This is a genomic window from Leisingera sp. ANG-DT, from assembly GCF_000813785.1.
In the GTDB taxonomy this organism is placed as follows: domain Bacteria; phylum Pseudomonadota; class Alphaproteobacteria; order Rhodobacterales; family Rhodobacteraceae; genus Leisingera.
On record NZ_JWLE01000009.1, the window covers coordinates 1 to 55595 of the forward strand.

Annotated in this window: 54 protein-coding genes (1 of these 54 running past the window's edge); 23 read left to right on the forward strand and 31 right to left on the reverse strand. The window is 64.2% G+C overall.

From position 1 onward, the window contains the following. The first annotated feature begins 463 nt into the window (after window positions 1-463). The 7 genes from RA21_RS10250 to RA21_RS10280 all read left to right on the forward strand — a co-directional run bounded on the left by RA21_RS10250 (window position 464) and on the right by RA21_RS10280 (window position 5061). Entirely contained in the window at window positions 464-901 is a 438-nt protein-coding gene (locus RA21_RS10250; protein ID WP_019298502.1) for a hypothetical protein, read from the forward strand. Between the two features lie 203 nt (window positions 902-1104). Beyond that, window positions 1105-1419 (forward strand): 30S ribosomal protein S10, encoded by a 315-nt coding sequence (gene rpsJ, locus RA21_RS10255; RefSeq protein ID WP_019298501.1) that lies wholly within the window; start codon window positions 1105-1107, stop codon window positions 1417-1419. 18 nt (window positions 1420-1437) lie between these two features. Continuing rightward, window positions 1438-2142 carry a 50S ribosomal protein L3 gene (gene rplC, locus RA21_RS10260; protein WP_019298500.1) on the forward strand — a complete coding sequence of 235 codons (705 nt, stop codon included), beginning with the start codon at window positions 1438-1440 and terminating at the stop codon, window positions 2140-2142. Then, window positions 2139-2756, forward strand: coding sequence for a 50S ribosomal protein L4 (rplD, locus tag RA21_RS10265; protein WP_019298499.1), 618 nt, complete (start codon window positions 2139-2141; stop codon window positions 2754-2756). Before rplC ends, rplD begins: the two co-directional genes overlap by 4 nt. Next, entirely contained in the window at window positions 2753-3049 is a 297-nt protein-coding gene (locus tag RA21_RS10270; RefSeq protein WP_019298498.1) for a 50S ribosomal protein L23, read from the forward strand. Before rplD ends, RA21_RS10270 begins: the two co-directional genes overlap by 4 nt. 382 nt (window positions 3050-3431) lie before the next feature. Beyond that, on the forward strand, window positions 3432-3968 hold the full coding sequence (locus RA21_RS10275; RefSeq protein ID WP_039148500.1) for an ImmA/IrrE family metallo-endopeptidase: 537 nt from the start codon (window positions 3432-3434) through the stop codon (window positions 3966-3968). Window positions 3969-3978: 10 nt separating this feature from the next. Continuing rightward, window positions 3979-5061 carry a hypothetical protein gene (locus tag RA21_RS10280; protein WP_152610528.1) on the forward strand — a complete coding sequence of 361 codons (1083 nt, stop codon included), beginning with the start codon at window positions 3979-3981 and terminating at the stop codon, window positions 5059-5061. Window positions 5062-5174: 113 nt separating this feature from the next. Here the strand turns inward: RA21_RS10280 and RA21_RS10285 are convergent, their stop codons facing one another. The 11 genes from RA21_RS10285 to RA21_RS10335 all read right to left on the reverse strand — a co-directional run bounded on the left by RA21_RS10285 (window position 5175) and on the right by RA21_RS10335 (window position 15950). Next, the gene (locus tag RA21_RS10285) at window positions 5175-6692 is read right to left on the reverse strand and encodes an aldehyde dehydrogenase (NADP(+)) (RefSeq protein ID WP_039148507.1); all 1518 of its coding nucleotides are present in this window, start codon (window positions 6690-6692) and stop codon (window positions 5175-5177) included. Between the two features lie 128 nt (window positions 6693-6820). Then, window positions 6821-7501 carry a GntR family transcriptional regulator gene (locus tag RA21_RS10290; RefSeq protein ID WP_039148512.1) on the reverse strand — a complete coding sequence of 227 codons (681 nt, stop codon included), beginning with the start codon at window positions 7499-7501 and terminating at the stop codon, window positions 6821-6823. A gap of 140 nt (window positions 7502-7641) precedes the next feature. Continuing rightward, window positions 7642-8667, reverse strand: coding sequence for a trans-3-hydroxy-L-proline dehydratase (locus RA21_RS10295; protein ID WP_039148513.1), 1026 nt, complete (start codon window positions 8665-8667; stop codon window positions 7642-7644). A 12-nt stretch (window positions 8668-8679) separates the two neighbouring features. Beyond that, on the reverse strand, window positions 8680-9783 hold the full coding sequence (locus RA21_RS10300) for a cis-3-hydroxy-L-proline dehydratase (RefSeq protein WP_039148514.1): 1104 nt from the start codon (window positions 9781-9783) through the stop codon (window positions 8680-8682). 24 nt (window positions 9784-9807) lie between these two features. Continuing rightward, on the reverse strand, window positions 9808-11058 hold the full coding sequence (locus RA21_RS10305; RefSeq protein WP_039148516.1) for an NAD(P)/FAD-dependent oxidoreductase: 1251 nt from the start codon (window positions 11056-11058) through the stop codon (window positions 9808-9810). Next, the gene (locus RA21_RS10310; RefSeq protein ID WP_039148518.1) at window positions 11055-12005 is read right to left on the reverse strand and encodes a 4-hydroxyproline epimerase; all 951 of its coding nucleotides are present in this window, start codon (window positions 12003-12005) and stop codon (window positions 11055-11057) included. Before RA21_RS10310 ends, RA21_RS10305 begins: the two co-directional genes overlap by 4 nt. Then, window positions 11996-12955 (reverse strand): dihydrodipicolinate synthase family protein, encoded by a 960-nt coding sequence (locus tag RA21_RS10315; protein WP_039148520.1) that lies wholly within the window; start codon window positions 12953-12955, stop codon window positions 11996-11998. Before RA21_RS10315 ends, RA21_RS10310 begins: the two co-directional genes overlap by 10 nt. A gap of 65 nt (window positions 12956-13020) precedes the next feature. Further along, window positions 13021-13743 (reverse strand): amino acid ABC transporter ATP-binding protein, encoded by a 723-nt coding sequence (locus RA21_RS10320; protein ID WP_039148522.1) that lies wholly within the window; start codon window positions 13741-13743, stop codon window positions 13021-13023. Further along, the gene (locus tag RA21_RS10325) at window positions 13740-14402 is read right to left on the reverse strand and encodes an amino acid ABC transporter permease (RefSeq protein WP_019298488.1); all 663 of its coding nucleotides are present in this window, start codon (window positions 14400-14402) and stop codon (window positions 13740-13742) included. Before RA21_RS10325 ends, RA21_RS10320 begins: the two co-directional genes overlap by 4 nt. A gap of 11 nt (window positions 14403-14413) precedes the next feature. Continuing rightward, window positions 14414-15076: an amino acid ABC transporter permease gene (locus RA21_RS10330; protein ID WP_019298487.1), complete on the reverse strand. Its 663-nt coding sequence runs from the start codon at window positions 15074-15076 to the stop codon at window positions 14414-14416. Between the two features lie 73 nt (window positions 15077-15149). Next, on the reverse strand, window positions 15150-15950 hold the full coding sequence (locus tag RA21_RS10335) for a transporter substrate-binding domain-containing protein (RefSeq protein ID WP_039148525.1): 801 nt from the start codon (window positions 15948-15950) through the stop codon (window positions 15150-15152). Window positions 15951-16349: 399 nt separating this feature from the next. Between RA21_RS10335 and RA21_RS10340 the strand changes: the two genes are divergently transcribed. Continuing rightward, on the forward strand, window positions 16350-18245 hold the full coding sequence (locus tag RA21_RS10340; RefSeq protein WP_039148528.1) for a methyl-accepting chemotaxis protein: 1896 nt from the start codon (window positions 16350-16352) through the stop codon (window positions 18243-18245). Window positions 18246-18480: 235 nt separating this feature from the next. Further along, complete coding sequence (locus RA21_RS10345) at window positions 18481-20385, forward strand: methyl-accepting chemotaxis protein (protein WP_241483498.1); 1905 nt, start codon at window positions 18481-18483, stop codon at window positions 20383-20385. A 65-nt stretch (window positions 20386-20450) separates the two neighbouring features. Here RA21_RS10345 and RA21_RS10350 read toward each other — a convergent pair whose 3' ends face one another. The 3 genes from RA21_RS10350 to RA21_RS10360 all read right to left on the reverse strand — a co-directional run bounded on the left by RA21_RS10350 (window position 20451) and on the right by RA21_RS10360 (window position 24678). Next, a complete protein-coding gene (locus RA21_RS10350) occupies window positions 20451-21446 on the reverse strand; it encodes a capsular polysaccharide export protein, LipB/KpsS family (protein ID WP_019298469.1) in 996 nt (331 codons plus the stop codon). Window positions 21447-21602: 156 nt separating this feature from the next. Continuing rightward, complete coding sequence (locus RA21_RS10355; RefSeq protein WP_039148531.1) at window positions 21603-23816, reverse strand: NADP-dependent isocitrate dehydrogenase; 2214 nt, start codon at window positions 23814-23816, stop codon at window positions 21603-21605. A 364-nt stretch (window positions 23817-24180) separates the two neighbouring features. Further along, a complete protein-coding gene (locus tag RA21_RS10360) occupies window positions 24181-24678 on the reverse strand; it encodes an SH3 domain-containing protein (RefSeq protein ID WP_039148532.1) in 498 nt (165 codons plus the stop codon). A gap of 218 nt (window positions 24679-24896) precedes the next feature. Here RA21_RS10360 and RA21_RS10365 point away from each other — a divergent pair, with 218 nt between their 5' ends. The 4 genes from RA21_RS10365 to RA21_RS10380 all read left to right on the forward strand — a co-directional run bounded on the left by RA21_RS10365 (window position 24897) and on the right by RA21_RS10380 (window position 30341). After that, complete coding sequence (locus tag RA21_RS10365) at window positions 24897-25883, forward strand: 2-hydroxyacid dehydrogenase (RefSeq protein ID WP_039148534.1); 987 nt, start codon at window positions 24897-24899, stop codon at window positions 25881-25883. Window positions 25884-25922: 39 nt separating this feature from the next. Then, window positions 25923-27704 (forward strand): gamma-glutamyltransferase, encoded by a 1782-nt coding sequence (ggt, locus tag RA21_RS10370; protein ID WP_039148536.1) that lies wholly within the window; start codon window positions 25923-25925, stop codon window positions 27702-27704. A gap of 115 nt (window positions 27705-27819) precedes the next feature. Next, window positions 27820-29223 (forward strand): FAD-binding oxidoreductase, encoded by a 1404-nt coding sequence (locus RA21_RS10375; protein WP_039148539.1) that lies wholly within the window; start codon window positions 27820-27822, stop codon window positions 29221-29223. A gap of 104 nt (window positions 29224-29327) precedes the next feature. Further along, window positions 29328-30341, forward strand: coding sequence for a VOC family protein (locus RA21_RS10380; RefSeq protein WP_039148678.1), 1014 nt, complete (start codon window positions 29328-29330; stop codon window positions 30339-30341). A 46-nt stretch (window positions 30342-30387) separates the two neighbouring features. Here the strand turns inward: RA21_RS10380 and aqpZ are convergent, their stop codons facing one another. Then, window positions 30388-31071: an aquaporin Z gene (gene aqpZ / locus RA21_RS10385; RefSeq protein WP_019298476.1), complete on the reverse strand. Its 684-nt coding sequence runs from the start codon at window positions 31069-31071 to the stop codon at window positions 30388-30390. 507 nt (window positions 31072-31578) lie between these two features. Here aqpZ and RA21_RS10390 point away from each other — a divergent pair. From RA21_RS10390 to RA21_RS10400, 3 genes are all read left to right on the forward strand, one after another. After that, the gene (locus RA21_RS10390; RefSeq protein WP_039148542.1) at window positions 31579-32847 is read left to right on the forward strand and encodes a hypothetical protein; all 1269 of its coding nucleotides are present in this window, start codon (window positions 31579-31581) and stop codon (window positions 32845-32847) included. A 139-nt stretch (window positions 32848-32986) separates the two neighbouring features. Then, window positions 32987-33274, forward strand: coding sequence for a hypothetical protein (locus RA21_RS10395; protein WP_039148545.1), 288 nt, complete (start codon window positions 32987-32989; stop codon window positions 33272-33274). A gap of 219 nt (window positions 33275-33493) precedes the next feature. Beyond that, a complete protein-coding gene (locus tag RA21_RS10400) occupies window positions 33494-36001 on the forward strand; it encodes a GcvT family protein (protein ID WP_039148681.1) in 2508 nt (835 codons plus the stop codon). Window positions 36002-36070: 69 nt separating this feature from the next. Here RA21_RS10400 and RA21_RS10405 read toward each other — a convergent pair whose 3' ends face one another. Next, window positions 36071-36640, reverse strand: a complete 570-nt coding sequence (locus RA21_RS10405; RefSeq protein ID WP_029205074.1) for a carboxymuconolactone decarboxylase family protein — start codon at window positions 36638-36640, stop codon at window positions 36071-36073. Between the two features lie 58 nt (window positions 36641-36698). Continuing rightward, window positions 36699-37610, reverse strand: a complete 912-nt coding sequence (locus RA21_RS10410) for a LysR family transcriptional regulator (RefSeq protein WP_039148549.1) — start codon at window positions 37608-37610, stop codon at window positions 36699-36701. Window positions 37611-37701: 91 nt separating this feature from the next. On the opposite strand from RA21_RS10410, the gene RA21_RS10415 reads away from it, so the two are divergent. Continuing rightward, entirely contained in the window at window positions 37702-37923 is a 222-nt protein-coding gene (locus RA21_RS10415; RefSeq protein WP_039148552.1) for a hypothetical protein, read from the forward strand. Between the two features lie 117 nt (window positions 37924-38040). After that, the gene (locus RA21_RS10420) at window positions 38041-38643 is read left to right on the forward strand and encodes a class I SAM-dependent DNA methyltransferase (RefSeq protein ID WP_039148555.1); all 603 of its coding nucleotides are present in this window, start codon (window positions 38041-38043) and stop codon (window positions 38641-38643) included. Between the two features lie 156 nt (window positions 38644-38799). Here RA21_RS10420 and RA21_RS10425 read toward each other — a convergent pair whose 3' ends face one another. Next, the gene (locus tag RA21_RS10425; RefSeq protein WP_039148557.1) at window positions 38800-39423 is read right to left on the reverse strand and encodes an FMN-dependent NADH-azoreductase; all 624 of its coding nucleotides are present in this window, start codon (window positions 39421-39423) and stop codon (window positions 38800-38802) included. A gap of 112 nt (window positions 39424-39535) precedes the next feature. On the opposite strand from RA21_RS10425, the gene RA21_RS10430 reads away from it, so the two are divergent. Then, the gene (locus RA21_RS10430) at window positions 39536-40456 is read left to right on the forward strand and encodes a LysR family transcriptional regulator (RefSeq protein ID WP_039148559.1); all 921 of its coding nucleotides are present in this window, start codon (window positions 39536-39538) and stop codon (window positions 40454-40456) included. A gap of 339 nt (window positions 40457-40795) precedes the next feature. On the opposite strand, the gene RA21_RS10435 is transcribed toward RA21_RS10430, so the two are convergent. After that, window positions 40796-40984 (reverse strand): hypothetical protein, encoded by a 189-nt coding sequence (locus RA21_RS10435; protein WP_019294778.1) that lies wholly within the window; start codon window positions 40982-40984, stop codon window positions 40796-40798. A 181-nt stretch (window positions 40985-41165) separates the two neighbouring features. Between RA21_RS10435 and RA21_RS10440 the strand changes: the two genes are divergently transcribed. Next, complete coding sequence (locus RA21_RS10440; RefSeq protein WP_193748064.1) at window positions 41166-42086, forward strand: LytTR family DNA-binding domain-containing protein; 921 nt, start codon at window positions 41166-41168, stop codon at window positions 42084-42086. Between the two features lie 69 nt (window positions 42087-42155). On the opposite strand, the gene RA21_RS10445 is transcribed toward RA21_RS10440, so the two are convergent. Beyond that, window positions 42156-42758 carry an HD domain-containing protein gene (locus RA21_RS10445; RefSeq protein ID WP_019294780.1) on the reverse strand — a complete coding sequence of 201 codons (603 nt, stop codon included), beginning with the start codon at window positions 42756-42758 and terminating at the stop codon, window positions 42156-42158. A 99-nt stretch (window positions 42759-42857) separates the two neighbouring features. On the opposite strand from RA21_RS10445, the gene RA21_RS10450 reads away from it, so the two are divergent. Further along, window positions 42858-43709 carry a LysR family transcriptional regulator gene (locus tag RA21_RS10450; RefSeq protein WP_241483499.1) on the forward strand — a complete coding sequence of 284 codons (852 nt, stop codon included), beginning with the start codon at window positions 42858-42860 and terminating at the stop codon, window positions 43707-43709. 23 nt (window positions 43710-43732) lie between these two features. Here the strand turns inward: RA21_RS10450 and RA21_RS10455 are convergent, their stop codons facing one another. The 3 genes from RA21_RS10455 to RA21_RS10465 are packed head-to-tail and all read right to left on the reverse strand — an operon-like array spanning window position 43733 to window position 46426. Beyond that, window positions 43733-44389 carry a DUF938 domain-containing protein gene (locus RA21_RS10455; protein WP_039148566.1) on the reverse strand — a complete coding sequence of 219 codons (657 nt, stop codon included), beginning with the start codon at window positions 44387-44389 and terminating at the stop codon, window positions 43733-43735. Then, complete coding sequence (locus tag RA21_RS10460; protein ID WP_039148569.1) at window positions 44389-45459, reverse strand: NAD(P)/FAD-dependent oxidoreductase; 1071 nt, start codon at window positions 45457-45459, stop codon at window positions 44389-44391. The genes RA21_RS10455 and RA21_RS10460 overlap by 1 nt, the downstream gene beginning before the upstream one ends. Before the next feature lie 4 nt (window positions 45460-45463). Next, the gene (locus RA21_RS10465; RefSeq protein ID WP_039148572.1) at window positions 45464-46426 is read right to left on the reverse strand and encodes an aldo/keto reductase; all 963 of its coding nucleotides are present in this window, start codon (window positions 46424-46426) and stop codon (window positions 45464-45466) included. 137 nt (window positions 46427-46563) lie between these two features. On the opposite strand from RA21_RS10465, the gene RA21_RS10470 reads away from it, so the two are divergent. Both RA21_RS10470 and RA21_RS10475 read left to right on the forward strand, forming a co-directional pair. Then, window positions 46564-47007, forward strand: coding sequence for a hypothetical protein (locus tag RA21_RS10470; RefSeq protein ID WP_039148575.1), 444 nt, complete (start codon window positions 46564-46566; stop codon window positions 47005-47007). Window positions 47008-47010: 3 nt separating this feature from the next. Beyond that, the gene (locus tag RA21_RS10475; protein ID WP_019294786.1) at window positions 47011-48246 is read left to right on the forward strand and encodes an HlyD family secretion protein; all 1236 of its coding nucleotides are present in this window, start codon (window positions 47011-47013) and stop codon (window positions 48244-48246) included. 66 nt (window positions 48247-48312) lie between these two features. On the opposite strand, the gene RA21_RS10480 is transcribed toward RA21_RS10475, so the two are convergent. The 8 genes from RA21_RS10480 to xdhB all read right to left on the reverse strand — a co-directional run. After that, on the reverse strand, window positions 48313-48669 hold the full coding sequence (locus RA21_RS10480; RefSeq protein ID WP_039148578.1) for a VOC family protein: 357 nt from the start codon (window positions 48667-48669) through the stop codon (window positions 48313-48315). 176 nt (window positions 48670-48845) lie between these two features. Next, complete coding sequence (locus tag RA21_RS10485; RefSeq protein WP_039148581.1) at window positions 48846-49922, reverse strand: BMP family ABC transporter substrate-binding protein; 1077 nt, start codon at window positions 49920-49922, stop codon at window positions 48846-48848. 61 nt (window positions 49923-49983) lie between these two features. After that, window positions 49984-50904 carry an ABC transporter permease gene (locus RA21_RS10490; RefSeq protein WP_039148584.1) on the reverse strand — a complete coding sequence of 307 codons (921 nt, stop codon included), beginning with the start codon at window positions 50902-50904 and terminating at the stop codon, window positions 49984-49986. 13 nt (window positions 50905-50917) lie between these two features. After that, complete coding sequence (locus tag RA21_RS10495) at window positions 50918-51250, reverse strand: hypothetical protein (RefSeq protein WP_039148588.1); 333 nt, start codon at window positions 51248-51250, stop codon at window positions 50918-50920. Continuing rightward, window positions 51250-52332, reverse strand: coding sequence for an ABC transporter permease (locus tag RA21_RS10500; RefSeq protein WP_019294790.1), 1083 nt, complete (start codon window positions 52330-52332; stop codon window positions 51250-51252). The genes RA21_RS10495 and RA21_RS10500 overlap by 1 nt, the downstream gene beginning before the upstream one ends. Window positions 52333-52374: 42 nt before the next feature. Next, on the reverse strand, window positions 52375-53892 hold the full coding sequence (locus RA21_RS10505) for an ABC transporter ATP-binding protein (RefSeq protein ID WP_019294791.1): 1518 nt from the start codon (window positions 53890-53892) through the stop codon (window positions 52375-52377). Continuing rightward, window positions 53889-54824: a xanthine dehydrogenase accessory protein XdhC gene (xdhC, locus tag RA21_RS10510; RefSeq protein ID WP_039148591.1), complete on the reverse strand. Its 936-nt coding sequence runs from the start codon at window positions 54822-54824 to the stop codon at window positions 53889-53891. The genes RA21_RS10505 and xdhC overlap by 4 nt, the downstream gene beginning before the upstream one ends. Then, window positions 54814-55595 carry the 3' portion of a xanthine dehydrogenase molybdopterin binding subunit gene (xdhB, locus tag RA21_RS10515; RefSeq protein WP_039148594.1) on the reverse strand. 1513 nt of this gene lie beyond the right edge of the window, so 782 of the gene's 2295 nt are visible here — the last part of the coding sequence; its start codon lies off the right edge, out of view — the gene reads right to left on this strand; it ends in the stop codon at window positions 54814-54816. Before xdhB ends, xdhC begins: the two co-directional genes overlap by 11 nt.

Here is a 55595-nt window from a genome sequence, read left to right on the forward strand (position 1 = left end):
GGCCGCACCGTCGGCGCCGGTGTTGTTTCCAAAATCATTGAATAATGATTTTGAAACGGTGGGCGGCAGGCGGTTTTCGCTAGAAAATCGCCGGGAGCCCACACGGTTCTGATCTAAGAAAGGGCCTCCCTCGGGAGGCCCTTTTTCTATGCGGTTAGCTCTGAACAGGGCAGGGATCGGCCTGGGGCCGGAGGCCGTCTTGCAAAAGCTCCAGTGGAGCTTTTGAGGCCGCAGGGAGCGCCAGCTCCGGGTGCGATGCAATCGCGCCCGCCCATTCGGGCAGGCCGGGCGCGGCCCGAACGCGGGGCGTCCGGGCGGAGTGCCCCAAAATCACCGATTTCTGCGTAAGGAGATTGAGAGAGTTTCCATCAGAGTGTCTCTTTTGCGAGGTACCCCTTGCGGGCTATGGAGCAAGGAACCACTTTCAAAAAACCGATTAAATGAAGTTCTTATTGGGGGATGCATGTTTCTTGAGGATGCTAAATTTCAGTTGAAGTTGAGAGAGCTTCAGAAGTCGAACAAAAAGGTCTGGGATCACTTTAGCCCAAAAATCGACGCCGCCCGAGAAGCGAAACAGTTTGAGGAAGAGCAGTTGATTGCATCCGAGGCTTTTTGGGAGAGCGATCAAGTTCGAGACGAGATACACAACCTTCAGCACAGGTATGTTCAAAAGCAAGCTGAGCGTCTTTTGATACCTATGCCAAAATTTAAGACCAAAGACGGTGAGTGGGAGCAATCTCAATTTGACGGTTTCTGGCGGCTGAATGAAGCTGCACTTTCCGCTCTTGCTCGCGAAGTACGGCAAGAAAGGCGGGAGCGTTTGGAGTTAGCTTTTCTGTGGCCTTCTTCAATCATTGGTTTCGTTGGCGGGCTAGTGGGCATCGCCTCTGCTTTTTGGTAAACAAACCCCAAACGCACCGTGCGCCGCAAACGCAACTGTTTCGCGGCGAAACCCCTTGCCTCATGGGGCCATAGGGCGTATAGGGCGCGAGTTCGCCGCGTGCGAATAGGGGCGGGATGATTCCCGCCTTTTGGGTTCGATGAGGGGTTGCGGTGGTCGCAGGCCCTCCTCTCAACCCCAACGCCTGAATAAAAGGCTGTACGATGCAAAGCCAAAACATCCGTATCCGGCTGAAGGCATTTGACTATCGCGTGCTGGATGCGTCCACGCAAGAGATCGTCAACACTGCCAAGCGGACCGGCGCGCAAGTGCGCGGCCCGATCCCGATGCCGAACAAGATCGAGAAATTCACTGTTCTGCGTGGCCCCCACGTGGACAAGAAATCCCGCGACCAGTTCGAGATCCGCACCCACAAGCGCCTTCTCGATATTGTCGACCCGACCCCGCAGACCGTGGACGCGCTGATGAAGCTCGACCTGGCTGCCGGCGTTGACGTCGAAATCAAGCTGCAGTCGTAAGTTCGGAGGGTATAGATTATGCGTTCCGGAATTATCGCTAAGAAAGTGGGCATGACCCGCCTGTTCATGGAAGACGGCAAGCAGATCCCTGTGACCGTTCTGTCCCTGGACGGCCTGCAGGTCGTTGCTCAGCGCACCGAGGAAAAAGACGGCTACACCGCTGTTCAGCTGGGTGCAGGCTCCGCCAAGGCAAAACGCACCTCGCAAGCCATGCGCGGCGTGTTTGCAGCTGCCAAGGTTGAACCCAAGCGCAAGCTGGTCGAATTCCGCGTTCCCGCGGACGGCCTGATCGAAGTCGGCGCCGAAATCTCGGCCGAACACTTCCTGGCTGGCCAGAAAGTGGACGTGACCGGCACCTCGATCGGTAAAGGTTTCGCCGGTGCCATGAAGCGGCACAACTTCGGCGGCCTGCGCGCCTCGCACGGTGTGTCGATCTCGCACCGTTCGCACGGTTCGACCGGTCAGTGTCAGGACCCGGGCAAGGTCTTCAAAGGCAAGAAAATGGCCGGCCACATGGGCGCAGCCCGCGTGACCACCCAGAACCTGGAAGTGGTGAAAACCGACGCCGAGCGCGGCCTGGTCTTCATCAAGGGCGCCGTACCGGGCCCGAAATCCGGCTGGGTTACCGTCAAGGACGCCGTGAAGAAGAAAGCCCCCGAGGGTCTGCCTTTCCCGGCCGCTCTGAAAACTGCGGAAGTTGCCGCGGAAGGTGGTGAAGCATGAAACTTGACGTGATCAAACTGGACGGCGGCAAAGCGGGCGACATCGAACTGTCCGAAGACCTGTTCGGCCTGGAGCCGCGTGCGGACATCCTGCACCGCGTGGTCCGCTGGCAGCGCAACAACGCGCAGGCCGGCACCCACAAGGTGAAGACCCGCTCCGAGACCTCCTACTCGACCAAGAAGATCTACCGCCAGAAGGGCACCGGCGGCGCACGCCACGGTGACCGCAACGCGCCGATCTTCCGCAAGGGTGGTATCTACAAGGGTCCGACCCCGCGTTCGCACGGCCACGAGCTGACCAAGAAGTTCCGCAAGCTGGGCCTGCGCCACGCGCTGTCCGCAAAGGCGAAAGCGGGCGAGCTGGTCATCATCGAGGACGCTGCTTCCGAAGGCAAGACCGCAGCTCTGGCCAAGCAGGTGAAAAACCTGGGCTGGAAGCGCGCGCTGATCATCGACGGCGCAGCGGTCAACGAAGGCTTCCTGCAAGCGTCGCGCAACATCGAGGGTCTGGACATCCTGCCGACCATCGGTGCCAACGTCTATGACATCCTGAAGCGTGACACCCTGGTGATCACCAAGGCGGGTGTCGAAGCACTGGAGGCTCGTCTGAAATGAGCGTGAAGGCAGAACACTACGACGTGATCCGCAAGCCGATCATCACCGAGAAATCCACCATGGCGTCCGAGAACGGCGCAGTGGTTTTCGAAGTGGCAATCGACTCCAACAAGCCGATGATCAAGGAAGCCGTCGAGGCTCTCTTTGGCGTCAAGGTGAAAGCGGTCAACACCACCGTCACCAAGGGTAAGGTCAAGCGTTTCCGCGGCCAGCTGGGCAAGCGTAAAGACGTGAAAAAAGCCTATGTGACCCTGGAAGAAGGCAACACCATCGACGTGTCCACCGGACTCTGAGATTTGCCTCTCTGACAAATTGGAAGGCCCTCGCGCAAGCGGGGGCCTTTTTCGTTGGGGCCATCGTTGATGGGGGAGAGGGCGGCTGGTGCGGGTGCGGTCATGGCGGGGTCCTTTCTGGAGGTCTCCGGTTCTGTATAGCGGCTGGCGGTTAAGATCCGGGAAGCGGGGCGTGCGGTGGGGGCGCAACGGAAAAATGCGTAGCTCGTTTGCCTGCAAAGGGCTTTCTCGTTGCATGTGAGAGGTAAGTTACATACGTGGACTGTGAAGCTGCAGCATAGTGTAGCGCACGCTGAGGTAGTGCTATATCAACTTGTTTGCTGTTTGTTTCACATGCTAGAAACGCTCAGCGAGTGTTTTGCATTTGCGTTCGGAGGGTATTATGACAGGTAATTTCTACGCTCCCAAGCCGCTTGGTGCTTCGAAGGCTGGTGTCGAAAGGTTTGCAGAAGACCTTGCGAGGCAGATTGGATTCGGCCCGGGTGACAGCATTGAAGAACTGGTGCAGAGAGTCGGAGGTAAGCTTGTCGTCGGAACCAGCGGTTCTGGAGACGAAGACAGCGGATCGATCATTGCGCGAGAGACAGATGACTTCGATATTTTCGTGTCTCGCCATACTTCATTGAAGAGGGATCGGTTTACGATTGCTCATGAGTTGGGGCATTTGCTGCTGCATTTTAAGGCGATCAAGGAGCAAGATCCAAGCGCCGTGATGCGTGCTACTCGCAATGTTGATCCTAGTGACAGTGAACAGCAACGTGCTGAGTGGGAAGCCAATTGGTTTGCAGCGGCATTTTTGATGCCGTCTGATGACTTCATAGCGGCAGTAGAGGAGGGTGGTGTCTCCTTTGCTGCAGCTACTTGTGGCGTCAGTCAAGTTGCCGCTGAAATACGAGCGAAGAACCTTAGTATCTCCTAAAGGGCAATTCATGTCAGAATTGAAGGTGCCGGATTACCGAATTCGGCTGTTTTTGTCTGTCGACCTGACAGGCTCAACGGCTTTTAAGTCGAAGAATGATCGTGGCCTTTGGCGTGCTGCGTTTCGAGATTTCTATGGTCGGTTCCCCCGATCCTTCGAGGATTCCTTTTCCAAGAAATGTGCCGAGATTGGAGGCATGTCTCAGGCGGAGAAGGATGCAAAGCCTCATGTCTGGAAGACAATTGGCGATGAGATTTTGTTTGTAAATAGGGTGTTGAGCATCACTCATCTTGGGGCTTACGTCGCCGCGTTTTCCGAGACACTTCATAGCTTCGGTGAGTTTATCGGCGGTGCTTACAGCGGATTGAATGCTAAGGGAAACGGTTGGATAGCTGCGTTCCCGGACCCAAACACAAGCATCGCTGTGAGCCATACTGCTGGAGACGATCCATTTGCAGGCGTGCATGGTTTGGAGACTGAGGAGTTCGAGCTTGAGGTGGATAAAAGCCCAAAGGACTTTGATTTTCTCGGGAAGGGTATCGATGGTGGCTTTCGGATTTCGAGAAACTCCACAGTCGATACCTTTACCATCTCTCCGGCGCTGGCATACTTGCTAACGGAAGCTGCTACCAACCAAGGTTTTACCAAGTTTGACCTTGGCTTCAATTTTCAGGATATGCAGTCGTTCAAGGGGGTGTTGAACGGTTCTCCTTGCCCGATTATCTCAATTGATACAATGCGCAGCAAGGAAGAGCGGGAATTGCGGGAAATGGAGACCGCACTCTTGGGTCGACCGGCCGTGGTCGGTGAAGGTGAAATGGGTAAGTTTAAGGCCTACCTCGAAAAGTTCATTGAACTGCGAGGGGTTGAAAAACCACGTTTGAAACTGTCGCACGGCCAAGATGACCTTTCCCCGCCGGATCATTATCTGGAATTTGTCGAAACGTGGAGGAAAAACAAAGAGGAAGCTGCCACCCAAGACGAAAGCCAAGAGGCTGCGTCTAGTGCAGATGGAGACACGTCCAACGATGGGAGCCTTCCCAGTGTTGAAGACGTATCTCGGGTTTTTTCTAATAATCCGGACGTCGATTGAAAGTCGCAGTAGACGCGTTTCCAAGACACGCTACCCGCCACCAATCAAAAAGGCCCCGGATTACTCCGGGGCCCCCTTCATTCATCAGGACAGCTGCCGCTTCAAACCGCCCCTCACCCCTCCAGCAGGTCCTCCGGTAGCAATGCTTCGGGGATGTTCTGGTAGCAGACGGGGCGCAGGAAGCGGCGGATGGACAGGGTGCCCACCGAGGTCGCGCCGAAGTTGGTGGAGGCCGGGTAGGGGCCGCCGTGGACCATGGTGCCGGAGACCTCAACCCCGGTGGGGAAGCCGTTGGCCAGCACCCGGCCGGCCTTGCGCTCCAGCACCGGCAGCAGGGTCTGGCCCTGGGCGGTGTCAGCCTCATCCAGATGCAGGGTACAGGTCAGCTGGCCCTGCAGCGCGCGGGCGATCTCCAGCATTTCGGCGTCGCTCTCAGCGGTGATCACCAGACCCAGCGGGCCAAAGACCTCCTCGGCCAGGATCTCATTGTCGAGCCAGGTGCGGGCTTCGGTGACATACAGATAGGGCGCGGCGGTGCGGGTGTCGCAGCTGGTGGTCAGCAGCTCGCGCACGCCCGCGGTGGCGGCGACGCGGCGCTGGCCGTCCTGGTAGGCGCTGGCGATGCCCTCGGTCAGCATGGTCTGGGGGGCGACCGCTGACAGGGCGGCGGTGGCGGTGTCGATGAAACGGTCCGCCTCGGCGCCTGCGCGCAGCACGGCGATGCCGGGGTTGGTGCAGAACTGGCCCGCGCCCATGGTAAGCGAGGCGGCCCAGCCGGTGGCGATCTCCGTGCCGCGGCTGGCGAGGGCGGCGGCGAGGATGAACATCGGGTTCACGGACCCCAGCTCGCCGAAGAAGGGGATCGGCTCGGGCCGTGCGGCGCAGAGGTCGAACAGGGCGCGCCCGCCGGCAAGCGAGCCGGTGAAGCCCACCGCCTTGATCAGCGGGTGCTGCACCAGCGCCGCGCCGACCGCGCGGTTGCCGCCCTGGATCAGGCTGAAGACGCCGGGGTGGATGTTGCATCTGGTGATCGCGGCGAGGATGGCTTCGGCAACGATCTCGCCGGTGCCGGGGTGGGCGCTGTGGCCCTTGACCACCACCGGGCAGCCCGCGGCCAGTGCTGCGGCGGTGTCGCCGCCGGCGGTGGAGAAGGCGAGCGGAAAGTTGGAGGCGCCGAAGACCGCGACCGGCCCCAGCGGGCGCTGCATCATGCGCATATCGGGCCGGGGCAGGGGTGCGCGGTCCGGCAGCGCGGCGTCATGGCGGCGGTCGAGGTAATCGCCCTTGAGGATATGCTCGGCAAAGATGCGCAGCTGGCCGGTGGTGCGCCCGCGCTCGCCCTGCAGGCGGGCCTCGGGCAGGCCGGTTTCCTGGGGTCCGATGGCGGTGATGGCCTCGGCGCGGGCCTCAATCTCATCCGCGATGGCGTGGAGGAAGGCGGCGCGCTCGGCCCGGCTGGTGCTGCCGTAGCTGGCAAAGGCGTCCTCTGCCGCCTCTACCGCGGCATTCACGTCGCTGACGCGGCCAACGGAGAAGTCATAGCTGGGGCCGCTGGCAGGGGCGGAGGGGAAGCGGGTGCCGCCGGGCACCCAGGCGCCTGCGATCAGGTGGTTTCCGTGCGGTGTGAACATGGGCGGGCCTCTGTTTGGTGGGGTCAGTGAATCTTGATACAGGATAATGGATACAAAGTACAAGTTGCGCAAGAGGAGCGCCGGAGAAAACCGGGCGGTTCACGTGTCAGAAGCTGAAATGGGGCGGGTTAGCTGTCAGCCGTGGCGCGGTGTTCGGCGACCAGCGACAGCAGTTCCTCCTTGGTGCGGGAGATGTGATGGGTCAGCGCGGCGCAGGCGCCCTCCACATCGCGGGCCTGGGCCAGGTCCAGGAGGTCGTGGTGCTCCTTCTTGGCAGGTTCGCGCTGCTTCATCACGCTGAGGTGCATCCGGATAAAGCGGTCGCAATGCAGGCTGATGCCCTGCAGCACCTCGTTGGTCAGCTTGCGGTCCGCGGCGGCATAAAGCGCTGAGTGGTATTTGTGGTTGAGCGCGCCCCATTTGGCCACGTCATTGGCATCGTATGAGGCGTCCATGTCGTCGAGGATCTGGGTGCAGCGGGTGAAATCCTCGGTGGTCATTGCCGGGATCGCGCGGCGGAACAGGTCCACCTCCAGCAGGATGCGCAGGTCGAAGATCTCGGCGATTTCACGCAGGGAATGCTTGGTGACAGAGGCGCCGCGGTTGTTGGTGAATTGCACCAGCCCTTCGGCGTCCAGCCGCTTCAGCGCCTCGCGGATCGGCATGCGGGAGACGGCGTATTCCTCTGCCAGCGCCTCCTGCCGGATGGTTTCGCCCTCTGCCAGCTCACCGCTGAGGATGCGTTCGCGCAGGTCGTTGGCAATCACTTCCGGAAGGGAGCTGCGGGTAACGGCGCGTTTGCCTGCCATGGGGGCCTCGTTGGATCTGTTGTTCGTATTTTGGATACGCTAGATGGTCTGCCCCGTTTCTTCAAGCAATTGGCCCAGTTTTACGCGGGTGCCGGGTGCCGCCGGCCCGCACCCGGTTTTTGTATCCAAAACCCGGACCGTCAGGCACCCCAGGTGTCGCTGAGGCGGTAGCCGCCGGGCCAGGGGTCGTCCGGGTCCAGCATGTGCTGGTGGATGCCGGTGATCCAGCCGCGGCCGCTGAGTTCCGGCACGATCGCCGCGCGCCCGCCGACGGTGGTCTGTTCGACGATGCGTCCGGTGAAGCGGGAGCCGATGATGGACACGGCCTCAAACGTCTGGTCCGGCGTCATCTGCCCCTTGGCCAGCATCAGCGCCATCCGGGCGGAAACCGCGGTGCCGGTGGGGGAGCGGTCCACCTTGCCCGGCTGGATGGCGACGGCGGAGCGGCTGCGGAGGCCGGTCTCCGTCTGTTCCAGCGGGCCGCAGAAGGCGCAGAAGGAGATGTGGGTCCAGTCCGGGTTCTCCGGGTGGGTGAAACCCAGCTGCGCGTTGGCGGCCTCCAGAATGCGGGTGCCGAGCTGGGCGATCTGCTTGGCGTTTGCCTCTGTGATCTCCAGCCCCAGATCGGCGGCCTGCACCACCACGAAACTGTCGCCGCCATAGGCGGTGTCGACGGTCAGGGTGCCAATGCTCGGCACCTCCAGCGCCGCGCCGGTCTCACCTGCGAAGCTGGGCACGTTCTGCACGAAGATCCGTTCTGCCTTGCCGTTCCGGCATTCGGCGCGCACCCGCACCAGCCCGCCGGGGGCCTCCAGCACCAGATGGGTTTCCGGCTCCTGCATCGGCAGGATGCCTCCGTCCAAGAGCACGGTGGAGACGCAGATCGAGTTGGAGCCGGACATTGGCGGGGTGTATTCCGGCTCCATGATGATGAAGCCCATGTCGGCCTCCGGGTGCTTGGGCGGCACCAAGAGGTTCACATGGCGGAACACGCCGCCGCGGGGTTCGTTCAGGACGAAGTTGCGCAGGGTTTGGTCGCGGTCGATGAAGGCGCGCTGTTCCCACGGGGTGTCGCCCGGCGGCGGTGCGACGCCGCCAACGATGACATCGCCCACCTCGCCCTCTGCATGGGCGGAAATCACATGGATGGTCTTGCTGCTGCGCATCCGCAGGCCTCCTCAGGAATAGCGGGCAACCGGTTCGCCTAGGGCCTCGAAGATCGGGGTGATCCCCAGGCCGGGCGTGTCCGGGGCGGTCATCCGCCCGTTCACACGCTTGGGCGCGCCGCTGGCAATGTCAACGGTGCCATAGCTGTTGAAGTCGGTGGCGGAGAAGGTGAACTCGGCCGGGGTGGAGCGGGCCAGATGGGCGATGGCGGCGGTGGTGATGTCGCCGCCCCAGGTGTCCTCGATGGTCATCGGAATGCCATGCGCCACGCAGAGGTCGCGCATCAGCCGTGCTTTGCTCAGGCCGCCGACCTTGGAGATTTTGAGGTTGATCACGTCCATCGCATCCTCGGCAATGCCGCGCACCAGCGTGTTGGGGGTGTCGATCACCTCGTCCATCACAAAGGGCAGTGCAGTGCGGCGGCGGATTGAGACGCTTTCCTCGTAGGTCAGGCAGGGCTGTTCCACATAAACGTCGAGGCCCGCGATGGCGCCAACCACCCGCGCCGCCTCGTGCCGGGTCCAGCCGGTGTTGGCGTCGGCCACCAGCAGGTCGGATTTCTTCAGCACCGCGCGGGTGGCATGGATGCGGTCGATATCGTCGTTGGCCTCGCCGCCGACCTTCAGCTGGAACTTGGTGTAGCCCTCGGCGGCATAGCCCTCGATCTTGCGGGCCATGGTGTCCGGGTCTTCCTGGCTGATGGCGCGGTAGAGCACCACATCCTCCTGCGCGGCGCCGCCCAGCAGGGTGTATACCGGCTGACCGGTGGCCTTGCCCAGAAGGTCCCAGCAGGCAATGTCGACCGGCGCCTTGGCATAAGGGTGGCCGCGCAGGGCGGCGTCCATGGTGCGGTTGATGCCGCCGATATTCAGCGGGTCCTGGCCAATGAGATGCGGCGCCAGTTCCGCCAGCCCGGCGCGCACGCCGCGGGCGAAGGAGGGCAGGTAGGCGGAGCCCAGCGGGCAGCACTCGGCATAGCCGGTCAGCCCCTCGTCGGTGGTGATTTCCAGCACGGTGCTGTCGAAGACATCGACATAATTGCCGTTCGACCAACTGTAGCAGCCTTCCTTCAGCGGCAGGTCGACCTGATAGACAGTGAGCTGGGTGATTTTCATGGCGCGGCTCCTTTCAGCTGCGGGTCAGAACCTGGTAGCGGCGTAGGGCTGCATCGGCAGCGCGGCGGGAGTGTTTGCGGCCAGTGCGGCCACCAGCTCAGCGGTGCCTGCGGCCTGGGTCAGGCCCAGATGGCCGTGGCCGAAGGCATAGATCACGCCGTCCGAGCGGGCGGAGCGGCTGATCACCGGCAGGCTGTCAGGCATCGAGGGGCGGAAGCCCATCCATTGGCTGCCGCCCGCGGTGTCGAGATCCGGCAGGAAATGCTTGGCCTTCTGCAGCAGGATGTCTGCGCGGCGGTAATTCGGCGGCAGTTTCAGCCCGCCGAGTTCTACAGCGCCGCCAACCCGCACGCCGCCGCTGATCTTGCTGACGACAAAGCCATGCGCCGGGAAGGTCAGGTGGGTCTTCAGGCCAAAGGCGCCGGGGGGCAGCGTGGTGTTGTAGCCGCGTTCGGTCTCCAGCGGGAAGGTTTCGCCCAGGGTGCGGGCGAGATGGTGCGACCAGGCTCCGCAGGCGACCACGATTTGGCTGGCGGAGACCGGGCCGTCATTGGTCTGCGCCACAGACTGCCCGCCTTCGCTGCGCAGGGCGGTGACTGCGGCGGTGCCGATTCTGCCGCCACGTGCCACAAAGGTCTGCGCCAGATGTTCCGCCCAGGTCTTGGGGTTTACTGTGTTCATCCAGTCGGGGGTGAATGCGGCATGGGTGAAACGGGGGGCGAGGCCGGGCTGAACCTCGGCAATCGCAGCGGGGCTGCGCAGCAGGTCGAAGCGGATGCCGTGCGTGCGCCGCAGCTGCCAATCGGGCAGGGCGGCGCGGAAGGCGCTCTCACCCTCGTAGAGCTGCAACTGCCCCTCGCGCTGCATCAGCGGCTCGCCGTCCACATCGGCGATCTGGCGTTCCAGTGCGGCGCGGGAATGCGCCATCAGCAGCACCTGCGCCTGCAGTGCCGCCTGGTAGCGGCTGCGCCAGCTGGCGCGCCAGAAGCGCAGCATCCAGGGCGCGATCTGCAGCGCATAGGCGGGTGGCACCGACAAGGGGCCCAGCGGGTCCAGCAGCCACTTGGGGGCCTTGCGCATGATGCCGGGCGTCGCCAGCGGCACGATGTCGGTAAAGGCGAAGGCGCCGGCGCTGGCCGCCGAGGCCTCTGCCGCGACGCCAGTGCGGTCGAGGATGCGCACGCGGCGGCCCTGTTTCTGCAGCTCCAGCGCGGCGCTGAGGCCGATGATGCCGGCGCCGATGACGAGGATATCGTCTGAAGGGTGCGCTGTCATGCAGGTTCCTCCGAACCCGCAAGGATGCCGCCGCGGAAGGGGTCATCGGGGCTGAAGAGCAGCTTGCCCTCGCCCATCACAAAGGCCTGGCCGCTGAGGGTGGGGATCACGCCGCCGTTCAACCCCGGTTGATAGGACAGCCGGTAGGGGGAGCCGATGATGCTTTCCTGGATGATCTCCTCGCCCGGCTGCAGCCGCCCTGCTGCCGCCAGGCAGGCCAGCCGGGCGGAACTGCCGGTGCCGCAGGGGGAGCGGTCGTAGGTGTCGTCCGGGCAGAGCACGAAGTTGCGGCTGTGGATGCCCGCGCGGGGGGAGGGGCCTTGGAAGATCACATGGTCGATCGGCTCACCGTTTTCGCCGCCGACGCCTTGGGCATTGGCGGCGGTGCGGATGGCGATGGCGTGATCGGTCAGGGCGCGGATGTTCTCTGTCTGCAAGGGCAGCGGGCTGGGCTCAATGATGAAGAACCAGTTGCCGCCATAGGCGACGTCGCCGGTCACTGTACTGCCGTCCGGCAGGGTGACATTGGCCGCCGCGGTCACCCGGCGGCTTTCGATGTTGGTGACGGTGACGGTATTGGCGTCCTCCAGCAGCACCGTCACCACGCCAACGGGGGTCTCAATGCGGTGGCTGCCGGGGGTGATCAGGCCCAGATGGGCCAGCGTCACCGCCAGCCCGATGGTGCCGTGGCCGCACATGCCCAGCACTGCATCGGCATCAAAATAGATGACGCCAGCGGCGCAGGTGGGATCGGTGGGCTGCACCAGCAGCGCACCGACCATGGCGGGCTGGCCGCGCGGCTCGCGCAGCACGGCGTGGCAGAAGCCCAAGTGCTGCTCTGCCAGCCGCCGCGCGCGCTCTGCCAGCGGGCCGGTCCCCAGATCGGGACCGCCCTCCAGGATTACCCGGGTGGGTTCTCCTCCGGTATGGCTGTCGACTACATGCATTCGGCGATGATCCCGCCCTGCGCCGACCAGTCTGCGAACCAGGTGCGGAACAGCTTGTACTGCTGTTCGCAATAGTTGCGCTGGGCATCGGACAGTTCGTCAGTCTCGTTGAAGTGCAGGCGGTAGTCTTCCTCACCGTTCAGAACCAGCAGATGCTTGTAGTAGAGGATCAGGTCCGGGCCTTCGTCGAAGGTCGAGAGCACATGGATGGCATCGGTCAGCTCCTGCGCGCGGACACGGGCCTCGGCACTGCCCTCGGCGGCCAGTTTGGACAGGCGCGCCAGCAGCAGCGCCTCCTTGGGGAGCGCACAGCCGATACCGGTGATCGAGCCGGTGGCGCCGCAGTTCACAAAGCCGTGGTAGACCTCGGTGTCGACACCGACCATCAGCGTCACCTGGTCGTCCTGGCTGGTGATGTGTTCAGCCGCATAGCGCAGGTCGTCCTTGCCGCCGAACTCCTTGAAGCCGATCAGGTTCTTGTGCTCGGCACGCAGGGCAAAGAACAGCTCAGCGCGGGTGGCAAAGCCGTAATAGGGGCTGTTGTAGATGATCGCGGGCACGTCCGGCGCCGCGTCCAGAATGGCCTTGAAGTGGTTCTTCTGCGCCGCAACGGAGGTGCCGCGGGACAACACGCGCGGGATCACCATCAGGCCGGCCGCGCCGACCTCTTGCGCATGGCGGGCGTGATCGACGGCGGATTTGGTGTTGATCGCGCCGGTGCCGACCACAACCGGCAGACCGGCGGCGGCGAGGCGGGCGACGCCCTCCATCCGCTGTTCATCTGTCAGCAGCGGCCAGTCGCCCATCGAACCGCAGTAGACCACCGCCGACATGCCCGCGGCGATCATCTCCTCGCCCTTTTTGACCAGCGCGTCGAAGTTCGGCGTGCGGTCCGGGTTGCAGGGGGTCATCAGGGCCGGCATGGTGCCGGTGAAGACGTTTGTAGACATTATCCAATTTCTCCAGTTAGGGGCAGGCTGCCGCTGGGAGGCACGGCAGCCTGCGGGGGAAGGGGTCAGCGCACGTTGGCGAGGAATTTGCGGGTGTGTTCGGACCGGGCGTCGCCGAAGATCTGGGCGGGCGGGCCGATCTCCTCCATCACGCCCTGATGGAAGAAGGCCACCCGGTCGGAGACATCGCGGGCAAAGCCCATCTCGTGGGTGACGCAGATCATCGTCATGCCCTCATCGGCGAGCAGGCGCATGGTATCCAGCACCTCGCCCACCAGTTCGGGGTCAAGGGCAGAGGTCGCCTCGTCAAACAGCATGTATTCCGGCTCCATCGCCAGGGCGCGGGCAATTGCCAGACGCTGCTGCTGGCCGCCGGACAGGGCGCTGGGGTAGACATCCAGCTTCTCGCCCAGCCCCACGTGCTGCAGCTGTTTCGCTGCAATGTCGCGGGCCTCAGCCTTGGATTTGCCTTTGACGATGCGCGGCGCCAGCGCCACGTTTTCCAGCGCCGTCAGATGGGGAAAGGAATTCCACTGCTGGAACACCATGCCCAGCTTCTGGCGCAGCTTGTTGATGTCGGTGCCCTTGGCATGGACGTCGGTGCCGTCGACGGTGACTGCGCCGTCCTGGATCGCTTCCAGCCCGTTGATGCAGTAAAGCAGCGTCGATTTGCCGGAGCCGGAGGCGCCGATGACAGAGAGCACTTCGCCCTTCTGCACATCCAGGTCGATGCCTTTCAGAACGTGCAGAGCGCCGAAATACTTGTGAAGGTCGCGGATGGAAATCATTGGGCCCACCTGTTTTCGAGATGTGTGGCGTAGCGGGAGACCGGATAGGACAGCGCGAAATAGAAGGCGCCGGCCAGGGCCAGGATCAGGAACGGCTCCTGCGTGCGGGTGATCAGGATCTGGCTGGCCTTCAGCAGCTCGACATAGCCGAGCACGGAAACCAGCGCGCTGTCTTTCATCACCCCCAGTGCGACACCGACCCAGGACGGGAACACCGCCCGCCCGCCGATCGGCAGCACCACATGGCGCAGATCCTGCCAGTAGCTAAGCCCGAGGCTGCGTGCGGCGCGGCGCATCGGGGCGCCCACCGCCTCAATCCCGCCGCGGGCCACATTGGCCACCAGCGCCGCGGTATAGACGGTCAGGATCACGGTGCCGGAGGCAAAGGGATCAAGGTTCAGCCCGACGATCGGGGCGAAGTTGTAAAACAGCACCAGCTGGATGATCAGCGGCACAGAGCGGAACACGTCCAGCACCGGCGCCAGCGTCAGGGTTGCAGCGCGGCGGCCTTCGTACAGCATCCAGCCGAACAGGGTGCCCAGCACCGTGCCGAGCGAGATCGACAGGACGGAAATCCACAGCGTGCGCAGCGCCGCCTCGCCCATGAACCACAGGTCATTGGGGGCAAAGCCGCTGAAAAACTTGAGTGTCGGTTCCATGGTGCTCCCCCTCAGTACCGGAACAGCCGGGCGGCCATCAGCCGCGAGCTGAGCAGGATCACCTTGACGATGGCGTAGTAGATCACCGCCGTGACTGCGAAATATTCAAAGATGCGGAAGGTGCGGGAGGCAAAGAACTGGGTCTCGCCCGACAGTTCGCGAAAGCCCACCAGCATCCCCAGCGAGGACATCAGCACCGCCCAGACCATCTGGTTGGTGATCGGGTGATAGACGATGCGGAACACCTGCGGGATCACCACCCGGCTGTAGGCCTGCCAGGGGGTCATGCCAAGGCTGCGGGAAGCGCGAATCTGGGTCTCCGGCACCGCCTTGAAGCCGCCGCGGAAGTTTTCCGCCAGATAGCCCGCGCAGTTGAAGGTCAGCCCCGCCAGCACGATCAGATAGGGCGACAGATGCAGGCCGAAGGCGCCGAGGCCGAAGCCGAAGAAGAACAGCTGAAACAGCGCCGGCGTGTTGCGGGCCAGCTCCACCCAGGCGGTGGCGAACCAGTAGACCGGCCCCTTCAGGTGCAGCCGCGCCAGCGCCAGGCAAAGGCCGAGCACGATGCCAAGCACCATCGCCAGAACCGCCACTTGCAGCGTCAGGGAGGCCGCCTCCAGCAGGTCCGGCAGGCTTTTCATCACCGGCCGCCAGTGAAAATTATAGTCGAACATGTGGGGTTATGCTCCCTAGCCCCTGCCAGCCGCCGGGAGAGCGCGGCAGGCAGGGGCGGGTTTCACCGTTGGATCAGTACAGCACGCCGGGGATGCGCAGCTCAGGCGCGTCGCCGCCGACGTATTTGCCCCACAGCTCGGCATAACGGCCCGAGCGCACCTGATGGGTCACAAACAGGTTCAGGAAGTTGATCCAGGTGACATCCTCGCGCTTGCCCACCACCGAGGTATAGTCGGTGGTCCAGGGCATCCGCGGGCCGGCCGCCAGGGTCTCATACTGCTGGGTTACCGGCAGCACCGCGGTATTGGTGGTCAGGCCGATGTCCGCCTTGCCCTGCGCCACAGCCAGGAACACCTCGTTCTCGGACTGGTAGCCTTGGTAATTGCCCTCTTCGCCCCATTCGGCGGCGATCTTCAGCCATTCCTGCTCCGGCACGGTGCCGATGGCACCGGCCACCCGCTTGCCCTTGATGTCTTCAAAGCTTTCGATGCCGCTTTCGGTGTTCACGACGCCCTGGGCGAAATAGATCGCGTAAGGAATGGTGAAGCCGACGGTGCGCGCCCGCGCCAGGCTGTCGGAGGTGGCACCGAACACCACGTCTGCACGGCCGGTCACGATGGCGGGCAGGCGCTCGGCCCAGGTCACCGGCAGGATCTCGGCATCAACCTCTAGCGCCGCCGCCAGGTCGTTGCAGTAGTCGACGTCAAAGCCTGCCGGTTCGTTGTTGGCATCGCGGTAGCCGATCGGCGGGAAATCCAGCACCACGCCGCAGCGCAGGGTGCCGCGGTCCACCACATCATCGAGCGTATCCGCAAGGGCAGGTGCCAAGGGCACCAGGGCAAGCGCCGCAGCCGCGGCCAGCGATTTGAACATGAGATCCTCCTGTCGGTGTGTTGTTGTGGAGAATCAGATACAGGATAATGGATACAAAATCCACATGTATGTGAGGACGCCGATTCTGGGGGCCGGTTCCCTGCGCATCTGTTGCGGCAGGCAAAGCTCGAACTGCGGGCCTGTGCGGCCGAACCGGCAGGGCGCAAAGCGGCCCGAAGGCGTCGCAGAACGATCTGCCTGCGGCATTTTGCGCGCGCGCTGCGCAGCCGTGCAGGCCATATAATCCATTGATATCATTTGAATGTCACTGAAACCCCCTCGGGGAAGCCGGCTTCCTGCAGCATCCGGGCGGCTGCAATCGTCTGCGAGCTAGGAATTTCTTAGGAGCAGGTCTCTAGGGAGGAGAGCTTAGGCCTGTAACTAAGGGACCAAATCACTATGCCTGCATTTCTCTACCGTCTGCCTGTCCGGATCTACGCTCTGGCTGCCCTGGCGATTCTGCTGTTTGCGATGCTGACCGTCTTCCTGCTGGTCCGCTCGAATAACGACGAATACGCCAGCCGCGAACGCGAGCTGCATCAGATCACCGACTTGGCCTTCAGCCAGCTGGACGCGCTGCAAAGCCAGGTCGAAGACGGCCAGCTGGATGAGGCCGCGGCCCGCGAGATGGGGCGCACGGCGCTGGAGACCTTCAGGTTCGGCACCGCCGGCGATTTTCACGCCTTTGATTTCGATCTGGTGATCACCGCAAATGCCTTCCTGCCGGAGTGGGTGGGCACGCGCCAGCCTGGCCTGACCGATGAAAATGGGGTCAAGATCTATCAGGAGATGCTCAAGATCGCCAAGGCGGACGGCCAGGGCTCGCTGATCTATCATTTCGCCAACGCAAGCACCGGCGTGATCGAGGCCAAGATGGGTTATATCCGGGTCTATGAGCCCTGGGGCTGGATCATCGGCACCGGTGCCTATGTGTCGGATATCGAGGCCAAGGTGCAGGAAAACATCATCACAACCGTGACAGGTCTGCTTGTGACCCTGGCGGTTCTGATGGCGGGCGCGACCCTGATCACCCGCAGCGTCACCGGGCCGGTCAGCGCCTTGCGCGGGCGGATGCAGTCGATGGCGGAGGGCGACACCGCCAGCGCCATTCCGGCCACCGCCAACAAAAGCGAAATCGGCGAGATGGCCCGCACCCTGGATGTCTTCCGCCAGGCGCTGATCCGGCAGCAGGAGCTGGAGGATGCCGAACATGCGCTGAACGAGAAGCGCAGCAAGGTTGTGGCGGCGCTCAGCAGCAAGCTGTCGGCGCTGTCGCAGGGCGACCTGACGGCGCAGATCACCGAGACCTTCCCGCAGGATTACGAACAGCTGCGCCAAGACTTCAACACCACCGCGCGGAACCTCAGCTCCACCGTGGAGCAGGTGATTGCCGCCGCCGCCAGCATCCGCAACGGCGCCACCGAGATCAGCCAGGCCTCCGACGACCTGTCGCACCGCACCGAGAGCCAGGCGGCCACCCTGGAGCAGACCGCCGCGGCGCTGGATGAGCTGACCGCAAGCGTGAAATCCGCCGCCGAGGGCGCCCGCAGCGTCGAGGCGACGATGGACGAGGCCAAGGAAGAGGCCCGCACCAGCGGCGAAGTGGTGCAGAGCGCGGTCTCGGCAATGACCGAGATCGAGGAAAGCTCCAACAAAATCAGCCAGATCATCAGCGTGATCGACGACATCGCCTTCCAGACCAATCTTCTGGCACTGAACGCGGGCGTTGAGGCGGCGCGGGCCGGCGAGGCGGGCCGCGGCTTTGCGGTGGTCGCCAGCGAAGTGCGGGCGCTGGCGCAGCGCTCGTCGGACGCGGCGATGGAGATCAAGACGCTGATCTCCGACAGTTCCGGCCAGGTCGCGCGCGGGGTGGATCTGGTCGGCAAGGCCGGCGATGCGCTGCAAAGCATCGTCAGCCAGGTCACCCATATTTCGCAGCTGGTCTCCGGTATCGCCGAGGGCGCGGCGGAGCAGTCTACCGGTCTGAATGAGATCAACACCGGTGTGACCCAGCTGGATCAGGTGACCCAGCAGAACGCGGCGATGGTCGAGGAGGCGACTGCAGCGGGCCACATGCTGAAGACCGATGCCGGCAAGCTGGCCGACCTGGTGGCCCACTTCAAGATCGCGGGCGGCAGCCAGCTGGCCGCCCCGGCCAAGGCCCCCAGCGCCCCGGCAGCAGCGCCGGCGCCGACCGCCCATGGCGGCGATGACTGGGACATGCAGCCCGCGCCCCAACCCGCCGCGGCGGCCGCCAGCGGCAACGCCGCCCGCGACTTGTGGCAGGATTTCTGATCCGAAACAGCGTCTTGCAGACAAAGATGCCCGGGGAGCGATCCCCGGGCGTTTTCATTTTACGCGGGTTGGGATCGCCGCTGGCTGGCGGGTTTTAGGCAGTTCAATCAAAATACGGCGAAAACCTCCCGAAATACGGCGTGAAAGCGCGGATGGGGCGTTTCCGGGTAGGGGTTTGTTAGAAACTGAAGCCTAAACAGGCAGGCAATAGACCTGCAATGAAGGCTCTGAATACATGTCCAGAATACCCGCTTTTCTCTACCGTCTGCCTGTCCGTATCTACGCGCTTTCGGCGCTTGCGCTGTCGCTGATGGCGTTGCTGACCTTCCTGCTGCTCTCGCAGTCCGTCAAAAACGCCTATGAGATGCGCCATACCGAGCTGCACAATGTCACCGACACGGCCGTCAGCCTGCTGCGCGACCTGGAGGAAGGCGTCAAATCCGGACGTTTCACCGCGGAGGAGGCCCGCGATATCGGCCGCGAGCGGCTGACCGCGCTGCGCTTTGGCGATTCTGGTTATGTCTTTGTCTTTGACCACGAGCTGGTGGTTCAGGCGCACCCCATCGTGCCGGATTGGGTAGGCACCAATCAGGGCGCCTATGAGGATGTGACTGGCATCAAGGTGTTTCAGGAGCTGGAGAAGATCGCCGCCTCCAAAGGCGCAGGCGAGCTGACCTATTACTTCAAGAAACCCGATTCGGAGGTGATGGAAGCCAAGATCGGCTATGTGCAGGCCTATAAGCCCTGGGGCTGGATCATCGGCACTGGCGCCTATGTCTCGGATATCGAGGCCGATGTTGCGATGATGCGCAATGAGGCGCTGATCGTGCTGGGCATCAGCCTGGTGGCGCTGATGGTTGCCGCCTATTTCATCACCCGCAGCGTGACCGGCCCGCTGAACGGTTTGAAAAACCGGATGCAGACAATGGCGGATGGCGACACCAGCAGCGAAATCCCTTCGGCAAATGCGCGCAGCGAACTGGGGGAGATCGCCCAAAGCGTCGATGTCTTCCGCCAGGCGCTGATCCGCCAGCAGGAGCTGGAGGATGCCGAGCACGCGCTGAACGAGAAGCGCAGCAAGGTTGTGGCGGCGCTCAGCAGCAAGCTGTCGGCGCTGTCGCAGGGCGACCTGACGGCGCAGATCACCGAGACCTTCCCGCAGGATTACGAACAGCTGCGCCAGGACTTCAACACCACCGCGCGGAACCTCAGCTCCACGGTCGAGCAGGTGATTGCCGCCGCCGCCAGCATCCGCAACGGTGCCACCGAGATCAGCCAGGCCTCCGACGACCTGTCGCACCGCACCGAAAGCCAGGCGGCGACGCTGGAGCAGACCGCCGCGGCACTGGATGAGCTGACCGCCAGCGTCAAATCCGCCGCCGACGGCGCCCGCAGTGTCGAGGCGACCATGGACGAGGCCAAGGAAGAGGCCCGCACCAGCGGCGAAGTGGTGCAGAGCGCGGTCTCGGCGATGACCGAGATCGAGGAAAGCTCCAACAAGATCAGCCAGATCATCAGCGTGATCGACGACATCGCCTTCCAGACCAACCTTCTGGCACTGAACGCGGGCGTTGAGGCCGCGCGGGCCGGCGAGGCGGGCCGCGGCTTTGCGGTGGTGGCGTCCGAGGTGCGGGCGCTGGCGCAGCGCTCGTCGGACGCGGCGATGGAGATCAAGACGCTGATCTCCGACAGCTCCGGCCAGGTCGCCCGCGGGGTGGATCTGGTGGGCAAGGCGGGCGATGCGCTGCAAAGCATCGTCAGCCAGGTCACCCATATCTCGCAGCTGGTCTCCGGCATTGCCGAGGGCGCGGCGGAGCAGTCGACCGGCCTCAACGAGATCAACACCGGTGTGACCCAGCTGGATCAGGTGACCCAGCAGAACGCGGCGATGGTCGAGGAGGCGACTGCAGCGGGCCACATGCTGAAGACCGATGCTGGCAAGCTGGCCGATCTGGTGGCCCACTTCAAGATCGCGGGCGGCAGCCAGCTGGCCGCCCCGGCCAAGGCCTCCAGCACCCCGGCAGCAGCGCCGGCGCCGACCGCCCATGGCAGCGATGATTGGGACATGCAGCCCGCGCCCCAACCCGCCGCGGCGGCCGCCAGCGGCAACGCCGCCCGCGACCTGTGGCAGGATTTCTGATCCGCCTGCCTGATCCCGCTGGGTCCTGAAAAGCATAGCGCCCGGGCTGCAAACCCGGGCGCTGTTCATTTCGTCGGGGCGGGCGCCAGCAGCCGGTTCCAGGCGCGGTCCGCAAAGTCCGGTTTTTGCGGCTCCAGCATGTGCAGCCCCAGAAACCAGTAGAAATAGCGTTCAAACGGGAAGGCGGCAAAGGCCTCCCCAGCCCGGCTCAGGTTCTCCTGCAGCTCCGCCCCAGTGCGGCAGACCAGTGTGCCGTGATGATAGTCGGACGCCGCGCAGGTCAGCACCGGCTTGCGGTGCATCAGCGCCTCGAACCCGACGGCGGAGTTCTGCGATACAACCGCAGCTGAGGCAGCGATCAGGTCATGCACGCTGGCACGGCTCAGCTCTGCATTGGCAATCCCGGCGCAGAGCTCTTCCAGCCCGCGCAGCGCGGCAGCATCCTGCAGCGGATGCGGCTTGACGTAAACCCTGCCGGGCACCGCCGCGCAGGCCGCTGTGATCATCTCCGCTGTGGTCAGGTAATGCACCGGCTCGCGGTATTTCTCGATGTCCTGCACGAAAATGGCGGCGTCTGCAGGCGCCAGCCCGCCGGGCGTGCGCGCGCTTTGCGCCCGTTTGGAGACGTTGCGCCGCAGCGCATGGCCGCGCACGCCGTTGAAGAAATGCTCTGCTGCGGCGCCATCCACCGCTTGCGGGTCGAACAGCTGCCCGGAGAGGCTGGAGTTCCAGTAATAGCCCTGCGGGTCCAGATACCAGAAGCCGCGCAGATAGCTGGGCTGGGCGTGAAAGATGCGCGGCCCCTGCGTGCGTTTCGGGCCGATGACGATTTGCAGATGATCTGACCCCAGAAGCCCGAAGGACAGGACATCCTCGGCGTGGATCAGCAGTGGCTTGCAGCCCCGCGCATGGGCGCTGGCGCCGATCTTCTCGAAAAACTCGCAGCCGCCCTCCAGGATGTGCCGGAACCAGGCCTCCTCCGCATGCACGATCAGCGGCTGCTTGCGGCTGTCCAGCTGGCGCAAGTGATTGAGCTTCTTGAAGCTGCCCCGTTTCTGCATGGGATGCTGTTTCTCTGCCTGCCTGTGCTGCGGTGTCGGGCCGCAGGCTCAATTTCTGGGCAGTACAGACCGTCCGGTCAAGCCGGACGGCGGCGGCAGCGCAAAGAAAATGCCCGGGGAAAGCCCCGGGCATCCGTGTTTTCAGATCCGCTGGGATCAGCCGATGATGGCGTTCAGCGTGGCGCTGGGGCGCATCACCTTGGCCTTCAGCTCCACGCTGGGGCGGAAGTAGCCGCCGATATCGGCGGGTGCGCCCTGGGCCGCAGCCAGTTCGCTGATGATCTGCTCTTCCTTGGCGCCCAGTTCCTCGGCGATGGGGGCGAAATGCGCCGCCAGGGCTGCATCCTCGGTTTGCGCCGCCAGTGCCTCGGCCCAGTAGCGGGCGAACCAGTAGTGGCTGTCGCGGTTGTCCGGCTGGCCGGCCTTGCGCGAGGGAGAGCGGTTGTGGTCGAGGATGCCTTGGGTCGCGTCCTCAGCCGCACGGCCCAGCACGCCGGCCTTGGTGTTGCCTTTGACATCGGCCAGGAAGTTCAGCGACTCGCCGAGGGCGCAGAACTCGCCCATCGAATCCCAGCGCAGGTGGTTTTCCTCGACCAGCTGCTGCACGTGCTTGGGGGCAGAGCCGCCGGCGCCGGTTTCAAACAGCCCGCCGCCCTGCATCAGCTTGACGATCGACAGCATCTTGGCAGAGGTGCCCAGTTCCAGGATCGGGAACAGGTCGGTCAGGTAATCGCGCAGCACGTTGCCGGTGATGGCGATGCTGTCCTTGCCTGCGGTGATGGTTTCCAGCGACTGGCGGGTCGCTTCGCGCGGCGCCATGATCTGGAACTTGTCCGCAACGCCGGCCGCCTCAAGCGCGGGCTTCACGTATTTGATCAGCTCTGCGTCATGGGCGCGGTTTGCGTCCAGCCAGAAGATCGCCTCGGAGCCGGTCAGGCGCTGGCGGTCCATTGCCAGCAGGATCCAGTTCTCGATCGGGGCTTTCTTGACGGTGCAGGAGCGCCAGATGTCGCCGGTCTCGACGTCATGGCTGTGCAGCGTCTCGCCGCCCGCCAGCACGATGCGGATGGTGCCGTCGGCGGGCGCCTCAAACGTGGTCGGGTGGGAGCCGTATTCCTCAGCCTTCTGCGCCATCAGGCCGACGTTGGCGACCGCACCTGCGGTGGTCACGTCCAGCGCGCCGTTGGCTTTGAAGAAATTGATGGTCTCGTCATAGACGGTGGAATAGCAGCGGTCGGGGATCACGCAGTTGGTGTCGCCCTTGTTGCCGTCCTGGTCCCAGCCCTTGCCGCCGGCGCGGATCACCGCAGGCATCGAGGCGTCGATGATCACATCCGACGGCACATGCAGGTTGGTGATGCCCTTGTCGCTGTCCACCATGTACATGTCCGGGCGCTCGGCACGCACCGCTTCGATGGCGGCGGTGATTTCGGCGTTGCCTTTGACGCGCTCCAGGAGGTCGCCCATGCCGGAGTTCGGGTTCACCCCCAGCGCGTCCAGCTCGGCGCCGTATTTCTCGAACACCGGTGCCAGCCAGGCCTTGACCGCGTGACCGAAGATGATCGGGTCGGAGACCTTCATCATGGTGGCCTTCATGTGCAGCGAGAACATGGTGCCGTCCGCCTTGGTGTCGGCAATCGCTTCGCCGAGGAAGGAGGCCAGCGCCTTCACCGACATGAAGGTGGCGTCCGCCACGGTGCCTTCTTCCAGCGGCCAGCCGTCTTTCAGCACGGTGACGGCGCCGTCTTTGGCCACGAACTCGATCCGCGCGGCACCGGCCTGGGCGGCGGTGATGGTCGCGGATTTCTCGTTGGCATAGAAGTCGTTGCCGGGCATCGAGGAGACTTTTGTCTTGCTGTCTGCTGACCATGCCCCCATCGAATGGGGGTTCTTCTGGGCGAAGTTCTTCACCGCCTTGGCAGCGCGGCGGTCGGAGTTGCCTTCGCGCAGGACCGGGTTCACCGCGGAGCCCTTGATCGCGTCGTAACGCGCGCGCACGTCTTTCTCGGCGTCACTCTTGGGCTCTTCCGGGTAGTCCGGGAGGTTATAGCCCTGGGCCTGCAGTTCCTTGATGGCGGCGGTCAGCTGCGGCACCGAGGCGGAGATGTTCGGCAGCTTGATCACATTGGCGTCCGGGGTTTTCACCAGCTGGCCCAGATCGGCCAGGTCGTCGCTCTGGCGCTGTGCCTCGGTCAGGTTCTCCGGGAAGGCGGCGATGATGCGCCCGGCCAGCGAAATGTCCTTGGTGCCGACGGTGACACCGGCGGCGGCGGCGAACTTGCGAATGATCGGCAGGAAGGATGCCGAGGCCAGTTCGGGCGCTTCGTCTACAATGGTATACAATATGTCCGGGGTTTGATTTTCTGCCATGTTCCACAACCTTTCAGCGATCTCGGAGGCTTATAGGGCATCAGCGCGGACAGGCCGCGCCGGTTTCGGGTAGTCCGGTGCTGCCGCAGCGGCGCCCGTGTTTCGGGCGGGACCGGCCTGGGCAGCCATGTGTGTGGCCCCCATGTAGAACACGATTGCTGCGGGTGCAATGGTTTGGCGCATCTGCGCCCCCGCGCGGATTGCCGCAACGCTGAAATGGCGGTCGGTGAGGGGCGCTGCCCGGCAGGTTTGATTGGAAGAGGGGCGCTGCCCCGCAGGCCTGATTTAAAGAGGGGCGCTGCCCCTCTTGGGCCGCCGGCCCAATTCACCCCGGAGTATTTTGGGAAAGATGAAAGAGCCGGGGTTACTCACGCAGCTCGTCCGGGGCGACGCCCCAGAGCTTTTTCTTCGGCGCCCAGCCGCTGTAGCCGCCGGCCGAGATCTCGCACCAGTCATTGGCGCATACGCCCAGCCGCGCCACCACGCCCAGTTCAAAGGCGGCAGTCACCGGCGCGCGGGTATCAGGGCGGGCGTGCACGGTCAGCATGTCCTCCTCGACCAGCACAGTGCGCACGCCGGACAGGAGCGCGTAATGCACCCAGCCGCCGGCGCCATCGCGGTCCTGCACCCGGCGCCAGTGGCCGTATTCCGCGGTGATCTCCAGCGGCATGCCGCGGCGTTTGAACACCCAGTCGATCTTATGGGTCAGCGACGGGCCGCGGCGCACATTGCCGGTGGCGGCCTTCATCGAGACATAGCGGGGCAGGGGCAGGTTGGTGACCGGGCCGCGGGATTCGGCCGCACAAACGGTGGCCGTCAGCAATGTAACTGCTGCTGCCGCTGCCAGATGGCGGAGTGCCATTGCCGCGTTTCTCACTGCCTGCTCGCCTCTTCGTTGCCCAGCCGGGTTATGCCCAGCCTCTTGTTCCGGTCTTCCGCCCGTCTGGTTATGCCCCTGCTGCGTCCGGGAAATTTCCGGCCGAGAGGCAAGGGAATGCTGTTGGGTTCTTGTGCCTCTGCGCATCCTGCGCCACGATGCCATGGAGGCGTGCGGATTGAAAAGCCCAAGGGAGAGCACAAGTGCCAAGAGACCGATTGAGTGTTGTCGTTACGCGACGGTTGCCGGAACCTGTGGAAACCCGGCTGAGCGAGCTGTTCGATGTGCGCCTGCGCGAGGATGACACGCCGATGACCCGCAGCGAGCTGGCCGCGGCGCTGAAGGACGCCGATGTGCTGGTGCCGACGGTCACCGATACCATTGATGCGGGCCTGCTGGGGCAGGCCGGCGAGCGGCTGAAGCTGATCGCCAATTACGGTGCCGGCGTGGATCACATCGACGTTGCCACCGCCCGCCAGCGCGGCATCCTGGTGTCGAACACCCCCGGTGTTTTGACCGATGACACCGCTGACATGACCATGGCGCTGATCATGGCGGTGGTGCGCCGGATGCCAGAGGGGCTGGCGGTTATGCAGAAGGGCGACTGGCAGGGCTGGGCACCCACTGCGTTCCTGGGCGGGCGCATCGCAGGGCGCCGTCTGGGTATCCTTGGCATGGGCCGGATCGGCCAGGCGGTCGCCAAGCGCGCCGCCGCCTTCGGGATGCAGATCCATTACCATAACCGCCGCCGCCTGCGCCCGGAGGTCGAAGAGAAGCTGGAGGCCACCTATTGGGAGAGCCTCGACCAGATGGTGGCGCGGATGGATGTGATTTCCGTCAACTGCCCCTCGACGCCTTCCACCTTCCACCTGATGAACGCGCGGCGGCTGAAGCTGATGAAACCTTCGGCGGTGATCGTGAACACGTCGCGCGGCGAGGTGATCGACGAGCACGCGCTGACAAGGATGCTGCGCTCGGATGAGATCGCGGGCGCGGGGCTGGATGTTTATGAGCACGGTACCGACATCAACCCCCGCCTGCGCGAGCTGCCCAATGTGGTGCTGCTGCCCCATATGGGATCGGCCACCATCGAGGGCCGCATCGAGATGGGCGAGAAAGTGCTTTTGAACATCAAGACGTTTGAAGACGGCCACCGGCCGCCGGATCAGGTTGTGCCGTCCATGCTGTAACCGCGGCTGCAGGGCTGGAATTATCAAGGAGGACTTTTCATGAAGTATCTGATTCTGGCCGCTGCCGCATTTGCTGCTGGCCCTGCCGCCGCGCAGGAGGCCGCAGATGCGGTTGCCCCCGAAGCGGCAACCGCAGGCACCTTTGAGGCGATTTCCCCCGAGGTGGCCGCCGCGCTGGAGGCCAAGGCCGAAGGCCAGCCGGTTGAGGCCGAGAACTGGATGGTCGCGGCTGCCAACCCGCACGCGGTGGAGGCCGGTGCTGCCGTGCTGCGCGCGGGCGGCACTGCGGCGGATGCGATGGTGGCGGTGCAAACCGTGCTGGGTCTGGTGGAGCCGCAATCCTCCGGCCTGGGCGGCGGCGCGTTTCTGGTCTGGTATGACGCCGCCACGGGCGAGCTGACCACGCTGGACGGGCGCGAGACTGCGCCGCTGGCGGCGGCGCCGACCCTGTTTCAGGATGAAAACGGCGAGCCGCTGAAGTTCTTTGATGCGGTGGTCGGGGGCCGGTCTGTCGGCACGCCTGGCACGCCCGCGCTGCTGGAAGCGGCGCACCGCCGCTGGGGCCGTGCCAACTGGCCATCGCTGTTTGAGCCGGCCATCCGGCTGGCGGAGGATGGCTTTGCCGTCTCGCCGCGTTTGGCTGCGCTGGTGGCAGGGGACGCCGAACGGCTCGCACGTGCCCCGGCCGCTGCCGCCTATTTCCTGCCTGAGGGTGAACCCATTGCCGAGGGCGCAACCCTGCTGAACCCGGACTATGCCGCCACCCTGCGGGCGCTGGCAGAGGGCGGAGCGGGGGCGTTCTACGCAGGCCCCATCGCGGCAGAGATCGTGCGCGCAGTGACCACGGCTGAGGGCAACCCCGGCGTGCTGTCCGCTACCGATCTGGCGCTGTATCAGGTCAAGGAGCGCCCGGCGGTCTGTGCAGCCTACCGCGATTTCGAAGCCTGCGGCATGGGGCCGCCGTCCTCTGGTGCGCTGACCGTGGGGCAGATCCTGGGGATGCTAGGCAACTACGATCTGGCGGAACTGGGGGCGGAAAGCGCCGAGGCCTGGCGGCTGATCGGCGATGCCTCGCGCCTCGCCTTTGCCGACCGGGGCCGCTACATGGCGGACAGCGACTATGTGCCGGTGCCCACCCATGGGCTGGTGGCGGCGGACTATCTGGCGGGCCGGGCAGAGCTCTTGCAGGGCGATGATGCACTGCCCGAAGTGGCGCCGGGGTCGCCGGAGTTCGACCATGCGCTGATGCTGGCGGATGATGAGTCGATCGAGCTGCCCTCGACCTCCCATATCTCGATTGTGGACCAGTACGGCAACGTGCTGTCGATGACCACGACGATTGAAAATGCCTTTGGCTCGCGGCTGATGGCGGCCGGGTTCCTGTTGAACAATGAGCTGACGGATTTCTCCTTCCGGACCCATGCGGACGGGGTGCCCATCGCCAACCGGCTGGAGCCGGGCAAGCGGCCGCGTTCCTCGATGGCGCCGACGATTGTGCTGAAGGATGGCAAGCCGGTACTGGCCATCGGATCCCCCGGCGGCAGCCGCATCATCGGCTATGTGGCCAAGTCGATCATCGCCTGGGCGGATTGGGGGATGGATATCCAGGCCGCGCTGGCACTGCCGCATCTGGTCAACCGTTTTGGCACTTATGATGTGGAGGCGGGCACCAGCGCAGAGGAGCTGTCAGAGGCGCTGACAGACATGGGCTATGAGGTCAATGCCCGCGACCTGACCTCCGGCCTGCATGCGATTGAAATCGGCGATGGGCTGAAGGGTGCGGCAGACCCGCGGCGGGAAGGGATCGCACTGGGCGGCTAGGCCGGGCAGAGTGGCGGCTACGGGGTTCTGGGTATTGCTGAACTCTGGTAGCGGCGCGTAGGTTAACAGGTGAATTGTTCCGGGGCATCGCGCCCTGCTGCCAGGGGAGGCCGCCATGGTCCAAGCCACATCACTGCCGCGCAACGAGGCCGGGATCGCCGCCGCCATTGATGCGCTGAGCCAGCAGTTCGGCGACCGGCTGCAGACCGGTCAGGCGATCTGCGAGCAGCACGGCCACACCACCACCTGGATCACCAACCAGGCGCCGGATGCGGTGGTGTTCCCCACGACCACCCGCGAGGTTGCGGAGATCGTCGCGGTTTGCGCCGAATACGGCGTGCCGGTCATTCCCTTCGGCACCGGCACCTCGCTGGAAGGGCATGTGAACGCGCCCGCCGGCGGCATCTGCGTGGACATGATGCGGATGGACCAGATCATCGCGGTTCATGCCGAGGATCTGGACGTGGTGGTGCAGCCCGGCGTCACCCGAGAGCAGCTGAACACCTACCTGCGCGATCAGGGCCTGTTCTTCCCGATTGATCCTGGCGCCAATGCCTCGCTCGGCGGCATGGCGGCGACGCGCGCCTCGGGTACCAACGCGGTGCGGTACGGCACCATGAAGGACAACGTGCTGGGGCTGGAGGCGGTGATGGCCGACGGCGCCGTGATCCGCACTGCGCAACGGGCCAAGAAATCCTCGGCCGGCTATGATCTCACCCGTCTGCTGGTCGGCAGCGAGGGCACGCTGGGCCTGATCACTGAACTTACCCTGAAACTGCAGGGCATCCCGGAGGCGATCCGCTCTGCCCGCTGCTCCTTCCGCACCGTGGATGAGGCCTGCCGCGCGGTGATGATGACCATTCAGTACGGCATCCCGGTCGCCCGCATCGAACTGCTGGACGAGATGAGCGTGCGCGCCGCCAATGCCTATTCCGGCCTCGACCTGCCGGAAACGCCGCTCTTGCTGCTGGAGTTTCACGGCTCGGATGCCGGCGTGGTGGAGCAATCCGACATGTTCGCCTCCATCGCCGAAGAATTCGGTGGCTTCGACATCTCCGCCACCTCGACGCCGGAGGAGCGCAGCAAGCTCTGGCAGGCGCGCCACGACATGTACTGGGCCAGCCTGCAGCTGCGCCCCGGCGCCAAGGGTCTGTCCACCGACGTTTGCGTGCCGATCTCGCGGCTGGCGGAATGCGTCAGCGCGGCGCGGGAAAAGGCCGAAAGCATGGGGCTGCTGGCGCCAATGGTCGGCCATGTGGGCGATGGCAACTTCCACGCGCTCCTGCTCATTGACATGGACAGCGACGTGGAACGGCAGAAGGCGGACGAGTACATCGGCTGGCTCAATGAGATGGCGATAGACATGGACGGCACCTGCACCGGCGAGCACGGCATCGGCCAGGGCAAGCGCCCCTACCTGCAGCAGGAACTGGGCGAGGCCACCCGGTATATGGCGGCGATCAAGGCGGCGCTGGACCCGGAGAACATCCTGAACCCCGGGAAGATCGTGGAGATGTAGGCCCCCGGCCCGGCGCGGCTGCAAAACAGCAAGATTTGTGCGTTCCGCTTTCCCGTCCCAATGCCTAGATCATGGTCAGGCAGAACACGAGGGAGCAGGCCGCAATGACCATCGGGCATTTCATCTGGACCGATCTTTCCACCTTCGACATGGCGCTGGCGCGCAAGACCTATGCGGACCTGTTCGGCTGGTCGTTCGACGGCGATGACAGCTACGACTTTGCCCAGGACAAGACACAGGCCGCCGCCGCAGTGTTCCCGATGCCGGAGTTCCTGGTGAAGATAAACATGCCGTCCTTCTGGATGTCCTATGTGCATGTCGAGGATCTGGACGCCAGGGTCGAAGCCGCCCGCCGCCACGAGGGCGCAATCATCGAGATCGAGCCGCAGCCGTTTGACGAACACAGCCGCATCGCGCTGGTGCGCGATCCTTCCGGTGCCGGCTTCACCATGGTGGAGGGCAGCAGCCTTACGCCGCCGGAAGGGCCGCCGCAGCCCGGCCATGCGGTCCGCCGCTACCACCACCTGCCGGATATCGCGCTGATTGCGGATTTCTACAAGGACCTGTTCGGCTGGACCTTCCACAAGACGGCGGAAGCGCCCTGGCCGGTCTACGATATCCGTCACCCGGACGGCAGCCTGGTGGCCGTCGCCGAGGAGGTGCCGGAGGAAATCCGCGGCAAGTTCCGGTACTGGATGCCTTGTTTCGCTGTCGGCTCGCTGGAACAGGCGGCGGAGAAACTGTCCGCGCTGGGCGGCGAGGTCACGGTGGACCTGCAGGACGGGCGCCTGATGGCGGCCGACCCGCAGGGGGCGGCTTTCATGATCCGGGCGCTGGAGCCGGAAGACAGCAGTGGAAACCGGGCCGCGCCGGGAGCCAGACTGCCGTGGAAGGCCGGGCTGGGCCTCTTGTGCATCTGGCTGGCGGTGGTGCTGGATGTCCCTTTGTTCTGGGGCGTGCTGTTCCTGCTCTGGAGCTGGCCCGCGCTGCGCACGGGACGGGCCGATTTCATCGAACCCGTCCGCCGCAGCACCCATCCGCTGCTGTTCTGGGGGCTGACCGGCACCTGGATCGGGCTAAGCCTCTGGGCGATTGCCGGGGCGCTGGGGGCGTTGTAGCCTTGGCCTGAACCGGACCGGAATGCGCCTAGCCGGTGCCGGTGCTTCATTCAGACTGATCAAGCAGGCCGGACTTGAACAGCACCCCTGCTGCAACCGCGCCCAGAACCGGAGCGACGATAAACAGCCAAAGCTGCGACAAGGCCGTTGAACCGGCAAACAGCGCGGGCCCGATGGAACGGGCAGGGTTCACCGAAACGCCGGTGACGTTGATGCCCACGAGGTGGATTGCAACCAGCGCCAGGCCAATCGCAAGCCCGGCCAGCGCGGCCGGCGCCCGGCTGCCCGTGGCCCCTAGGATGACAACCATGAACAGGAAGGTCGCCACGGCCTCGAACAAGAAGGCGGCCAGGATATTGTACTCTCCCAGATAGCCTGCGCCCCAGCCGTTCTGACCCAGCCCGTTGACGGCAACATCGTAGTCCGCCTTGCCGCTGGCAATGATCAGCAGCACCAATGCCGCGGCGATTGCGCCTGCGATCTGTGCCAGAATGTATTTCACCGCCTCCGGCAGCGGCATCCGGCCTGCCGCCACCATGCCAAGGGAAACCGCAGGGTTGATATGACAGCCTGACACCGGCCCGATCCCATAGGCCATGCCGGTCAGGGCCAGCCCGAAGGCAAGACTGATACCTGTCAGCCCGATGTCGGCCCCCGCGATCACCGCGGAACCGCACCCGAACAGGACAAGCGTGAAAGTACCCAGAAATTCTGCAACTTGTTTCTTCATTGGTAATCCCCTTCTGAGGCTGCCATCCGCTTGCAGTGTAGCAGGGCGGGGCGGCGGCACAGGGGGAAATATCCGGTCTGGATGTCAGGGGCAGGGGAGCTCTGCCCGCCTGCCAGCCGTTGCGTCGGCAGCGTACGCTGGCCTCACGCGATCTTAAGCTGCCAATGTCACATTCTCCCCTGATCGCGGTCACCGCCGGGCCTGACACCCCCGGCATCCAGGAACAGGGCCCATTGGCACGGGCACGCACAGACGACGTTTCGCGTGCGGGAGCAACCCTCCCGTCCCGCCTCCGCCCCTTGGCGGCGCCGCCACTCCTTACCGCTGGCAGACACAGACGATACAGCACAGCGGAACAGGCCAGACAGAAACAGCAGAACGGAACCCGGTCCGGCAGGTTCAATCTATGCGGGCGTGGCGCGCGTTCTTTTCGCGTTTGCGCCGCAATCCCGCCCCAAATGCCCATTAGCCGGATGGAAAGATTTCGGGCATTTCCATGAGGACATTATGAGCATCAAGCATCTGGCAGGCTTCGCAGCTGTGTGCGGGCTGGTATTTCTGGGCGTTGACTATGAACAGCAGACCCGCCGGGCAGGGCTGGACTTCGGCAGTCTGAGCCTTTCCGGCTATGCCGGCACCATCGAAAGCCGCTACCTGGGCCATAAGGCAGAGCAGCGCCTGGCGGATCTGGAGCAGGAGCGCCGAGACCGCTGGCGGCAGGGCGGCAAGGCGTATCTGCCCGAAGCGCCCGCCGGCATGGAGCGTTTCAGCCTGCTGGAGCGGCCAGAGGTGCTGGCGGCAGGGGGTGGCGGCGCGGAGGCGGAGAGCGATCCGCTGGCGGAACTGGATCAGGCGCTGGATAGCGTCCGCCTGCAGAAACGGGCAGCCAAGATGGACCCGCACAGCTGGGGCTACGCCAAGGACGGTGAAGTGGTCGTGCTCAGCGTCCATCTGCGCGGCCTGCAGAACCCGAACACCCTGGGGGGGATGGTTGTGTCCTCGATGCGCGGCATGGGGCTGCCTGAGGAACCTTATGCCGTCATCGGCGGTGTCGCCTTTGGCCGCGATCAGGGCATCTACAAGCGCAGCAGCGGCAAGATGCGCAAATTCGAAGGGGTTTTGGGCTTCGGCGAACGCGCCACCATCGTGGTCCATGCGGATGCGCCGGACAGCACCATCAGGGAGGTTCTGGCGGCCATTGACTATGACGGGCTGAACGGCCTGCTGGAACAGCCGGTTCCCACCGTGGGCAATGACGTGACCGTGCCCGCCGCCGCTGAGCAGGAACTGGCAAGGGATATCACCCGGCTGCGCAGTGAGTTGCAGAGCATCGAAGCCAAGGCCGCGCAGCTGAAGATCGAAAACATTGATCCCGGCAAGCTGCTGGCCGGCGCGGTGACCGGCACCACAGCCTTTATTGATGTGACCAGCGGCGATGTGCCGGACCCCGGTGCGGTGCTGGAAACGGCCTACCGCGAACGGCTGACCCGGCTGATGGCAGAGGCCGGTGCGGTTAGGGACGGCGTAGCAATCGAAGCGGAAGACCCCGCCGCGCTGGAGGCTGGCGGGAACAGCAGCGGCGCCACCTCCGGCAAACTGGCAGGGCTGGCGGGTTCGCTGCTTGGTGTCTTCACGGGCGGCTCCAGTCAGGAAGGCAGCCCGGCACCGCAGGACAGCAGCGGCGTGTCGCCGGTCAAGGTCAGCAAGGGGCTGGCGGGTGACGGCGGCGAAGGCAGCGGCTGCATCCGGCGCGGCACCACGCGGACCTGCGACTGATCCCAGCGGGGCAAGCGGCACGGCAGGGTCCGCGCAATTGCATGGGCTTTTCCCCGAATTGCCGGAATGCTGCCGCAATTCTGCGCCAGGTTTGAATCTGAGGTAAACAGCAAGGCACATGCGGACCCGGAGGACGGAAATGGGACTGAAGAAAGCAATGGGCATCCTGGTGTTCAGCACCCAGGCGGTGATTGGTGCCGACTATTACTTCCAGACCCGTGACGCAGGCCTTGGCTGGGGCGATCTGAGCGCCACCGACTACGGCACCATCGTGCAGGAGCGCTTTGCCCGCGCCCGCACCGCCAAGGAGCACGCCGCCCGCAGCGGGGGAGATGCCGGCAGCTGGGACAGGCTGGCCGCACTGGGCAGCAGCACGTCAGGCGACCAGCCGGTCTGCATCCGCCGCAGCAATGAGGCCGAATGCTGACGCCCGGCAGAACAGCGTAAGACACAGACTTCAGGGGGCCGCGGCCCCCTTTTGCTTGCGCAGAAAAACGCCATTTCCGGCACTGCCGCCCGCAGAATCCGGTATGCTGTGGCGCGCAAGGTCGGTTTTGAGTGTTTTTGCGTCGGCCTGATTTTGCGCGGATTTCAATGCGCGGGCATAACCGTCGCCAAGAATCTCATTAAGCTGGAGAGCGGGAGAATGAAAACCCAAGTCAAAGCACTTGTTGTTGGCGGCGGCGCCGTCGGCACCTCGATTGCCTATCACCTGGCCAAAGCCGGCTGGGAAGACGTCATGCTGATCGAGCGTGACGAGCTGACCTCCGGCTCGACCTGGCACGCGGCAGGCCTGCTGCCGCTGTTCAACATGTCCTATGCGACCACCCACATCCACAAGTACTCGGTCGATTTCTACAAGACCCTGGAAGAAGAAACCGGCCTGAACGCAGGTTTCGCCGTGGTGGGCAACCTGCGCATGGCGCAGACACAGGAGCGCATGGACGAATACATGCTCTATGCCTCCACTGCGGAAACCTGCGACGTGGACTATGAGTGGCTGACCCCGGATCAGATCAAGGAGCGCTGGCCGCTGATCGAGACCGGCGACCTGAAAGGCGCGATCTACCACACCGAGGACGGCTACATTAACCCGGCAGACGTGACCCAGGCGATGGCCAAGGGTGCCCGTCAGCGCGGCGTCGATATCGTCCGCAAGATGCAGGCCGATGCCTTCCATTGGAACGGCACCCACTGGGAAGTCACCTGCACCAAGATGGTCGAAAAGGGCGGCAACCTGGTTCCTTCCGACGAGCAGGTGGTAATCACCGCCGAGCACGTCGTGACCGCATCCGGCAACCACGCGCAGCGCACCGCGAAAATGCTGGGCATCAAGATGCCGGCAATCCCGGTGGAGCACACCTTCATCGTCATGGACAAGGACCCCGAGCTGGTCAAATGGCGTGAAGCCGGCAACCCCGAGCACCCCGTTGTGCGCGACGCCGACAATGAATCCTATGCCCGCGAAGAGCGCGGCGGCTGGATCCTGGGCATCTACGAGCGCGGCGCGCCCGCCCAGTTCGAGCACGGCGTGCCGGACAGCTTCCGCGCTGACCTGTTCCCGCTGGATCTGGACCGGATCGCCGAGCAGTACATGGCAATGGCAGAGCGCGTTCCGTCCTGTGCCGAGAGCGGCCTGAAAGACGACTTCAACGGCCCGATCTGCTACACCCCCGACGGCAACCCGCTGGTCGGCCCGGCACCGGGCCTGCGCAACATGTGGCTGGCGGAAGGCTTCTCCTTCGGCATCACTGCCGCTGGCGGCACCGGCTACTACCTGGCCCAGATGATGGTGGACGGCGAGGCCGAGATCGACATGGCGTCGCTCGACCCGAAACGCTACTCCTCCAACTGGATGACCACCGAGTTCGCGGCCCGCAAGAACGAAGAGTGCTATGAGCACGTCTACATCCTGCACCACCCGGACGAAGAGCGCGAAGCCTGCCGTCCGCTGCGCACCGCACCGGCCTACGACCGCCAGAAGGCCCGCGGCGCACAGTTCGGCTGGGTCAACGGCTGGGAACGCCCGAACTACTTCGGCCCCGTCGATGCGCCTGAAACCTTTGACCACGATGCCCGCTCCTTCCGCCGCGGCGGCTGGTGGCAGCATGCCGTGGACGAGGCGAAAGCCGTGCGTGAAGGCGTTGGCCTGATCGACGCGACCGCCTTCACCAAACATGTCGTCAAAGGCCCCGGTGCCACCCAGTTCCTGGATTGGTTCACCTGCAACAAGCTGCCGAAGGTCGGCCGCATCAACCTGACCTACGCGCTGACCGCGTTCGGCACCACCCGGACCGAATACACCATCGTCCGCAACGGCGAGAACAACTACTACCTCGTCTCTGCCGGTGCCTGGTCCGAATATGACGCCGATTTCCTGCGCAAGGCGGCCGAGGACAAGATGGAGGAGTTCGGCTACATCGAGATCCAGGACGTGACCACCCAGTGGGGCGTCTTCGCCATCGCAGGTCCGAAGTCGCGCGATGTGCTGAAAGAGGTGATCGTCGACGCCGATCCGGAAACCGCACTGTCCAACAAGCGCTTCCCCTGGCTGTCGGCCAAGCAGATCGAACTGGGCATGTGCCCGGTCAATGCGATCCGCGTGGCCTACACCGGTGAACTGGGCTGGGAACTGCATCACCCGATCGAGATGCAGAACTACCTCTTTGACCTCTTGGAAAAAGCGGGCGAGAAGCACGGCATGAAGCTGGTGGGTGCGCGCGCCCAGAACTGGCTGCGCCAGGAGAAATCCTACCGCGCCTTCGGCAACGAACTGGGCCGCGACGCGACCCCGCTGGAAGCCGACTTGCCGCGCTTTGTCGATCTGGAGAAGGACTTCCACGGCAAGGACAAACTGGTCGAGACCGGCGTCCGCGTGAAGTGCTGCACCCTGCTGATCGACGGCCCCGCCGATGCCGATCCCTGGGGCCGCGAGGCGCTCTATGCCGAAGACGGCACCCGTGTGGGCCGCCTGACCTCCGGCGGCTACTCGGTGGCCTTCGAGAAATCCATCGGCATGGGCTACGTGAAGCCCGACTACGCGGTGGAAGGCACCAAGCTGCAGGTCAAGATCCAGGACAAGCTGTGGGATGCGGTTGTCACCTGCGACAGCCCCTACGATCCGAAGAACGAGACCATCCGTCAGAACGGCTAAGCCCAGACGGAAGAAATGAAGAAGCCCCGGTCATTGGCCGGGGCTTTTTGTTGGGTGAGGGCGTGACGGTTACATGTCCAGGCCATTCTCCCGGCCGAAATCCGTGTAGCTGGTGTCGCTGCGGCATTCGTCCAGCATCGCTTCATCTACGGCCTTGGGGTCCATGTGGTACTCATTGATGCCGGTTCCCTCCACAAAGCGGTTTGCCAGGCTGAAGACCCCGCAGACCTGAATGGCATCAAACAGCGCGCTTTCGCTCCAGCCCGCCGCGTAAACCTCATTGGCATCCCCTTCGGTCATGCGGGACGGTGTCAGGGTGAGCTTGCGGACATAGGCAAGCACAGGCTTGAGCTTCGCCTCAACCGGTGCCGTCTCCAGATCCTGCATCAGGGCGTCAATGGTTTCAGGTGCCACCCCATAGGCCCTGGCAAAGATCGTATGCGCACCATGGCAGAACGCACAGGCGTTGAGACCGGAGACAAATGCCCCGATCAATTCCCGCTCCGCAACGGAGAGATCGCTTTGCCCCCGCATCACCCGGTTTGTGTATTCCGCCAGCGGCGCAAGCTTCTCCGGGAAGGCGCGGTAGACGCTGCCAAGTGTGGCGTCTTCGGGCAGGGACGGGAACAAGCGCTTCATTTTCATACCTCCGTTGTGGCTTGGCAGGAACCGCCTGCGGGGCGGGCTGTGCAGCTTATCAATCTTTGGTTTCTTCGCCGCTTTCCTTGTAAATCGCCGCATAGCGGGGGGCGAAGTATTTGACGAAAGCGCGAACCTCAGACCGCCTGTAGGCGTCCGGTGAGATGAGCATCAGATGCGGAACGGAAAGTTCCTTGATCTCGTCGAAACACCGGATCAGGGAGGTGTCCGGCTCAACCAGTTTGACATTGGTAATACCCAGCCCTTGACCAGACCGGATGGCCGCATGCATCAGGTCCAGCTCGCTGTAGCTGGCCACGATCTGGTCAGGAGCGACCCGTTCCATCAGCCATTCGTGAAACACGTTTGGAACATCGCCGCGCTGGAAAGTGACAAACTTGTGGCCTTTCAGATCGCCGGGAGTGCCGGGCAGCCCGAACTGAGCTGCATAGTCCGTTCCGCCGAACAGAGACCATTTGGCGTCGCTGATCTTCCGCGCGATCAGGCTGGGGGAGGGTTCGGTGCGGGCCAGCCGCAGCGCAATGTCCGCCTCACCCGCGACCAGGTCCAGGGTTTTGACGGAGGGCAGAAACTCAAAGCCGACGCCTGGGTTTTCGGCGGAGAAGCCGTTCACGATATCAATCATCCGCGGGGAAAAGTTCGCCGAATAGGCGGTGATGCGGATCGGTTTTACCTCCGCCAGCTCTGCCGCCTGGCTGGCAAAGGCCCGGGCCGCGGTTTCAACCTCCTCAGCGCATGTCACCAGGTCCCGCCCGTTCCCGGTAAGCTGGAAGCCGCGGGTGTCCCGCTCAAACAGCACCAGGCCGGTGGCATGTTCCAGCGCATCGATCCGCCGCGCCACTGTGGGCTGCGCCATTCCGAGCTTGCGGGAGGCTGCCAGGGTCGACCCTTCCCTGGCAACCGCCAGAAAGACACGGAGGTCCGACCAGTTCCAGTTTTGGCTCTGCATTTTTGAAGAACAGCACAATTTCACGGCTGATACCAGACACCCCGGCAGGCGGGTAACCTGTTGTCAGAACCCGTTGAATGGAGGACTGACCATGTTTTCGCCCGGCATCCCGCAGATTGGAAACTGGAGTTTTCTGCAGTTTCTGTTCAAGCCATCCGCCCCTGCAGGCAGGCCTGCGCAGCAAGCAGCCCCCGCAGAAGATGCCTTGAATGAACGGGAATTCATCCTTGAAATGATGCAAAGCCACCCGGAGGCCTTTCACAGCGATTTGGACGTTCAATACGTCATGCAACACTATCCGTCCCGATTCTGAACGCAGCCGCCAGGACCGGCGATTTTCTTCCTGTTCCAGGTGCCCTGTCTGTTGACGCTGCCCGCCCGCCGGGTCACGGTCCCGGATCTGAACAACCAAGGTGGAGTACGCAGGCAAATGAGCGACGACTGGAATGACTACGCCGACGGCTGGGACGGCAACAGCGATGTCCGGCTTTATGCGGACCGGGCCTTTGCCGCGCTGGCTGGTTCGGCCGGCATCTCCGGCGGCGGCTGGCAGGACAAGCGGGTGCTGGACTTCGGCTGCGGCACCGGGCTTCTCAGTGAAAAGCTGGCGCCGCATGTGCGGGAAGTGGTGGCTGCTGACACTTCGGAGCGGATGATTGCGGTGCTGCAGGAGAAGGCGCTGCCCAAGGTCAGGGCGCTGTGCACGGATATTCTGGACGGCGGCGCACGGGAAGCAGCGGGCATGCTTGGCGGTTTCGACATGATCTGCGCGTCCTCCGTCTGCAGCTTCCTGCCGGACTACCGCGGCGCCGCGGAGGTGCTGGCGGGGCTTTTGAACCGCGGCGGGATCTTTGTGCAGTGGGACTGGCTGGCCGCGGACGCGGGCGGCTCCGGGCTTACGGAACCGCAGGTGCGGGAGGCGCTGCGCGCCGCGGGTCTTGAGGCTGTGCGTGTTGAACGGGTGTTTGAGATGGAGAGCGGCGGTCAGGCGATGCCGGTGCTGATGGGTTCAGGCACCCGCGCCGCGGAGTAAGCCGCACCCCGCGGTAGCGGGGCAAAGCGGCGCGGAGCACTCCCGCCCGTCCCGCTTCGGATCTGAAATCCGAAGGGTCCGGTTGGGTCAGGCAGGCCGCGCCGCAGGCGCGGCCTGCCTGACCCCCGTGGCGGCGCGCAATGCGCGGCGCAACCCTCAGGAGGCCAGCTTTTCCGCCTCTGCAATGGCGGCCTGGAAACCGGCCTCCGGGTCGGCCGTCAGGAGCGTTGGCTGGAAGCGGAGTTCCGCGATGTCCTCCACTCCGGCCTGGTTCAGCCAGAACTTCAGATAGGCCGACTGGTGATCCACCCCAAAGGCTGGCGACGGCATGTCCGGCCCGTAGGCGCCGCTGGTCAGCGCCAGCACGGCCCTCTTGCCCTCCAGCAGGCCGAAGTATCCTGTTTCAGGATCAAGCCCCCACAGCAGACCGGGCTGATGGATCAGGTCGATGTACTGCTTGAGCTTGTAGGGAATACTGCCGTTCCACATCGGCGCGGCGATCAGGTAGATGTCGGCGGCAGCGAACCGGCTGGCCATAGTGGTGATTTCGTCCCAGGCCGTCCGCTGGCTGCCATCGTGGTCCTGGCCGGTGATGACGTTCATCTTGGCGGCAACCTTGTCACCGTCAAAATCCGGCAGCGGCTCGCTGGACAAGTCCAGCACGTCAATTTCGATCCGGCTGTCCGTTTCCTGCAGTTTGGCAAGATAGGCGCTGGCGAGTGCGCTGGACTTCGACTGGCTGCCGCGGGGCGAAGCCTTGATAAACAGCAGTTTGGTCATATTCAGGGTCTCCTGTCTGAAATACTGCGGGGTTTCACAGGAGCAACATGAGGGCGCTTGACCTTGGCGAAAACAGTTTGAAATGCAAAGGATTTGTGCGCAGAGTGCAAAGATGATTCAGGGGTCAAGCGCCAGTCTGTTTGTTCAGGTGGTCGAGGAGGGCAGCTTCTCGGCAGCGGCCCGGGTGCTGGGCGTGGCGCCGTCATCGGTGGCGCGCCAGATCAAGCAGCTGGAGGATGGGCTCGGCACCCGGCTGTTTCAGCGCACCACCCGCAAACAGAGCCTGTCTGAGGCTGGCGAGCTTTATTACCGGCACGCAAAACGCGCGGTGGAAGAGCTGGAGACCGCCCGGGCTGCCATATCCCGGCTGTCCAGCGCGCCAGCGGGGGTGCTGACGGTCACGGCAGAGCCTGATCTGGCCACGGCCCTGATCGCACCGCTGATGCCCGGCTTTCTGGCCGCCCATCCGGACATCCAGGTGAAGCTGCAGTTTTCCTCGGCGCTTGAGGATCTGGTGGAAGGCCGGATCGACGTGGCCATCCGCATGGGGCAGCTGAAGGATTCCAGCCTGATTGCCCGCAAGATCTTCGATAGCCGCTCTCAGCTTTATGCCAGCCCCGGGTATCTGGAGGCCTTCGGCACTCCGGACCATCCGGAGGAACTCGCCGGCCACCAATGCCTCTCCTTCCGCTCTGAGGCGCAGAAGGTGGTGTGGCGGTTCCAGACGCCGCAAGGCGAATGCGCCGTACCGGTTGCCGGGAGGGTTCAGGCGAACGGGCTGGCGTTTCTGAAAAGCCTGGCCGTTTCCGGCTGCGGCATTGTGATGATCCCGGAATGGGCGGCTGCCCGGGAGCTGGAGAGCGGCACGCTGGTTCCGGTGCTGGCTGGTTTCGGCGCCATTCCGGCATCGACACCGGTTTATGCGGTCTATTCGTCGCGGCGCCATCTTGAGCCCAAGACGCGGGCGTTTGCGGACCACCTGGCCAGTGCGTTGCCAGGCGGGCGGGCCGGGCAGCGCCGCGGCAGGCGCTAAGCAAAGTTTGGCGCTGTAAGGCTGGCGCGTTTACCTGTCCGCTGCGTGCGCAAGGGGGTGGCAGTGGCCCGCCTGCGGATCGCAGATGGCGACAATAAATCAGAGCCCGGGTGGATTGGGGCGAATTTTACCACAATCAAAAGAATCCGCCAGAGGGAAAAATCCGCCAGTTTCCCTGCGAAAACATGCATTTACCCATTCACAATCCGGAATGCCTCTGGCTAAGCTTGGAGCATGGAAACCGGAGGTATCAGACAGCCGCAATGCCGGGCTTCTGCGGGGCCGATGCCCGGACGGAGGTTTTACGGACTGCACATAGCGCGGGTGCGGGCGCAGGGCCTAGTCCCGGCGGGTACCCTGCAGCGGATAGCTGTCCAGGGCCACGCCAATCCACCGCATCGCCGCAGCGAGGGCCGCTTCGGCAGTATCGCGCGCGGCCGGGTCTGCGCCGGCAGCGAAATAGATATCTTTGAGACGGTCGAGATCGCTGGCGGCCTTGTCGAAATCTGCGGGAACAAACTGGCGCATTCTGGATCTGCCATGGATGGGGAAAGGAATTGACGAAAGCGAACGGGTGAGCGCGGAGACAGCTTCCTTTGTGCGGCAATACAAGGAAAGAAGCCATCTCCGGCCACTCATCAACAGAAAACCTGATAACGGGGGGCTGATAGGTTTGGGGACGATCAAGGACAATCTCCAAAGCCGCGAAATGCAGCTTTTTGACATGTTCGGTGAACCGCCGCAGTTCACGGTGCATGAAATGACGCTGGTTTTGCGCAGCGGAGTGTTTCTGAAATACGCCGCGGCAATAGTGGTGCTGCTGGCGGCGTTTGACACAGACGGATACCGGGAGGCCGGCATGCCGCTGCACGTGAACCTGCTTTTGTGGGTGATCTGCGTTGCAGGGTTTGTAAGTGCTTATGCAGGGATCCTGATAGCCTGGATCGCACTGGCACCGGGAGGGCGGGTTGTGCGGATGCTGCGTGCGGTGCCGAATATTGTGTCCATGGCACTGGTCACGGTGATGGTGGTGGCGCTGGCCGCGCCCTATACTGGAACGGGTGTCAGCTGGCGGGTGGTTCTGCAGCTCTTTCCCTACAATGTTGTGCTCAGCTATACGTTCGAGACGCTTTTGTTCCTGTTCATCCTGCCGCAGGCCAATACGGCGCTGGGCCTGGACCTGTACGGGCGCAAGCAGCGGGGCATCGGTAGTCCTGCCGTGACAGCAATGCCCGAACCTGCCTCAACGCAGCCGGAGCCGGCCGCGCAAAACGCTGGCGATGCAACTGCCGGTCTGAACGGGACCGCAGTTGTCCTGGGCGGGCAGAAGTTCGCGCTGGAACAGCTGCATTACGTGAAATCAGAGGAGCATTACCTGCGGATATCGGCAGGAGACAGCGAGCTGACTCTGCGCGGGCGGCTTGCCGACCTGCTGGCGCAGATGCCGCAGGATGCGGGCCTGCAGCCGCACCGGTCCTGGTGGGTGGCCCGGGATGCGGTCGCGGGGCTGAGGCGCGGCGGGCAGAGCGATGTGCTGCTGCTGGCGGATGGCGGTGAGGTGCCGGTGGCCCGCGGCCGGCGCGCCCATGTGCGGGAGATTTTGCAGGCCTGGCAGATCGGAACGGAATGACGGGCCGCTGACAGAAACACCCCGCCTGGACCTGGCCGGGCGGGGTGCTGCTCCTGATTGGCAAAGGGTCTAGCCCGCAGGCTGCTCCTCTGCGGTTTCGGCCAGCTCCATATGGCCCCAGCCGCGCGACAGAACCTTGCGCAGGATCGGCTCGAAAAACTCCAGCGGTTTGGTGGGATACTCCGGGTCAAAGGCGCATTGGTCGTATGTTTCGCAGAAGTACCGGCAGTCCTCCCAATAGGGGCTGTCGCGGTATTTGTCGCGGGCGTTGCGGTCGCCGCCGAAGTGGTGGTTGTAGTAGAAGCCCTGGAACACGCAGTGGTGCTTGAGGATCCAGTAGGTCTTTTCGCTGACATAGGGCTTCATCATCGCCGCCGACAGCTCACCGTGATTGTAGGGGGACAGGATGTCGCCGGTGTCATGCACCAGCGCGGCCACGATGATCTCGTCATCGGCGCCGTCTTCCCAGGCGCGGGTCGCGGCCTGCAGGCTGTGCTGGTAGCGGTTCACCGGGTAGGGGGTCCAGTCCTCGTCCAGCGAGCGGATCGCGTCGAGGATGCGGTCGGGCAGGGCGGCGTTATAGGCCTCCTCGTAGGCTTCAACGGCTTTCCAGTCCTCGGCGGTGGCTTCTGTGAAACTGGTCCAGGTTGGCTTGTGGCTTTTGTCCAGCATGGCGCGGGTCCTTTGATTGATCTGCGGACAAGCTAGCGAGTTTGGCCTGAGCAGGAAAACGAATTGATTTGCTCAAGGCGAAAGGAAATAGTGATCACCATGCAGATCAGCGCGTTCAAAACCTTTTTGGCGATCGAGGCCGCGGGCAGCTTTCACGGCGCGGCGCGGGCGCTGAATGTGACGCAAACTGCCGTCAGTGCCCGGATCAAGGCGCTGGAGGAAGCACTGGGCACGCCGCTGTTCGACCGCGGACCCGGCGGCACGCGGCTGAGCGCGGCGGGGCGGCAGTTTCTGCCCTATGCCGAGCAGATGATGCGGACGTGGGAGTTTGTCGCGGGTGATCTGAAGGCGAGCCTGGCGGGCCGGGTGCCGCTGCGGCTGGGGGCACAGCTGTCGGTCTGGGACCCGCTTCTGGTGGATGTGGCAGTGTGGCTGGAGGAGGTGCAGGGCACGGTGCCCTTCACGCTGAACTATGACCACGCGATGAACATGGGCGAGGCGGTGGCGCGCCGTCTGCTGGACGTGGCGATTGTGAACGAGGTGCCGGCGGGTGCGCGGCTATCGGTTGAGGAGCTGCCGCCCGAGCGGCTGGTGCTGGTGGCGGACCAGCCCTTGCGGCTGGGGCGGGATGCGCTGCCCCTGTTCATCAACCTGGAATTCGGCGCTGAGTACGATGCGCAATTGCATGATGTTCTGCCCGCCCGCAGCCGTCAGCACATCGTGCTGGGGAATGCGCTGATGGGGCTGCGCTATCTGCAAAAACGCGGCGGCATAGGATATTTCCCGGCCTATATGGCAGCAGAGGCGCTGGCGGCGGGTGCGCTGCATGCAGTCGAGGGGGCGCCGGAGATCAGCCTCGGCTGCCGGGCGCTCTATCTGCCCGACAATCCGGCGCTGGAGCACATCCGCCAGGTGGTCCGTGGGCTGCAGCAGGTGCGCGGCGGCGGCTAAGGGAGAATATTCCGGCGCGGAAATCAGATTGCGCGTTTTTCCGAAACCAGCGCCAGGTTGTTGGCGGGCATGTCCACCGCCTGAACCAGCTCCAGCCCGGCGGCCTGCAGACAGCGACGGACGTCGGCGTCATCCTTATAGCCGGTCTCCGGATCGTTCGCGGTGATGGCGGTATGGAAGGCGCGGTCGCCTTCGCTGATGAGGTTGCCGCCGCGCATGAAGGGGCCGTAGATCACAAACCGCCCGCCGGGGGCGAGGGCAGCAGCGGCCTCTTGGATCAGGGTGCGGGCCTCGCTTTCACTGATGAGATGCAGCAGGTTCACCAGCACGATCAGATCCTGGCCTGCATGATCGGCGCCCCAGCCGGGGGCGGTGGCGTCCAGCTCGATGGGCGGTGCGATGTTGGGCAGGCCTGCCTCATCGGCATAGGCCTGGATACTGGTGCGGCGGGTGGCGTCCACCTCGGTCGGCTGCCAGGTCAGGCCGGGCAGCCGGGCCGCGTATTCAATCACATGCTGGCCGGTGCCGCTGGCGATTTCCAGGGCGCGGCCCTGTGGCGGGGCCACTTTTGCAAGCAGATCGCAGATCGCGCCGGCATTGCGGGCGGCGGAGGGGGCAAACAGCTTGCCCCCCTGCGGTTCCGCGACAGAGGCCGTGCCGGGAACGGAGCGCACCGGCATCAGCGCAGCCGCGCGGGCGACAGCGCGGCGACGGTGGCGGCATCCAGCACCGGCGCGCGGCCTGCCACCAGATCGGCAATCAGCTGCGAGGCGGCGGGGGCAGTCATGATGCCGTAGCCGCCCTGACCGGCACACCAGATGAACTCCGGCTGATCCGGATCCGGCCCCAGCACCAGGGTGCCGTCAGCGACAAAGCTGCGCAGGCCGGCAAAATTGCTTTCGACCCGCGTCACCGGCTCAGTCACCATCTCCTCATAGCGGGCCAGCCCTTCGGCCAGCACCATGTCATCGGCATAGGCGTCATGCGGCTCCACCGGATCGGCGTCGGCGGGGGAGACCAGCAGCTTGCCGGCATCAGGTTTGGCGTACCAGGTCTCACCTGCGCCCAGCAGCATCGGCCAGCCGCTGACATCATGGCCGCCGGGGGCGGGCAGCCGTGCCATCGAGCGGCGCTTGGGCTGCAGGCCGATGGCGGCGACCCCGGCAAGCGCGGCAACCTTATCGGCCCAGGCTCCCGCGGCGTTGACCAGGTTGCGCGCCTCATAAACGGTGCCGCCCGCGGTGACCTGCCAGCCGCCTGCAATGCGGGTGATGGCGGTGACGGGTGCCTTGGTCACAGTCTGCCCGCCCGCAGCGCGCAGGGTTTTGGCGAAGTCCTGCAGCATCCTGTCGGTGTCGATGTCCTCGGCGGCACCGCTGATAGCGGTGAAGCCTACGGTTTCCGGGTTCAGGATCGGCACCATGGCGCGGGCCTCGTCCAGCTCCAGCGTCGCCATGCCCAGTTCATCCACGTCGCGTGCAAAGAGATCGCCTTCGTCCTTGGCTCCGACCAGCATCAGCCCGCGTGGCGACAGGTAACCGTTCTCGCGCAGATGCGCGGCGCTGGCGCGGTTCAGGTCGATGGTGGGGCCGTGGCCGTAGTTTTCCTCAAACAACGCAGCGGAGCGGCCGGAGGAATGGTAGCCAAGCGCGTCCTCCATTTCGAGCAGGGTGACGCTGCCGAGGCCGGCCAGCCGGGCGGCGGCGCTGGTGCCACCCATGCCGCCGCCGATGACGATGAAATCCTGCATGGGTCTAGTCCTTGTCGTTTTCTTGTTCTTCCAGCCGGTCGGTGGCGGGCGCGGGGCGCGGGCTGAGCGCCTCAATCGCGCGGTAGAGGTCTGCGTCCATCGCGTAGTCCAGCGCTGCCAGCGAGGGCTGAAGCTGTTCCGCGTTGCGGGCAGAGATGATCGGAACCGGCGCGGAAGGATGGGCCGCGGCCCAGGCCACGGCGAGGGTGGCGGGATGGGTGCCGCGCTGGGCTGCTAGCTCTGTCAGCGCGGTGGCCGTTTCGTGCATGGCGGCCGGGCTGTAGCGGATGCCATAACCCTTGTCCTCGGTGATGCGGCCGGTGCCGCCGGTGGCGTATTTGCCTGTCAGCAGACCGCCGCCGAGGGGCGAGTAGGGCACCGCGGTGATGCCCTGGTCGGCGCACATCGGCAGGATCTCCACCTCTGCCTGGCGTTTCACCAGCGAATACATTGGCTGCAGGATGTCGACGGAAACGCCGGAGGCCAGCCCGGCCATCTGCGCCTTCATCACCTGCCAGGCGGCAAAGTTCGACAGCGCCGCATAGCGGATCAGGCCCTCTGCCTTCAGTGCCGCGAAACAGTCCATGGTTTCGCGCAGGTCGGTGTGCGGGTCGAAGCGGTGCAAGTAGAAGACATCGACCATGTCCAGATCCAGCCGGCGGCGGCTTTCGTCCAGCTGGGTGCGCAGATTGGCAGCGCCTGCGCCGCCCTCGTAACCGGCCTTGGTGGCAATCAAAAGCTGGTCGCGCTCCTGCTTGATGAGGCGGCCAAGGATCTGTTCGGACTTGCCATCGGTATAGACCCAGGCAGTGTCGAAATGAGTGATGCCGGCGGCGCGGCAGGCGGCGTACATATCTGCCGACTGCGCCTCAGTGGCGCGGCCGCCGAACTGCATGCAGCCAAAGGCAAAGCGGCTGGCGGGGGTGCCGTCGGGGCTGGTGAGGGGCGTGCGGGGGCTCTGTGTCATGGCGGGAGAGTGGCACGCAAGGAAGGGCAGGCAAAGGGCAATTCCGGCGCCGGCCAGACAAAATGCTTGGTCAAAGGGCCGGGCAGTGCAACTATCAGATGCAGTTCAAGAAAATAAATTGAAACGGGGGACGGACGATGACGACGCCCAATGCACATCCGATGGCTGCGGGGCATATTCCTTCTTATGTCACTGCGGCGGACGGAAGCGATTTCCTTTTTACCTTCATGGCGGTGTTCACCATCACCCTGATCCTGTTGATCGGGGTTGCCTATTTCACCCTGCACGCGCTGCCGGAGAAGATGGCGCACAAGAGCAATCACCCGCAGTTCCAGCTGGTCGGCATTCTGGCGCTGCTGGCGCTGTTTACCCACAACAATATCTTCTGGGTGGCCGCGATCCTGATGGCGGGGTTCCAGATCCCGGATCTGGCCGCGCCGCTACGGTCCATTGCCGATGCGGTCCGCGGTCTGGGGCGGGAGCCTGAGGCGCCTGCGGTGCAGGGGGAAGATACCCCGCCGCCGGACGAACCGGATGCGCCTGCGCCGGCGCAGGGTGAACCCGTGGCAGAGGGGCACTGAACCATGATTGAGACACTTCTGTGCGCGCTGGTCACCATCCTGCCCGACTTCCTGTTCCGCCGCTTTGTGCAGGGCAAGCGGGTCGGCCAGGAGCTGACGCTGTTTTCTGTCTGGTACGAGTTGCGCTGGGGTCTGACGGCCTGCGTGATGCTGACCCTGACGGTGCTGACCACGCTGTTCTATTTCCATCCGGCGACCAATACGGTGGCCTCCTACTTCCGCACCGTCACCATCCTGCCGCAGGTCGGCGGGCGGGTGGCCGAGGTCTATGTCGTCAACAATCAGGAAGTGAAGGCCGGCGATCCGATCCTGCGGCTGGAGGGGCTGTCGCAAAAGGCTGCCCTTGAATCCGCCCATGCGGCGATTGCTCAGGTTGAGGCCTCGCGCAAGCTGGCAGATACAGACTTGGCCCAGGCAGATGCGGGCATTGCCCAGGCGCAGGCGGCGCTGACGCAGGCACGCGATGATCTGGAACGGAACCAGACGCTGCGGGACCAGGGCTCCAGCGCGGTGCGTCCGGCTGAGATTGAGCGCCTGGAGAACCTGGTGGACCAGCGGGCGGCCTCGGTTGAGGCTGCGCGGGCGCAGAAGGCAGCAGTGGAGCAGCAGATCGAGGTGCTGATCCCGGCCCAGATGGCCAGCGCCGAGGCGCAGCTGCAATTGGCGCAGGCGGAGCTGGACAAAACGCTGATCAGTGCCGGTGTCGATGGCCGGGTGGAGCAGTTCGCGCTGCAGGTCGGCGACTACGTCAGTCCGGTGCTGCGCCCGGCAGGCATTCTGGTGCCTTTGGCCTCTGGCAGGAACCGCTTCCAGGCGGGGTTCAACCAGATGTCGGCGCAGGTGATCAAGCCCGGCATGATTGGTGAGATCGGCTGCATGACCAAGCCCTTCACGGTGATCCCTATGGTGGTGGTCGAAGTGCAGGACGTGATCGCAACCGGCCAGCTGCGCCCCACGGATGAGCTGCGCGACTTGGGCAACATGCGCAAGCCCGGCACCATCACCGTCTTCATGGAGCCGCTTTACGAGGGCACTGCCGAGGCGCTGCCGCCGGGCAGCAATTGCCTGGCCAATGTCTATACCAGCAACCACGAGCGGCTGGAGCATGACGACAGCATCGGCACCGCTGAGTGGGCCTTCCTGCATGTGGTGGACACCATCGGGGTCGTCCATGCGGCGGGCCTGCGGCTGCGGCTCTTGCTGATGCCGGTGCAGACGCTGGTGCTGTCCGGGCACTGAGGCGGGTCTTGCCGAAAGGACAGGAAAGGCGGGCCTGCGGGTCCGCCTTTTGCCATTGCGGCTTGCTCAGTCCGCGAAACACAGCTTGTTGCCGTCCAGGTCCCGCACATAGGCTGAGAACCGCGGTCCGCGCTGACCCGGCGCGCCTTCGCAGGTGCCGCCGAGTTCGAGCGCCTTTTTGTGCAGCCGGGCGGCTTCGTCTGCGGAGCCGAGGCTGAAGCCTGCCATGGTTCCATTGCCATTGGCGGCCGGTGCGCCGTCAAAGGGGAGGGCGGCGGCAAAGGCAAAATCGTCCTTCAGCCAATAGGTCATCCGGTCGCTGGGCCGGACTTGGGTGAACCCCTGGTTTTCAAAAAGCGCGTCATAGAATTTGACCGCGGCGTCCATGTTGTTGGTGCCGACAACGAAGTAATTCAGTTTCAAGAGTGTTCTCCAAAGTGCTTGAGCGCGCCGCGGGCAGGTTTCCGCGGGCTTGTGGAGCGGGGAGTACATCAGGGCAGTGACAGGGTGTGTCAGCAGGCTTTGCTGAGATCAGACGTTTTGCGGCAACAAAAAGGCCCGCCAAGTGGCGGGCCTTTGTGTGTCTCAGAATGGTCCGTTTACTGCGGGATGTCGCCTTCGATGCCTTCGACATAGAAGTTCATGCCGGCCAGGGTGCCGTCATCGGCTGTTTCGCCCTCTGCCAGCCAGGCAGAGCCGTCCTGTTTGTTAATCGGGCCGGTGAAGGCGTGGTAGGTGCCATTGGCCTGCGCGTCCTTGATTGCCAGTGCCGCGGCTTTGACGTCCGCAGGCACCACGTCCGAAATTTCACCGATGCCAACCATGCCGGCGCCGATGCCGTCCCAGGTATCAACCGATTCCCAGGTGCCGTCGATCACGGCCTTGGTGCGGGCGATGTAGTAGGGCGCCCAGTCGTCGATGATGGAGGAGACGCGCGGTTTCGGTGCGTATTCCGACATGTCGGAGGCTTGGCCGAAGGTAATCACGTTGCCGGCGGCCTGTGCGGCGGCCTGCGGCGCGGTGGAGTCGGTGTGCTGCAGGATCACGTCGGCGCCCTGTTCGATCAGCACCTTGGCGGCATCAGCCTCTTTCGCCGGATCGAACCAGGTGAAGGCCCAGACGATCTTGAACTGGACGTCGGGGTTCACCTTCTTGGCGTGGAGATAGGCGGAGTTGATGCCGCGGATCACTTCCGGGATCGGGTAGGAGCCGATGTAGCCGATGATGTTCGACTCAGTCATATGGCCCGCAATGGTGCCCTGCACCGCGCGGCCTTCATAGAAGCGGGCGGAGTAGGTCGAAACGTTGTCGGCGCGCTTGTAGCCGGTGGCGTGCTCGAATTTCACGTTCGGGAATTTCTTGGCGACGTTGATGGTCGGGTCCATGTAGCCAAAGGAGGTGGTGAAGATCAGGTCGGCGCCTTCCAGCGCCATCTGGGTCATCACGCGTTCGGCATCCGGGCCTTCGGCGACGTTTTCCACATAGACGGTTTCGACCTGGTCGCCGAATTCGGCTTCAACCGCCTTGCGGCCCTGGTCGTGCTCATAGGTCCAGCCGCCGTCGCCGACGGGGCCGACATAGACAAAGCCCACCTTGGTTTTGTCTTCGGCGCAGGCCGCGCCTGCGGCCAGGCCAAGCGCCACGGCGGCGCTGGTCAGAAGGTTGGTCAGTTTCATCAGGATCTCCCCAGTTTACATCTATTGGCCCCGGCAGAGGGGGCAGTGAAAAGCCCCCCGTCTAGCGGGAGGCGTGGAAGTTGCGGCCAAGCGAGGCAGGTGCGCTGCTTTTGTCCGCCGAAAGGATAACAAGCACAATGATTGTAATCAGATAGGGCGACATTGCCAGATACTCGACCGGAATGGCAACGCCTGCTGCCTGCAGATTGAGCTGCACAACGGTGACGCCGCCAAAGAGATAGGCACCCAGCAGTGCGCGCCAGGGTTTCCAGCTGGCAAACACCACAAGCGCCAGCGCGATCCAGCCGATGCCGGCGGTCATGCCTTCGGTCCATTGCGGCACGCGGATCAGGCTGATGTAGGCGCCGCCAAGGCCCGCGCAGGCGCCGCCGAACATGATCGCCAGAAGGCGGATTTTCAGCACTTTGTATCCCAGCGCATGGGCGGCGTCGTGGTTCTCGCCGACCGCGCGCAGCACCAGGCCGAGCCGGGAGTATTTCAGCATCCACCAGACCGCGGCGGTCAGCGCGATGCCGAAGTAGAGGATGATGTCATGGCCGAACAGGATCGGGCCGACAACGGGCAGGTCGCTGAGGACCGGGATGTGGATATCCCCCATCTGCGGCGGCTTGATGCCGACATAGGATTGCCCCATCAGCGCCGAGAGGCCGAGGCCAAAGAGCGTCAGTGACAGGCCGGAGGCCACCTGGTTGGCCTGGGCAAACTGGGTGAGGATGGCAAACAGGATCGACAGCGCCGCGCCTGCGATGGCGGCGGCGATGAAGCCAAGGAAGGGCGAGCCGCTTTCCACTGCGGTGGCAAAGCCTGCGATGGCGCCGACGATCATCATCCCCTCAACCCCGAGGTTCAGCACGCCGGCCTTTTCGACCACCAGTTCGCCGATGGCCGCCAGCAAAAGCGGGGTTGCCGCCACCATCAGCGAGGCGATGAGCAGGACCGGGTTGATTGCAGAAAGATCCATAAGTTTGCTCTCCTCACCGTTGCCAGAATTCAATGAAAGGCACCGCGCCGACACATACGCCAGCAACGAAGGCGAAAATTCTGGGGATGCTGATTTTTTTTGGTGCGGGATGAGAGGCTGTTTCCTGCTTTTTGCTGCCAAGGAGCCAAAAGAGGACAGAAAGACCGAGAAACAGCAATGTATCCCAGAACAAGAGTAAAAAGAGAACTCCTGCACCGACCATCAAGGCGTATGCGCCAAGCGAAAGCCAAACGGCCATAAACGGAATTGCCAGACCATATAGGAAGTAACCAGTGAGGTCTGCAAGTTTCAGGCATTTTTCCCAAGCGGAGCTAAGAGCTATCATCACGCCACCTCCGGCTTGCCGATTGCGATGCGGAAATTGGTGAGCAGGTCGAAAGCCAGGAGGAAGAACAGAAGCATCCCCTGGAAGACCTGAATGGCGGCGGCGGGAAGCTGCAGGTTCGACTGCGCGATGTCGCCGCCAATGTAGGTCAGCGCCATCAGCCCGCCTGCCAGCAGGATGCCGACGGGGTGCAGGCGGCCCAGGAAGGCGACGATGATCGCGGTGAAGCCATATCCCACGTTGAAGTCGATGGAGATCTGGCCCGACGGCCCGGAGACCTCAAACAGACCGGCAAGACCTGCCAGCGCGCCGGAGGTGCCAAGGCAGAACAGCACCAGGCGGGTAGGGTTCACACCGGCGAATTTGGCGGCGCGGGGCGCCTCGCCGGTCAGGCGGATGTGGTAGCCGGTCATGTGGCGGTTCAGCAGCACATAGGCAAAGATCACCGCAATCAGCGCCGCCACCACGCCCCAATGCATGCCGGTGCCTGCAATCAGCTCGGCGTTATGGGCGGCGTCCCAGGACTGAAGGTTGCGGGAACCGGGGAAGCCGAAGCCCTCGGGGTTCTTCAACAGGCCCAGCGAGACCGAGGCCAGGAACTGTTCGGCCACATAGACCAGCATCAGCGAGACCAGGATTTCGTTGGTGCCGAAGCGGGTTTTCAGCACCGCCGGGATCATTGCCCAGATCCAGCCGCCAAAGGCGCCTGCGAGGACCATGAACGGGAAGATCAGGAAGGACTCGGAAGGGTAGAAGGCAAGGCCCGCCCCGGCGCCAAAGATGGCGCCCATGATGTACTGGCCCTCGGCGCCGATGTTCCAGATGCCGGCGCGGAAGCCCAGCGACAGGCCGATGGCGATCAGCACCAGCGGCGCGCCTTTGACCAGCAGTTGCGGGCGGTAGTAGAAGGAAAACTCGCCAAACAGCGGTTCCCAGAAAATGGTGCGGATCGCCTCAACCGGCGGTTTGCCAAGCGCCGCGAACAAGAGCCCGCCAACGATCATGGTGGCAATCACCGCCACCAGCGGCGTCGCCATCGACCAGGCGCGCGACGGTTGCGGCCGTTTCTCAAGCCGGATCATGCAGCGGCTCCCTGTTTCTTCTTATGATTTCTGTTGCGGAGGTCAGACATGCGCCACCTCCATGCCGTGGGCGCCGCCCATCATCAGGCCGATCTCGTCCACCGTCAGGCCTGCGGCTTCGCGCGGGGCGCTGAGGCGGCCTTCGTTGAGGGCGGCAAAGCTGTCGGAGATTTCCATCAGCTCATCCAGATCCTGGCTGATGCAGATCACCGCGGCGCCCTTGGCGGCCAGATCGAGCAGCGACTGGCGGATGGCGGCGGCTGCAGCGGCATCGACGCCCCAGGTCGGCTGGTTCACAACCAGCACATCCGGGTCCTGCAGCACCTCGCGCCCGATCACGAATTTCTGCAGGTTGCCGCCGGACAGCGACCGCGCAGCATTGCCGGGACCCGGTGTGCGGACGTCAAACGCCTTGATGATGCGCTCGGCAAAATCCTTGGTGGCGCCCCAGTCGAGGAAGCCGTTTTTCTCCAGCCCCTCGCGCACCGAACCGGTGAGCATGGCGTTTTCGGTCAGGCTCATGTCCGGGGCCGCGGCGTGGCCGAGGCGTTCCTCCGGCGCGGCCAGCACGCCGAGCTTGCGGCGGGCGGTGGGGCCAAGCTTGCCGATCGGTTCCCCGTGCAGTTTTACCGCATCCGCCTCGGTCAGTGTTTCGCCGGACAGCACGCCCAGCAGCTCGTCCTGGCCATTGCCGGCCACGCCGCCAATGCCGAGGATTTCGCCCTTGCGCACGGTCAGATGCACGTTCTTGAGCGCGGTGCCAAAGGCGGAAGGGGCCGGCACAGACAGGCCGGAGATGTCCATCGCCACGGCGCCGAACTCGCGGCTGCCGCGTTCGGGGGTCTGCAGGGTGCTGCCGACCATCATCTCGGCCATGTCGCGGGCGGAGGTCTCGGAGGGGATGCATTCCCCCACATTCTTGCCCAGCCGCAGGATGGTGGCGTGGTCGCAGAGGGTGCGGATTTCCTCCAGCTTGTGGGAGATATAGAGGATTGAGGTGCCCTCGGACTGCAGCTTCTGCAGGGTCTTGAACAGGATCTCCACCTCCTGCGGGGTCAGCACCGAGGTCGGTTCGTCCATGATCAGCAGTTTCGGGTCCTGCAGCAGGCAGCGGATGATCTCGACCCTCTGGCGCTCGCCTGCCGACAGGTCGCCGACGGTGCGGAACGGGTCCAGCGGCAGGCCGTAGGTTTCAGACACCTCGCGGATGCGGGCGGCGAGATCGCGCATTTCCGGCGGGTTTTCCATGCCGAGCGCGATGTTTTCGGCAACATTGAGCGCGTCGAACAGCGAGAAATGCTGGAACACCATGGCGATGCCGTCGGCGCGCGCCTGGCGCGGCTCGGCGGGTTCATAGGGCTGGCCGCGCAGCAGCATCTTGCCGTTGTCGGGCTTCACCAGCCCGTAGATCATCTTGACCAGCGTCGACTTGCCGGCGCCGTTTTCGCCCAGGAGGGCATGCACTTCGCCCTCGCCGATGTCAAAGGAGACGGTGTCATTTGCCACCACTCCGGGGTAGGCCTTGGTCAGGCCCTGCAGGCTCAACAGTGGTACAGTCACGCGCGTGCGCCCTCTCTCAGTTCATCTTTTGCACTGTGGCGCAGCAGCTGGGCCGCAACGCCGACCGCAATCATTTGCGGATGTTTTCCAAGCTCCGGATCGCCGATCGGGCAGGTGATCCGTGAAATCTGTTCCGGGCTGTGGCCCAGGGCCGCCAGGCGGGAGCGGAACCGCGCCCATTTGGTTCTGGAGCCGATCAGCCCGGCAAAAGCGAAGCCGTGGCCCAGCAAGGCGTGGCATAGCGCCAGATCCAGCGCGTGGGAATAGGTCAGCACCAAATGCGCAGCGTTTTCAGGTGCATGCGGCACAAGGAGCGCAACGTCAGCAGCCGGAACCGTGGTGACACCGGTTGGGACGTCAGCCGGGAACCGTTCTGGCGCCGTGTCGGCCCAGGTGATTGCCATGTCCGGCAGCGGCGCCAGCACTTTCACCAGCGCGCGGCCGACGTGGCCGGCGCCCCAGATCCAGACCGGGCGGCTGGGATGGTGAACCGGTTCGATCATCCAGCCATCGACCAGCTGCGGTTCGGGCGGGATGCCCTGGCTGCGGGCGGCGGCAAGGATGCGTTTCACCGCCATCGGCATCGGCGCGGGGGCGGCGGGGCGGGCAATGATTTCGCTGTCCAGGCTGTCCAGATCGGAAGCCTCGTAGACTTCACTCAGCAGGGTGACAGCGCCGCCGCAGCACTGGCCCAGGTCCGGACCCAGCGCGTGGGTGCTGAAACGTTTTGGGGCGATCTGATCCCGCGCGGCTTCGGCAGCCTCGAACTCCAAGGTGCCGCCGCCGATGGTGCCGCTCTGGCCGTCCTGCCAGACAAGCATGGCGGCGCCTGGTTCGCGCGGGGAGGAGCCGCGGACGGCGGCGATCACCACCCGGGTCACGCGGCCGTGCGCGGCGACGGCCTCGCGCAATGCCTGAACGTCAAATCCCATCGCGCACCCTCCGGATTGCGCGCCAGACTTCCTCTGCCGTGGCGGGCGCGTTCAGTGCCGGGTAGGCCGGCCCGAAGGCGGAAACTGCATCGCTGAGCGCCAGCCAGGCGGAGATGCCCAGCATGAAGGGCGGCTCGCCCACCGCCTTGGAGCGGTAGATGGTGTCCTCGCGGTTCTGCCCGTCCCAGAGTTTCACGTTGAACACATCGGGCCGGTCTGAGCAGGCGGGGATTTTGTATGTGGAGGGCGCGTGGGTGCGCAGGCGGCCGGCGTCGTCCCAGACCAGCTCCTCGGTGGTCAGCCAGCCGGCGCCCTGGACATAGCCGCCCTCGATCTGGCCCACGTCCAGCGCCGGGTTCAGCGAGGCGCCGGCGTCATGCAGGATATCGCAGCGCAGGATGCGGTTCTCGCCGGTCAGGGCATCCACCGCCACCTCCGTCACCGCGGCGCCATAGGCGAAGTAGTAGAACGGGCGGCCCTGGCCCTTGATCCGGTCCCATTCGACCTTGGGTGTCTTGTAAAAACCGGTGGCCGACAGGCTGACGCGGCCCTGGTAGCAGGCCATGGCGGCCTGATCGAAGGTCATTATGTCCTGGCCGACCCGCACCTGGCCGTTTTTGAACACCACATCGCCGGGCCTCGCCTGATGCTGCAGCGCCAGGTGCTCGGCCATGCGGGCGCGGATGGTGTCGCAGGCGGCCTTCACCGCCATGCCGTTGAGGTCGGAGCCGGAGGAGGCGGCGGTGGCCGAGGTATTGGGCACCTTGCCGG

Coding starts and splice junctions, on each gene's coding strand:
- RA21_RS10250 (WP_019298502.1), top strand. CDS start 464: ATGTTTCTTGAGGATGCTAAATTTCAGTTGAAGTTGAGAGAGCTTCAG.
- rpsJ (WP_019298501.1), top strand. CDS start 1,105: ATGCAAAGCCAAAACATCCGTATCCGGCTGAAGGCATTTGACTATCGC.
- rplC (WP_019298500.1), top strand. CDS start 1,438: ATGCGTTCCGGAATTATCGCTAAGAAAGTGGGCATGACCCGCCTGTTC.
- rplD (WP_019298499.1), top strand. CDS start 2,139: ATGAAACTTGACGTGATCAAACTGGACGGCGGCAAAGCGGGCGACATC.
- RA21_RS10270 (WP_019298498.1), top strand. CDS start 2,753: ATGAGCGTGAAGGCAGAACACTACGACGTGATCCGCAAGCCGATCATC.
- RA21_RS10275 (WP_039148500.1), top strand. CDS start 3,432: ATGACAGGTAATTTCTACGCTCCCAAGCCGCTTGGTGCTTCGAAGGCT.
- RA21_RS10280 (WP_152610528.1), top strand. CDS start 3,979: ATGTCAGAATTGAAGGTGCCGGATTACCGAATTCGGCTGTTTTTGTCT.
- RA21_RS10285 (WP_039148507.1), bottom strand. CDS start 6,692: ATGTTCACACCGCACGGAAACCACCTGATCGCAGGCGCCTGGGTGCCC.
- RA21_RS10290 (WP_039148512.1), bottom strand. CDS start 7,501: ATGGCAGGCAAACGCGCCGTTACCCGCAGCTCCCTTCCGGAAGTGATT.
- RA21_RS10295 (WP_039148513.1), bottom strand. CDS start 8,667: ATGCGCAGCAGCAAGACCATCCATGTGATTTCCGCCCATGCAGAGGGC.
- RA21_RS10300 (WP_039148514.1), bottom strand. CDS start 9,783: ATGAAAATCACCCAGCTCACTGTCTATCAGGTCGACCTGCCGCTGAAG.
- RA21_RS10305 (WP_039148516.1), bottom strand. CDS start 11,058: ATGACAGCGCACCCTTCAGACGATATCCTCGTCATCGGCGCCGGCATC.
- RA21_RS10310 (WP_039148518.1), bottom strand. CDS start 12,005: ATGCATGTAGTCGACAGCCATACCGGAGGAGAACCCACCCGGGTAATC.
- RA21_RS10315 (WP_039148520.1), bottom strand. CDS start 12,955: ATGTCTACAAACGTCTTCACCGGCACCATGCCGGCCCTGATGACCCCC.
- RA21_RS10320 (WP_039148522.1), bottom strand. CDS start 13,743: ATGATTTCCATCCGCGACCTTCACAAGTATTTCGGCGCTCTGCACGTT.
- RA21_RS10325 (WP_019298488.1), bottom strand. CDS start 14,402: ATGGAACCGACACTCAAGTTTTTCAGCGGCTTTGCCCCCAATGACCTG.
- RA21_RS10330 (WP_019298487.1), bottom strand. CDS start 15,076: ATGTTCGACTATAATTTTCACTGGCGGCCGGTGATGAAAAGCCTGCCG.
- RA21_RS10335 (WP_039148525.1), bottom strand. CDS start 15,950: ATGTTCAAATCGCTGGCCGCGGCTGCGGCGCTTGCCCTGGTGCCCTTG.
- RA21_RS10340 (WP_039148528.1), top strand. CDS start 16,350: ATGCCTGCATTTCTCTACCGTCTGCCTGTCCGGATCTACGCTCTGGCT.
- RA21_RS10345 (WP_241483498.1), top strand. CDS start 18,481: ATGTCCAGAATACCCGCTTTTCTCTACCGTCTGCCTGTCCGTATCTAC.
- RA21_RS10350 (WP_019298469.1), bottom strand. CDS start 21,446: ATGCAGAAACGGGGCAGCTTCAAGAAGCTCAATCACTTGCGCCAGCTG.
- RA21_RS10355 (WP_039148531.1), bottom strand. CDS start 23,816: ATGGCAGAAAATCAAACCCCGGACATATTGTATACCATTGTAGACGAA.
- RA21_RS10360 (WP_039148532.1), bottom strand. CDS start 24,678: ATGGCACTCCGCCATCTGGCAGCGGCAGCAGCAGTTACATTGCTGACG.
- ggt (WP_039148536.1), top strand. CDS start 25,923: ATGAAGTATCTGATTCTGGCCGCTGCCGCATTTGCTGCTGGCCCTGCC.
- RA21_RS10375 (WP_039148539.1), top strand. CDS start 27,820: ATGGTCCAAGCCACATCACTGCCGCGCAACGAGGCCGGGATCGCCGCC.
- RA21_RS10380 (WP_039148678.1), top strand. CDS start 29,328: ATGACCATCGGGCATTTCATCTGGACCGATCTTTCCACCTTCGACATG.
- aqpZ (WP_019298476.1), bottom strand. CDS start 31,071: ATGAAGAAACAAGTTGCAGAATTTCTGGGTACTTTCACGCTTGTCCTG.
- RA21_RS10390 (WP_039148542.1), top strand. CDS start 31,579: ATGAGCATCAAGCATCTGGCAGGCTTCGCAGCTGTGTGCGGGCTGGTA.
- RA21_RS10395 (WP_039148545.1), top strand. CDS start 32,987: ATGGGACTGAAGAAAGCAATGGGCATCCTGGTGTTCAGCACCCAGGCG.
- RA21_RS10400 (WP_039148681.1), top strand. CDS start 33,494: ATGAAAACCCAAGTCAAAGCACTTGTTGTTGGCGGCGGCGCCGTCGGC.
- RA21_RS10405 (WP_029205074.1), bottom strand. CDS start 36,640: ATGAAGCGCTTGTTCCCGTCCCTGCCCGAAGACGCCACACTTGGCAGC.
- RA21_RS10410 (WP_039148549.1), bottom strand. CDS start 37,610: ATGCAGAGCCAAAACTGGAACTGGTCGGACCTCCGTGTCTTTCTGGCG.
- RA21_RS10415 (WP_039148552.1), top strand. CDS start 37,702: ATGTTTTCGCCCGGCATCCCGCAGATTGGAAACTGGAGTTTTCTGCAG.
- RA21_RS10420 (WP_039148555.1), top strand. CDS start 38,041: ATGAGCGACGACTGGAATGACTACGCCGACGGCTGGGACGGCAACAGC.
- RA21_RS10425 (WP_039148557.1), bottom strand. CDS start 39,423: ATGACCAAACTGCTGTTTATCAAGGCTTCGCCCCGCGGCAGCCAGTCG.
- RA21_RS10430 (WP_039148559.1), top strand. CDS start 39,536: ATGATTCAGGGGTCAAGCGCCAGTCTGTTTGTTCAGGTGGTCGAGGAG.
- RA21_RS10435 (WP_019294778.1), bottom strand. CDS start 40,984: ATGCGCCAGTTTGTTCCCGCAGATTTCGACAAGGCCGCCAGCGATCTC.
- RA21_RS10440 (WP_193748064.1), top strand. CDS start 41,166: ATGCAGCTTTTTGACATGTTCGGTGAACCGCCGCAGTTCACGGTGCAT.
- RA21_RS10445 (WP_019294780.1), bottom strand. CDS start 42,758: ATGCTGGACAAAAGCCACAAGCCAACCTGGACCAGTTTCACAGAAGCC.
- RA21_RS10450 (WP_241483499.1), top strand. CDS start 42,858: ATGCAGATCAGCGCGTTCAAAACCTTTTTGGCGATCGAGGCCGCGGGC.
- RA21_RS10455 (WP_039148566.1), bottom strand. CDS start 44,389: ATGCCGGTGCGCTCCGTTCCCGGCACGGCCTCTGTCGCGGAACCGCAG.
- RA21_RS10460 (WP_039148569.1), bottom strand. CDS start 45,459: ATGCAGGATTTCATCGTCATCGGCGGCGGCATGGGTGGCACCAGCGCC.
- RA21_RS10465 (WP_039148572.1), bottom strand. CDS start 46,426: ATGACACAGAGCCCCCGCACGCCCCTCACCAGCCCCGACGGCACCCCC.
- RA21_RS10470 (WP_039148575.1), top strand. CDS start 46,564: ATGACGACGCCCAATGCACATCCGATGGCTGCGGGGCATATTCCTTCT.
- RA21_RS10475 (WP_019294786.1), top strand. CDS start 47,011: ATGATTGAGACACTTCTGTGCGCGCTGGTCACCATCCTGCCCGACTTC.
- RA21_RS10485 (WP_039148581.1), bottom strand. CDS start 49,922: ATGAAACTGACCAACCTTCTGACCAGCGCCGCCGTGGCGCTTGGCCTG.
- RA21_RS10490 (WP_039148584.1), bottom strand. CDS start 50,904: ATGGATCTTTCTGCAATCAACCCGGTCCTGCTCATCGCCTCGCTGATG.
- RA21_RS10495 (WP_039148588.1), bottom strand. CDS start 51,250: ATGATAGCTCTTAGCTCCGCTTGGGAAAAATGCCTGAAACTTGCAGAC.
- RA21_RS10500 (WP_019294790.1), bottom strand. CDS start 52,332: ATGATCCGGCTTGAGAAACGGCCGCAACCGTCGCGCGCCTGGTCGATG.
- xdhC (WP_039148591.1), bottom strand. CDS start 54,824: ATGGGATTTGACGTTCAGGCATTGCGCGAGGCCGTCGCCGCGCACGGC.